54 protein-coding genes and 1 tRNA gene (1 of these 55 running past the window's edge) are annotated in these 56,167 nt (G+C 69.1%); 31 read left to right on the top strand and 24 right to left on the bottom strand.

Translation table 11 applies throughout. The annotated features are described in order from the left end of the window. Positions 1 to 143 precede the first annotated feature (143 nt). The 4 genes from H976_RS0104870 to H976_RS0104855 all read left to right on the top strand — a co-directional run bounded on the left by H976_RS0104870 (position 144) and on the right by H976_RS0104855 (position 4,766). Positions 144 to 1,088 carry a DMT family transporter gene (locus tag H976_RS0104870; protein ID WP_027860632.1) on the top strand — a complete coding sequence of 315 codons (945 nt, stop codon included), beginning with the start codon at positions 144 to 146 and terminating at the stop codon, positions 1,086 to 1,088. A 499-nt stretch (positions 1,089 to 1,587) separates the two neighbouring features. Further along, positions 1,588 to 2,895 (top strand): MFS transporter, encoded by a 1,308-nt coding sequence (locus tag H976_RS0104865; protein ID WP_051276191.1) that lies wholly within the window; start codon positions 1,588 to 1,590, stop codon positions 2,893 to 2,895. A gap of 51 nt (positions 2,896 to 2,946) precedes the next feature. Continuing rightward, entirely contained in the window at positions 2,947 to 3,510 is a 564-nt protein-coding gene (locus H976_RS24555; RefSeq protein WP_051276189.1) for a hypothetical protein, read from the top strand. Positions 3,511 to 3,629: 119 nt separating this feature from the next. Then, positions 3,630 to 4,766 carry a polysaccharide pyruvyl transferase family protein gene (locus H976_RS0104855; RefSeq protein ID WP_027860630.1) on the top strand — a complete coding sequence of 379 codons (1,137 nt, stop codon included), beginning with the start codon at positions 3,630 to 3,632 and terminating at the stop codon, positions 4,764 to 4,766. A 7-nt stretch (positions 4,767 to 4,773) separates the two neighbouring features. Here the strand turns inward: H976_RS0104855 and H976_RS0104850 are convergent, their stop codons facing one another. Further along, complete coding sequence (locus H976_RS0104850; RefSeq protein ID WP_036224733.1) at positions 4,774 to 6,045, bottom strand: isochorismate synthase MenF; 1,272 nt, start codon at positions 6,043 to 6,045, stop codon at positions 4,774 to 4,776. Positions 6,046 to 6,103: 58 nt separating this feature from the next. Beyond that, positions 6,104 to 7,006 carry a L,D-transpeptidase family protein gene (locus H976_RS0104845; protein WP_196803953.1) on the bottom strand — a complete coding sequence of 301 codons (903 nt, stop codon included), beginning with the start codon at positions 7,004 to 7,006 and terminating at the stop codon, positions 6,104 to 6,106. A gap of 74 nt (positions 7,007 to 7,080) precedes the next feature. Here H976_RS0104845 and H976_RS0104840 point away from each other — a divergent pair, with 74 nt between their 5' ends. The 17 genes from H976_RS0104840 (at position 7,081) to H976_RS24540 (ending at position 25,904) form a co-directional block, all read left to right on the top strand. Beyond that, the gene (locus H976_RS0104840) at positions 7,081 to 7,770 is read left to right on the top strand and encodes a demethylmenaquinone methyltransferase (protein WP_027860627.1); all 690 of its coding nucleotides are present in this window, start codon (positions 7,081 to 7,083) and stop codon (positions 7,768 to 7,770) included. Positions 7,771 to 8,483: 713 nt separating this feature from the next. Further along, positions 8,484 to 8,843, top strand: coding sequence for an NADH-quinone oxidoreductase subunit A (locus H976_RS0104835; RefSeq protein WP_027860626.1), 360 nt, complete (start codon positions 8,484 to 8,486; stop codon positions 8,841 to 8,843). Positions 8,844 to 8,899: 56 nt separating this feature from the next. Next, entirely contained in the window at positions 8,900 to 9,454 is a 555-nt protein-coding gene (locus tag H976_RS0104830) for an NADH-quinone oxidoreductase subunit B family protein (protein ID WP_027860625.1), read from the top strand. Then, complete coding sequence (locus H976_RS0104825; RefSeq protein WP_027860624.1) at positions 9,454 to 10,203, top strand: NADH-quinone oxidoreductase subunit C; 750 nt, start codon at positions 9,454 to 9,456, stop codon at positions 10,201 to 10,203. Before H976_RS0104830 ends, H976_RS0104825 begins: the two co-directional genes overlap by 1 nt. Before the next feature lie 239 nt (positions 10,204 to 10,442). Then, positions 10,443 to 11,783, top strand: a complete 1,341-nt coding sequence (locus H976_RS0104820; RefSeq protein ID WP_027860623.1) for an NADH-quinone oxidoreductase subunit D — start codon at positions 10,443 to 10,445, stop codon at positions 11,781 to 11,783. A gap of 11 nt (positions 11,784 to 11,794) precedes the next feature. Continuing rightward, the gene (nuoE, locus tag H976_RS24550; RefSeq protein WP_081682680.1) at positions 11,795 to 12,673 is read left to right on the top strand and encodes an NADH-quinone oxidoreductase subunit NuoE; all 879 of its coding nucleotides are present in this window, start codon (positions 11,795 to 11,797) and stop codon (positions 12,671 to 12,673) included. Beyond that, positions 12,670 to 13,980 carry an NADH-quinone oxidoreductase subunit NuoF gene (gene nuoF, locus H976_RS0104810; protein ID WP_027860622.1) on the top strand — a complete coding sequence of 437 codons (1,311 nt, stop codon included), beginning with the start codon at positions 12,670 to 12,672 and terminating at the stop codon, positions 13,978 to 13,980. Before nuoE ends, nuoF begins: the two co-directional genes overlap by 4 nt. Then, positions 13,977 to 16,442 (top strand): NADH-quinone oxidoreductase subunit G, encoded by a 2,466-nt coding sequence (locus H976_RS0104805; RefSeq protein WP_027860621.1) that lies wholly within the window; start codon positions 13,977 to 13,979, stop codon positions 16,440 to 16,442. Before nuoF ends, H976_RS0104805 begins: the two co-directional genes overlap by 4 nt. Further along, positions 16,439 to 17,704 (top strand): NADH-quinone oxidoreductase subunit NuoH, encoded by a 1,266-nt coding sequence (nuoH, locus tag H976_RS0104800; protein WP_036224543.1) that lies wholly within the window; start codon positions 16,439 to 16,441, stop codon positions 17,702 to 17,704. Before H976_RS0104805 ends, nuoH begins: the two co-directional genes overlap by 4 nt. Next, positions 17,704 to 18,255 (top strand): NADH-quinone oxidoreductase subunit NuoI, encoded by a 552-nt coding sequence (nuoI, locus tag H976_RS0104795; RefSeq protein ID WP_027860619.1) that lies wholly within the window; start codon positions 17,704 to 17,706, stop codon positions 18,253 to 18,255. The genes nuoH and nuoI overlap by 1 nt, the downstream gene beginning before the upstream one ends. Beyond that, entirely contained in the window at positions 18,252 to 19,046 is a 795-nt protein-coding gene (locus tag H976_RS24545) for an NADH-quinone oxidoreductase subunit J (protein ID WP_051276187.1), read from the top strand. Before nuoI ends, H976_RS24545 begins: the two co-directional genes overlap by 4 nt. An 85-nt stretch (positions 19,047 to 19,131) precedes the next feature. Next, entirely contained in the window at positions 19,132 to 19,431 is a 300-nt protein-coding gene (gene nuoK / locus H976_RS0104785) for an NADH-quinone oxidoreductase subunit NuoK (RefSeq protein WP_027860618.1), read from the top strand. Between the two features lie 87 nt (positions 19,432 to 19,518). Beyond that, the gene (gene nuoL, locus H976_RS0104780) at positions 19,519 to 21,390 is read left to right on the top strand and encodes an NADH-quinone oxidoreductase subunit L (protein WP_027860617.1); all 1,872 of its coding nucleotides are present in this window, start codon (positions 19,519 to 19,521) and stop codon (positions 21,388 to 21,390) included. Beyond that, positions 21,387 to 22,919 carry an NADH-quinone oxidoreductase subunit M gene (locus H976_RS0104775; protein WP_027860616.1) on the top strand — a complete coding sequence of 511 codons (1,533 nt, stop codon included), beginning with the start codon at positions 21,387 to 21,389 and terminating at the stop codon, positions 22,917 to 22,919. Before nuoL ends, H976_RS0104775 begins: the two co-directional genes overlap by 4 nt. Continuing rightward, complete coding sequence (gene nuoN, locus H976_RS0104770; protein WP_027860615.1) at positions 22,916 to 24,508, top strand: NADH-quinone oxidoreductase subunit NuoN; 1,593 nt, start codon at positions 22,916 to 22,918, stop codon at positions 24,506 to 24,508. Before H976_RS0104775 ends, nuoN begins: the two co-directional genes overlap by 4 nt. A gap of 52 nt (positions 24,509 to 24,560) precedes the next feature. Then, entirely contained in the window at positions 24,561 to 25,553 is a 993-nt protein-coding gene (locus H976_RS0104765; protein ID WP_027860614.1) for a polyprenyl synthetase family protein, read from the top strand. A 9-nt stretch (positions 25,554 to 25,562) separates the two neighbouring features. Further along, the gene (locus H976_RS24540) at positions 25,563 to 25,904 is read left to right on the top strand and encodes a DUF4190 domain-containing protein (protein WP_155917962.1); all 342 of its coding nucleotides are present in this window, start codon (positions 25,563 to 25,565) and stop codon (positions 25,902 to 25,904) included. A 317-nt stretch (positions 25,905 to 26,221) separates the two neighbouring features. On the opposite strand, the gene H976_RS29840 is transcribed toward H976_RS24540, so the two are convergent. From H976_RS29840 to H976_RS0104695, 12 genes are all read right to left on the bottom strand, one after another. Continuing rightward, the gene (locus tag H976_RS29840; RefSeq protein WP_155917960.1) at positions 26,222 to 26,557 is read right to left on the bottom strand and encodes a hypothetical protein; all 336 of its coding nucleotides are present in this window, start codon (positions 26,555 to 26,557) and stop codon (positions 26,222 to 26,224) included. 137 nt (positions 26,558 to 26,694) lie between these two features. After that, positions 26,695 to 26,937, bottom strand: coding sequence for a hypothetical protein (locus tag H976_RS0104745; protein WP_027860612.1), 243 nt, complete (start codon positions 26,935 to 26,937; stop codon positions 26,695 to 26,697). A 621-nt stretch (positions 26,938 to 27,558) separates the two neighbouring features. Continuing rightward, positions 27,559 to 27,684, bottom strand: a complete 126-nt coding sequence (locus tag H976_RS30855; RefSeq protein WP_255337289.1) for a hypothetical protein — start codon at positions 27,682 to 27,684, stop codon at positions 27,559 to 27,561. 77 nt (positions 27,685 to 27,761) lie between these two features. After that, complete coding sequence (locus H976_RS0104735; RefSeq protein WP_231388791.1) at positions 27,762 to 28,622, bottom strand: formylglycine-generating enzyme family protein; 861 nt, start codon at positions 28,620 to 28,622, stop codon at positions 27,762 to 27,764. Between the two features lie 47 nt (positions 28,623 to 28,669). After that, positions 28,670 to 29,137, bottom strand: a complete 468-nt coding sequence (locus H976_RS0104730; RefSeq protein WP_051276185.1) for a thioesterase family protein — start codon at positions 29,135 to 29,137, stop codon at positions 28,670 to 28,672. Further along, positions 29,134 to 30,081 (bottom strand): 3-hydroxyacyl-CoA dehydrogenase NAD-binding domain-containing protein, encoded by a 948-nt coding sequence (locus tag H976_RS0104725; RefSeq protein ID WP_027860609.1) that lies wholly within the window; start codon positions 30,079 to 30,081, stop codon positions 29,134 to 29,136. Before H976_RS0104725 ends, H976_RS0104730 begins: the two co-directional genes overlap by 4 nt. Then, on the bottom strand, positions 30,078 to 30,980 hold the full coding sequence (locus tag H976_RS0104720) for a 3-keto-5-aminohexanoate cleavage protein (RefSeq protein ID WP_231388790.1): 903 nt from the start codon (positions 30,978 to 30,980) through the stop codon (positions 30,078 to 30,080). The genes H976_RS0104725 and H976_RS0104720 overlap by 4 nt, the downstream gene beginning before the upstream one ends. Positions 30,981 to 31,000: 20 nt before the next feature. Next, on the bottom strand, positions 31,001 to 32,158 hold the full coding sequence (locus tag H976_RS0104715; protein ID WP_027860607.1) for a serine hydrolase: 1,158 nt from the start codon (positions 32,156 to 32,158) through the stop codon (positions 31,001 to 31,003). Beyond that, positions 32,158 to 33,963, bottom strand: coding sequence for an ABC transporter ATP-binding protein (locus tag H976_RS0104710; protein WP_051276183.1), 1,806 nt, complete (start codon positions 33,961 to 33,963; stop codon positions 32,158 to 32,160). The genes H976_RS0104715 and H976_RS0104710 overlap by 1 nt, the downstream gene beginning before the upstream one ends. Next, positions 33,963 to 34,835, bottom strand: a complete 873-nt coding sequence (locus H976_RS0104705) for an ABC transporter permease (RefSeq protein WP_027860605.1) — start codon at positions 34,833 to 34,835, stop codon at positions 33,963 to 33,965. The genes H976_RS0104710 and H976_RS0104705 overlap by 1 nt, the downstream gene beginning before the upstream one ends. After that, a complete protein-coding gene (locus H976_RS0104700; protein ID WP_081682663.1) occupies positions 34,832 to 35,869 on the bottom strand; it encodes an ABC transporter permease in 1,038 nt (345 codons plus the stop codon). The genes H976_RS0104705 and H976_RS0104700 overlap by 4 nt, the downstream gene beginning before the upstream one ends. A gap of 5 nt (positions 35,870 to 35,874) precedes the next feature. Further along, entirely contained in the window at positions 35,875 to 37,461 is a 1,587-nt protein-coding gene (locus H976_RS0104695; RefSeq protein WP_036224540.1) for an ABC transporter substrate-binding protein, read from the bottom strand. 64 nt (positions 37,462 to 37,525) lie between these two features. Between H976_RS0104695 and H976_RS24535 the strand changes: the two genes are divergently transcribed. Continuing rightward, a complete protein-coding gene (locus H976_RS24535; RefSeq protein ID WP_081682662.1) occupies positions 37,526 to 38,338 on the top strand; it encodes an IclR family transcriptional regulator in 813 nt (270 codons plus the stop codon). Between the two features lie 19 nt (positions 38,339 to 38,357). On the opposite strand, the gene H976_RS24530 is transcribed toward H976_RS24535, so the two are convergent. After that, complete coding sequence (locus H976_RS24530) at positions 38,358 to 40,661, bottom strand: arylsulfatase (protein ID WP_196803951.1); 2,304 nt, start codon at positions 40,659 to 40,661, stop codon at positions 38,358 to 38,360. 66 nt (positions 40,662 to 40,727) lie between these two features. Then, positions 40,728 to 41,636 (bottom strand): EamA family transporter RarD, encoded by a 909-nt coding sequence (gene rarD / locus H976_RS24525; protein ID WP_231388789.1) that lies wholly within the window; start codon positions 41,634 to 41,636, stop codon positions 40,728 to 40,730. Between the two features lie 208 nt (positions 41,637 to 41,844). Between rarD and H976_RS0104675 the strand changes: the two genes are divergently transcribed. Continuing rightward, positions 41,845 to 42,315: an SRPBCC family protein gene (locus H976_RS0104675; protein ID WP_027860602.1), complete on the top strand. Its 471-nt coding sequence runs from the start codon at positions 41,845 to 41,847 to the stop codon at positions 42,313 to 42,315. Between the two features lie 9 nt (positions 42,316 to 42,324). Here the strand turns inward: H976_RS0104675 and H976_RS0104670 are convergent, their stop codons facing one another. Beyond that, the gene (locus H976_RS0104670) at positions 42,325 to 43,407 is read right to left on the bottom strand and encodes a 2-oxoacid:ferredoxin oxidoreductase subunit beta (protein WP_027860601.1); all 1,083 of its coding nucleotides are present in this window, start codon (positions 43,405 to 43,407) and stop codon (positions 42,325 to 42,327) included. Further along, positions 43,404 to 45,350 carry a 2-oxoacid:acceptor oxidoreductase subunit alpha gene (locus tag H976_RS24520; protein ID WP_036224537.1) on the bottom strand — a complete coding sequence of 649 codons (1,947 nt, stop codon included), beginning with the start codon at positions 45,348 to 45,350 and terminating at the stop codon, positions 43,404 to 43,406. The genes H976_RS0104670 and H976_RS24520 overlap by 4 nt, the downstream gene beginning before the upstream one ends. Positions 45,351 to 45,674: 324 nt before the next feature. Here H976_RS24520 and H976_RS0104660 point away from each other — a divergent pair, with 324 nt between their 5' ends. The 6 genes from H976_RS0104660 to H976_RS0104635 are packed head-to-tail and all read left to right on the top strand — an operon-like array spanning position 45,675 to position 50,819. After that, complete coding sequence (locus H976_RS0104660; protein ID WP_036224533.1) at positions 45,675 to 46,709, top strand: sulfate ABC transporter substrate-binding protein; 1,035 nt, start codon at positions 45,675 to 45,677, stop codon at positions 46,707 to 46,709. After that, entirely contained in the window at positions 46,709 to 47,560 is an 852-nt protein-coding gene (cysT, locus tag H976_RS0104655) for a sulfate ABC transporter permease subunit CysT (protein ID WP_027860599.1), read from the top strand. The genes H976_RS0104660 and cysT overlap by 1 nt, the downstream gene beginning before the upstream one ends. Continuing rightward, positions 47,550 to 48,452, top strand: coding sequence for a sulfate ABC transporter permease (locus tag H976_RS24515; RefSeq protein ID WP_081682660.1), 903 nt, complete (start codon positions 47,550 to 47,552; stop codon positions 48,450 to 48,452). The genes cysT and H976_RS24515 overlap by 11 nt, the downstream gene beginning before the upstream one ends. Beyond that, complete coding sequence (locus H976_RS0104645; protein ID WP_027860598.1) at positions 48,449 to 49,432, top strand: sulfate/molybdate ABC transporter ATP-binding protein; 984 nt, start codon at positions 48,449 to 48,451, stop codon at positions 49,430 to 49,432. The genes H976_RS24515 and H976_RS0104645 overlap by 4 nt, the downstream gene beginning before the upstream one ends. A 38-nt stretch (positions 49,433 to 49,470) precedes the next feature. Beyond that, a complete protein-coding gene (locus H976_RS0104640) occupies positions 49,471 to 50,286 on the top strand; it encodes an isocitrate lyase/phosphoenolpyruvate mutase family protein (RefSeq protein WP_081682659.1) in 816 nt (271 codons plus the stop codon). A 2-nt stretch (positions 50,287 to 50,288) separates the two neighbouring features. Continuing rightward, the gene (locus H976_RS0104635) at positions 50,289 to 50,819 is read left to right on the top strand and encodes a hypothetical protein (protein ID WP_027860596.1); all 531 of its coding nucleotides are present in this window, start codon (positions 50,289 to 50,291) and stop codon (positions 50,817 to 50,819) included. Between the two features lie 132 nt (positions 50,820 to 50,951). Here H976_RS0104635 and H976_RS0104630 read toward each other — a convergent pair whose 3' ends face one another. Beyond that, positions 50,952 to 51,407, bottom strand: a complete 456-nt coding sequence (locus H976_RS0104630; protein WP_027860595.1) for an SRPBCC domain-containing protein — start codon at positions 51,405 to 51,407, stop codon at positions 50,952 to 50,954. Next, positions 51,407 to 51,898, bottom strand: a complete 492-nt coding sequence (locus tag H976_RS0104625) for a YajQ family cyclic di-GMP-binding protein (protein WP_027860594.1) — start codon at positions 51,896 to 51,898, stop codon at positions 51,407 to 51,409. The genes H976_RS0104630 and H976_RS0104625 overlap by 1 nt, the downstream gene beginning before the upstream one ends. 93 nt (positions 51,899 to 51,991) lie before the next feature. Here H976_RS0104625 and H976_RS0104620 point away from each other — a divergent pair. Beyond that, positions 51,992 to 52,077: transfer RNA gene (locus H976_RS0104620), tRNA-Tyr, on the top strand. Between the two features lie 9 nt (positions 52,078 to 52,086). Here H976_RS0104620 and H976_RS30290 read toward each other — a convergent pair. Further along, positions 52,087 to 52,605 (bottom strand): hypothetical protein, encoded by a 519-nt coding sequence (locus H976_RS30290; RefSeq protein ID WP_027860593.1) that lies wholly within the window; start codon positions 52,603 to 52,605, stop codon positions 52,087 to 52,089. A gap of 87 nt (positions 52,606 to 52,692) precedes the next feature. Here H976_RS30290 and H976_RS30285 point away from each other — a divergent pair, with 87 nt between their 5' ends. Further along, positions 52,693 to 53,571, top strand: coding sequence for an alpha/beta fold hydrolase (locus tag H976_RS30285; protein ID WP_027860592.1), 879 nt, complete (start codon positions 52,693 to 52,695; stop codon positions 53,569 to 53,571). 3 nt (positions 53,572 to 53,574) lie between these two features. Here the strand turns inward: H976_RS30285 and H976_RS0104605 are convergent, their stop codons facing one another. The 3 genes in view from H976_RS0104605 to H976_RS0104595 are tightly spaced (at most 22 nt apart) and all read right to left on the bottom strand, a layout consistent with a single transcriptional unit that may run on beyond the window. Beyond that, positions 53,575 to 54,057 carry a CoA-binding protein gene (locus H976_RS0104605; RefSeq protein ID WP_027860591.1) on the bottom strand — a complete coding sequence of 161 codons (483 nt, stop codon included), beginning with the start codon at positions 54,055 to 54,057 and terminating at the stop codon, positions 53,575 to 53,577. Continuing rightward, positions 54,054 to 55,388, bottom strand: a complete 1,335-nt coding sequence (locus H976_RS0104600) for an O-acetylhomoserine aminocarboxypropyltransferase/cysteine synthase family protein (protein WP_027860590.1) — start codon at positions 55,386 to 55,388, stop codon at positions 54,054 to 54,056. Before H976_RS0104600 ends, H976_RS0104605 begins: the two co-directional genes overlap by 4 nt. Positions 55,389 to 55,410: 22 nt before the next feature. Continuing rightward, positions 55,411 to 56,167: the 3' portion of a homoserine O-acetyltransferase gene (locus tag H976_RS0104595; RefSeq protein WP_027860589.1), read on the bottom strand. 455 nt of this gene lie beyond the right edge of the window; only the last 757 of its 1,212 coding nucleotides appear in the window; the start codon falls outside the window, past its right edge; its stop codon occupies positions 55,411 to 55,413.

Raw genomic sequence — 56,167 nt, 5'->3', positions numbered from 1 at the left:
GCAGGATCCCTCACGTGATCCGACACCGCCTCGTCGTACCCCCTCCGGCTGCCTGACCGGAGCGGCACCGCACCGACTTCCTGGGTCGGTGCGCGACAGCTGCTCAGACGACCCCTCGTCCCGACGTCGGAAGCAGCCCTCCCATGTCCTCCCCGTTCTCCTCCGGCCGTGCCCGTCTCGGCCTCCTGCAGGTGTCCCTCGCCGGTGTGCTCTGGGGCACCGGCGGACTCGTCATGCAGCTCATCCGCGACCGCGAGCCGATGTCGGTGCTGGTGGTCAGCACCTGGCGGATGGTGCTCGCCGCCGTCGTACTCTTCGCCGCGCTGCTGGTGACTCGCGGCTTCGCCGACCTGCGCCGACTCATGCGACAACGGCCCGGCACGGCGGTCATCGTCGGCTGCTGCACGGGTGCCTACCAGGCGCTGTACTTCGGCGCCGTGCTCGCCGTCGGCGTCACCGTCTCGACCGTCGTGGCGCTCGGCCTGGCGCCGGTGCTCCTGACGATCGCGGAGAGCGTCGCCGCGCGGAGGTGGCCGAGCCGGATGCGGTTGCTCGTGCTGGGTGCCGCCCTCGGTGGTCTCGTCCTGGTCAGCGCAGACGCGGGTACGTCGACCACGGGACCGCACCCGCTCCTGGGCGTGCTCCTCGCAGCGGCCTCCGGAGCGACGTACGCGCTGGCCACCGGGATCGGCCGACCGCTCACCGGCTTGACCACCCCACTGGCCCTCACCACGGCGACCTCCACCGCCGGTGCGATCGCCCTGCTGCCGTTCGGCCTGCTGGCCGGTGGCCCCTACGTCCCGAGTGATCCGCAGGTGGCCGTGCTGCTCGTCTACCTCGGCGTCGCCACGCTCGCGCTGGCCTACGCGCTGCTGTACGCCGGCCTGCGCACCGTCACCGGCAGCGCTGCCCTCGTGGCGACCCTCCTCGAACCCGTGACCGCCGCCGTCCTCGCCGCCGTCATCCTCGGCGAGCGGCTCGGCCTGCTCGGCATCATCGGCGCCGCGCTGATCCTCGTCGCGGTCGCCGGCCTCGAGGAGGAGGACGAGGAGGGTGGCGCGGTCCCCGAGGGCCCCGTGCCCCTCTGATCGATCAGGTCCCCGCGGAGTGAGTGGAGGGGCGTCGGATCTGGAAGTGGGAAGCCGAGGCCCCCTGCATGAGCGGGGGGATGCGCAGCAGGGGGCACCGGTCTGCGCTCCATCGTCCGCACGCGAATCGATGTCGTCAATGCCAAACCGGCGAACTCGGTGTAAGTTTCCGCTCAGCACCCACTGACCCCGGACCCCGGTCTCTGCGATGCGTGACCGCGGGCAACGGACTTCTCCTTGGCGCAGCTATCGCCGGGAGAACCGCCATCGGGAGTGCGGGGGGTTACGGCGCTCCCGATGGTTGCCACGGCGCATCCAGCGGTCACCTCACGGCCCTCGCCGGCGTAGTTCTCGTCGCCGACCGATTCGTGGGACGTCATACGTTCTGGTCGCCATGACAGCCGTTTCGTATGACGTGCAGCGGCTCGCCTCGGCACGGGGATATCCCGTGGCCCGGAGTGCCACCTCAGCCCCACACTGGGGGGCGAGAGGAGGAGTGATGATCGAGCCCACGGTCACCGAGGACGAGCTGACCCGCGAGACGCCGAGCGTCCGGCAGCTGCCGCGGATGCTCACCCCGTTCCGCATCCCGGCCTACCGCAGGATGGCGGTCGCGCTGGCCTGCGGCGCCTTCGCGTACGGCGTGTGGACCGTGGCTCTCGTCTGGGAGGTCATCCGACTCGGTGGCGGACCGGCGCAGCTCTCCGTCGTCTCGACGGCCGGCGCGATCGGCGTACTCCTTCCGGCCCTGCTGGCGGGCGTGATCGCCGACCGGGTCCCGCAGAAGCTGATCGTGATGACCGTCGCCAGCGCCGAGGTGGTCAGCTACACCGTCGTCACCGTGCTGTCGCTGGCCGGAGCCACCGAGCTGTGGCACCTCGGCGTCGTGTCGTTCTTCCTCGGAGCGGGGATGGCGTTCTACTACGCGGCGTACTCCGCCTGGCTGCCCGCGATCGTGCCCGAGTCCGACCTGATGGCCGTCAACGGCTTCGAGGGGATGGTCCGGCCGCTGGTGGCGGAGGCCATCGGCCCCGGCGTCGCCGGTGTCGTCGTCGGGATCGCCTCGCCGGCCTGGGCGTGCCTGGTCGCAGCGGTCGTCGCGACGGTCGGTGTCGTCGTCCAGATCCGACTCCCGCGTACGCCGGTGCGACGCGACCTCTCGACCGTGGACGTCCACCCGGTGCGCGGAGCCCTGCACGACATGCGCGACGGCATCTCCTACATGCTGCGTACGCCGTGGCTGCTCGCCACCCTGCTGTTCGCGTCGCTGATGGTGCTCGCGGTGATGGGTCCGCTCGAGGTGCTGATCCCGTTCGTAGTCAAGGACCGTCTGGGAGGCAATGCCGGAGACCACGCGATGGTGCTCGCCTCGTTCGGGATCGGCGGTGCCGTCGGATCGATGGTGATGGCCTCGCTGCGGATGCCGCGTCGCTACCTCACCTTGATGAACCTGATGTGGGGCGTCGCCTGCCTGCCGATGATCCTGATGGGTCGCGCGTCGGCGGTCTGGGTCGTGGTGGCGTGCGCGTTCGTGCTGGGCGCTCTGTTCAGCGCGCCCATGGTGATCTGGGGGACGCTGCTCCAGCGCCGGGTGCCCGCACACCTGCTGGGGCGGGTCGCCTCGCTGGACTTCTTCGTCTCGGTGAGCCTGATGCCGATCTCGATGGCGCTGGCCGGACCGGTCTCGAACGCCATCGGCCTCGCGGACACGTTCCTGCTGGCCGGCGTGACCCCGCTCGTGTTCGCGGTGGTCGCGATCCTGTGGGCGAGGCTGCCGCAGGACGAGATGGCGCACCCGCTCGACTGACTCGCCCTTTTCGAGGGAGCCCATCTGCGGCGGACAGGGCAGGATGTCCCCGTGATCGACTGGCTGCGCAGCCTCTCCGTCCCCCAGTTCCTGCTGGTGGTCGTGGCGGCGTTCGCCGTGCTGTCGATCCTGTCGGCGCTGCTGACCTGGGTGCTCGTCCGACGCGGGCTGCACACCCCGTGGGCGATCCGGCGGATGAACCGGCTCTCCCTCTGGGCGATCGACCTGGTCAAACGGCCGATCACGGTCGCCGTGCTGGACGAGGTGAGCGCGGTGCTCGCGTCGGGCCACTACACGAAGAACATCTCCACTGCGCTGGTGGAGAACCACGACGACCTGGTCGCTCTGGTGGCCGAGAAGGTGCGCAACGACCCGGCGGCGCGCGTGGTCTCGCACCTGCCCGGCTACGACACGATCGTGCACCAGGTCAGCGAGACCACCCTCCGCGTGCTGATCGAGATGCTCGGTGACCCGCGCATGGACGACCTGATCTCCGATCTGCTGCGCAACAACATCGAGCAGATCAAGGACGCAGTGCGGCAGCGACGCGACGACCCGGAGCCCGTCGTACCCAAACCGGCGGTCTCGCCGATGAGCGGACGGCCACCGGTCTAGTCGCCCCCTCCCGTCAGCGACGGACAAAAGGGATAAGGCGCGTACGCTCGGGGCAGCGAACAGCTGAGCCCGGCCATCGACGCCCGTGGCGTATGTCGTCTCTCGAGGAGCCAACCCCGGTGAAGAACGTCGGAATCATGTCCATGCAGCGGATCTACAACTACGGATCCTCGTTGCAGGGCTACGGTCTGCGTCGGCTGCTCGAAGGTCTCGCCGACGACGTCAACGTGTCCTTCGTCGACTACCGACCAGGCCCGATCCTGGTCAAGGACGCGGCCGCGGCCGAGCCGACGTCCAAGGTCGGACGGGTGATCTCGAAGGTCCGGGAGTACAACCAGGTCGACGCGAAGCTGTCCGACCGCATGCGCTTCCTCAACCACAAGAGGACGTACGGCGCCCGCAACTTCCCGATGCTCGGCATCACCCCGCAGCCCAACCACGACCTCGATCTCGACGTCCAGGTGATCGGCAGCGACGAGGTCTTCAACTGCGTGCAGGGCAACACCCGGGTCGGCTACTCGCGTGACCTCTTCGGCCACGAGTCCCCAGCCAGGAAGGTGATCTCCTACGCCGGGTCGTTCGGCAACACCACCCTGGACAAGCTCGAGGCCTTCGGGATCCGGGGTGACCTGGAGCGCGACTTCGCAGCGTTCGCGGCCATCTCGGTGCGCGACGAGAACTCCGCGCGCATCGTCGAGGCCCTGACCGGGCAGCGGCCGACGGTCAACGTCGACCCGGTGCTGGCCTACGACTACATGAGCCTGGAGAGCCGCATCCCCAAGGAGCGCCAGCGCGAGGGCAAGTACGTCATCGTCTACGGGTACGGCGGCCGGCTGAACAGCCAGGAGAACGAGATCCTGCGGAAGTACGCCCGCAGCATCGGTGCCGAGATCCTCTGCTTCGGCGGCGTCCAGGAGTGCTGCGACCGGTTCGTGAACTGCGACCCGTTCGAGCTGCTGGCCTACTTCCGCGACGCGGAGGCCATCGTCACCGACACCTTCCACGGCACGATCTTCGCGCTCATCAACAACCGTCCGTTCGCCACGATCATCCGGCGCAGCGTCGGCCACGGCTACGGCAACGAGGAGAAGCTGGGATACCTGCTGGACACCTTCGGGGTCTCCTCCCAGCGCGTGACCGAGATGGGCGCGATCAGCGAGATCCTCGGCCACCAGGTCGACCACCAGCGGGTCAACGAGACCTTGGCGCGCGAGCGGGCCAGGACTCGCGACTACCTCGAGACCGCCGTCCGCTGAGGTCTGCCTAGTCGGTCAGCGCGTCGCGGACCGGCAGGAACTTCGCCTGCGCCTCGGCCAGCTCGGCCTCGGGGTCGGAGTCGGCGACGATGCCGCAGCCGGCGAACAGCCGCACCTGGTGCGCCTCGATCTGCGCCGAGCGCAGCGCGATGCCGAACTCGCCGTCACCGTCGGCGTCGATCCAGCCGACCGGTCCGGCGTAGCGGCCACGGTCCATGCCCTCGATCTCCGCGATCAGCTCGACGGCCACCTTGGTCGGCGTACCGCCCACGGCCGCGGACGGGTGCAGCGCGGCGGCCAGCTCGAGGACGCTGGCGCCGTCGGAGTCGTGCACGACGCCGGTGACGTCGGTGGCCAGGTGCATCACGTTGGGCAGGTGCAGGACGAACGGCACCTCGGGCACGTTGGTGGAGGAGCAGTACGGCGCCAGCGAGTCGGCGACCGAGCGCACGGCGTACTCGTGCTCCTCGAGGTCCTTCGAGGACCTCGCCAGCTGGCCCGCGAGGCCGGCGTCGCGCTCGTCGTCGCCGGTGCGCCGGATGGTGCCGGCCAGCACCCGCGAGGTGACCAGGCCGCGCTCGCGACGTACCAACAGCTCCGGGGTGGCGCCGAAGAGCCGGTCGACGTGGAAGGTCCAGCACATCTGGTAGCCCTCGGCCAGCTCGCGCAGCGGCCAGCGCACGTCGATCTCGACGTCGGCGGTGGCGACCAGGTCGCGGGCCAGCACGACCTTCTCCAGCTCGCCGGAGCCGATGCGGCGTACGGCGTCGGCCACCACGGACTCCCAGGCGGCGCCGCTCATCGCCCCGTCGGCGAAGGTCACGTTGCGCGGCGCGGGTGGCATCGGCTGTGTGTCGAGCTGCGGCATCGGGGCCAGCTCGTCCTGACCGATGATCGTGACCCAGGACCGCCCGCGCCGGGTGCCGACGATGACGCGCGGCACCACGAGGACGCTGTCGCCCGGGTCGTCGGCGAAGCCGAAGCTGGCGAAGCAGATCAGGCCAGTGCCGGGGGTGCGCACCTCGTCGCGGACGAACGCCGAGCTCGAGACCTGCTGCCACCAGTCGGCGGCGTCGGCGAACCGGTCCGGGCCGCTGGTGCGGCAGCGCGCGGCCACGCCCCAGGCGACCATCCCCTCGCCGCGGCGCAGCCAGGCCATCGGCTCGTCGGAGGGAAGCAGGTCGAGCAGCGACGCCGGCATCGAGTCGGGGGCGACCACCTCGACGGTGCGAGCCACCAGACGGCCTGGGGGCGCGTCGGCGGCAGGGGGGCTGGTCACGAGCACCGAGCCTACGCGGTGACCGAAGCCACTCCTTCGCCCGGATCCGGTGAGTGGATCACGACCAGTAGATGACCACCTTGTCGCCGATGTCCACCTGGTCGAAGAGCCACTGGATGCCCGCGTAGTCGCGCACGTTGACGCAACCGTGGGAGGCGCCGAGGTAGCCGCGGGCGGCGAAGTCGGAGGAGTAGTGCACGGCCTGGCCGCCGGAGAAGAACATCGCGAACGGCATCGAGGAGTCGTAGAGGTGCGAGACGTGGTCGCGCGACTTCCAGCCCACGTGGAAGAGGCCTTCGCGGGTCGGGGAGTACGACGCACCGAAGCGCACCGCCATCGTCCGGCGTAGCTTCCCGTCGACGACCCAGCGGATCGTGCTGCTCTGCTTGTCGATGCACATCGCGCGCCCGGTCAGGCAGCGCGGGTCGAGTCGGGCATCGGTGTGCAGGTCGCCCGGGAGCCGGTTGGCCAGCTCGTCCCGGGTGGGCGTGCGCGTCATCTCGTGCAGCCGGTCGAGGGTGCGCTGGTCGACGTACCCGGTCTCGGCGATCCGTCGCTTGTCCTGGAAGCCCTTGATCGCGGCGGTGGTCTGCTTGTCCCAGGTGTCGCCGACGTCGCCGAAGTACCACGCGAGCTGGCGCAGCCGGGCCTGCAGGTCCCGCACCTTCGGCCCGTGGTCGCCGACTCCGAGCAGCCGTGGTCCGGGCTCGGGCACCTGGACCGGTCGCTGGGAGGGCAGTGGCGCGGTCACCTGGCGCGGTCGTGGGGCGGGCGTGGGTGTGGGCGTGGGCGACGCTGAGGTCGACGGTTCGGGGGAGGTGATGACGACTGCCTGGACGGCGGTTCCGGTCGGACCGGAGTCGGAGGTGGCCCGCGAGACGCCGTACCCCAGCGCGCACGTGCCCGCGAGCACGCCGGAGATCATGGCCACACTGGCCACTCTGGTCACTCCAGCACCCATGCCGGACATCTTCGCCCCGTCGTACCTCTCCGGCCGCGCGACGCACCGGATGACCCGCTGCATAGGGTGGCGCCGTGACGCGAGCGAGCCTGGAGAAGAAGCCGGCCGAGGTGCAGGCGATGTTCGACGACGTCGCGAAGCGCTACGACCTGACCAACGACGTCCTCTCCCTCGGCCAGGACCGTCGCTGGCGGCACGCGGTCGTCGCGGCCGTCGCTCCGAAGCCGGGCGAGATGGTCCTCGACCTCGCGGCCGGCACCGGGACGTCGTCCCAGCCGTTCCTCGACGCCGGCGCCACCGTGGTGCCCTGCGACTTCTCGGTCGGCATGCTGCGTGAAGGCAAGCGCCACCGCGGCCACCTGCCGTTCACCGCCGGCGACGCCACCCGGCTGCCGTTCGCCGATGACACCTTCGACGCGGTGACGATCTCCTTCGGCCTGCGCAACATCGTCGACCCCGACGCCGGACTGAGCGAGATGCTGCGAGTGACCCGGCCAGGCGGCCGGTTGGTGGTCTGCGAGTTCAGCTCACCGACCTTCGCGCCCTTCCGGACCGTCTATATCGAGTACCTGATGCGCGCCCTCCCCACGGTCGCCCGCGCCGTCTCCTCCAGCCCGGACGCCTACGTCTACCTCGCCGAGTCCATCCGCGCCTGGCCCGACCAGCGCGGCCTCGCCACCCGGATCGAGCAAGCCGGCTGGCACACCCCGGAGTGGCGCAACCTCTCCGGCGGCATCGTCGCCCTCCACCGCGCCACGGCCTAGGTTCCTGTCTCGGTGGTTGAGGAGGGCCGGCCACGGCCCGTCTCGAAACCACTGGCTGCGTTGCGTGGTCGATCGCACCCGCCTGGTGCTGGCGATCGACCGCACAGCGAGATCGACCCGGCGAGCCGCCGTACGTCGGTGCGGTGGTCTCGACTGATCGCTCGCTGGCGCTCGCTGCTCGACCACCCTGTGAACGCGCTGAGCGCCGGGGGTTCAGGGCTTCGAAACAAACAAGGTGGTCGAGCAACGAGCGGAGCGAGCGGATAGTCGAGACCACTCGCGGCGACCCAAGTGATGGCCGTACGTCGGTCGAGTGGTTTCGAGACGCTCGCTGGCGCTCGCTCCTCAACCACCGAAGGACAACGTGGTCGACTGTCTCGGTGGTTGAGGAGGGCCGGCCACGGCCCGTCTCGAAACCACGGGTTCCGGTGCGGTGCTCCTGCCCCGGGTAGTCCGATGCACACGGCCCCTGTCGGGTGTCCTGGAAGGGTCCTGATACATCGGACTATCCGGCTCCACTGACCCTTCTCCGAGGTCAGAGCCCTGGGTCAAATAGGCAACGTCCTTGTTGGTTAAATGCGCTGGTCAGAGCCTGAATTCGGATGGACGGGGGAGGGTTCGCGCGATGTGATCCAGACCTCTATGCTGATGCCCGTCACGAGTTCGTGAAGACATTCACATGTTCACGAATGCGGTGCCGATCGAGGAGGATCATGTCGCTCTACACACCGGTCCTGGCACTCGCGATCCTCGCTGCGGGGTTCGCGATCTTCTCGGTCGTGATCAGCTCCCTGACCGGGCCGAAGCGCTACAACCGCGCCAAGCTCGACTCCTACGAGTGCGGCATCGAGCCGACTCCGCAGCCCGTGGGCGGCGGCCGGTTCCCGGTCCGCTACTACATCACCGCGATGATGTTCATCGTCTTCGACATCGAGATCGTCTTCCTCTACCCGATCGCAGTCGCCTTCGACCAGATGCAGCTCTTCGGGCTCATCGAGATGGTGCTGTTCATCGTCCCCGTCTTCGTCGCCTACGTGTACGTGTGGCGACGAGGCGGCCTGGAGTGGGACTGACGACCGCGTGACCACCACCTGACTCAAGCGCACACGACAGAGGGACTGAGAGCTTTATGGGCATCGAGGAGAAGCTCCCCAGCGGCGTACTCCTGACGACCGTCGAGGGCGTCGCGGGCTACATGCGCAAGGCGTCCTTCTGGCCGGCCACCTTCGGTCTCGCCTGCTGCGCGATCGAGATGATGACCAGCGGCGGCCCCAAGTACGACCTCGCGCGGTTCGGCATGGAGGTCTTCCGGGCCAGCCCACGCCAGGCCGACCTGATGATCGTGGCCGGTCGGGTCAGCCAGAAGATGGCGCCGGTCCTCCGCCAGATCTACGACCAGATGGCCGAGCCCAAGTGGGTCCTCGCCATGGGTGTGTGCGCGAGCTCGGGCGGGATGTTCAACAACTACGCGGTCGTCCAGGGTGTCGACCACGTCGTGCCCGTCGACATGTACCTCCCCGGCTGTCCGCCCCGGCCAGAGATGCTCATCGACGCGATCCTCAAGCTGCACGACCAGGTCCAGCACGCCAAGCTCGGCAGCAACCGCCTCGCCCAGATCGAGGAGCTCGAGGAAGCCGGCCTGAACGCGCTGCCCACCAGCCAGATGAAGGGCCTGATGCGCTGATGGCCGAGTCGACCGACGGCACTGACGCACCCGAGGGCAAGGAGGTCATCGCCGGCACCCAGGACCACTCCCTCGACACCGTCCGCGAGACCTCCGACGAGGTGATCACCCGTCGTCAGGGCATGTTCGGCGTGCACGGCACCGGCGACACGTCGGGGTACGGCGGGCTCACCCGCACCGTCGAGATGCCAGGAGCCACCGAACCGCCGTACGGCGGTTGGATGGACGACGTGGCCACCGCGCTCGCGGAGGCGACTCGCGCCGGTGGGCTCGAGAGCGCCGTGGAGAAGGTCGTCGTGCACCGCGGCGAGATCACCTTCTTCGTACGCCGCGAGGACCTCGCCGCCACGGCCCGGCTCCTGCGCGACGACGAGAAGCTGCGCTTCGAGTTCTGCTCGGGCGTGAGCGGGGTGCACTACCCCGACGACACCGGTCGTGAGCTGCACGCGGTCTACCACCTGCTCTCGATGACCCACAACCGGCGGATCCGGCTCGAGGTCACCTGCCCCGACGCCGACCCGCACATCCCCAGCGTGGTGGCGACCTACCCCACCAACGACTGGCACGAGCGCGAGACCTTCGACTTCTTCGGCATCATCTTCGACGGCCACCCCGCACTCACCCGCATCCAGATGCCCGACGACTGGCCGGGCCACCCCCAGCGCAAGGACTACCCGTTGGGCGGAATTCCGGTCGAGTACAAGGGCGGAACCATTCCTCCGCCGGATCAAAGGAGGTCGTACAGCTGATGACGACTGTTCCTTCCGACTGGTCAGCCCAGCGGGCAGTCCAGGACGCTCTGTCTGATGGCGGCCTCCGGCCGCGGAGGCTGGGCGGCATTCCAGTGGAGTACAAGGGCGGCACCATCCCGCCGCCCGATCAGCGACGGAGCTACAGCTAATGAGCCACCCCACGACGTTCCTCTCCTCCGCTTCGCTCCCCCGAACAACGCCGCGGGGACCCCGACTTCTCATGGTTGGTGTTTCCAATGACCGCTGAGCAAGACGCCTACGCACCCGCCTCCGAGACCAGCCAGGGACGGGTCTTCACCGTCACCGGCCAGGACTGGGACTCGATCACCGAGGGCATCGCCGACGAGCACGACAACAAGGTCGTCGTGAACATGGGTCCCCAGCACCCGTCCACCCACGGCGTGCTGCGGCTGATCCTCGAGCTCGAGGGCGAGACGGTGACCGAGGCCCGCTGCGGCATCGGCTACCTGCACACCGGTATCGAGAAGAACATGGAGTTCCGCTCCTGGGTGCAGGGCGTCACCTTCTGCACCCGGATGGACTACCTGAGCCCGTTCTACAACGAGATGACCTACTGCCTCGGCGTGGAGCGGCTGCTCGACATCGAGGAGGACATCCCGGAGAAGGCGCAGGTCATGCGCGTGCTCCTGATGGAGCTCAACCGGATCTCCTCCCACCTGGTCTGCATCGCCACTGGCGGCATGGAGATCGGCGCGCTGACCGTGATGACGATCGGCTTCCGCGAGCGCGAGCTGGTGCTCGACCTTTTCGAGCTGATCACCGGCCTGCGGATGAACCACGCCTTCATCCGTCCCGGGGGCGTCGCCCAGGACATGCCGGCCGGCGCGATCGACCAGATCCGCGACTTCATCACGCTGATGAAGAAGCGCCTGCCCGAGTACGCCGCGCTCTGCAACGCCAACCCGATCTTCAAGGCCCGCCTCGAGGGCGTCGGACACCTCGACCTCGCCGGCTGTCTGGCCCTCGGCATCACCGGACCGCCGTTGCGGGCGACCGGGTACCCGTGGGACCTCCGCAAGAGCCAGCCCTACTCCGGCTACGAGGACTACGAGTTCGACGTACAGACCTGGGACACCGCCGACTCCTACGGGCGCTTCCGGATCCGCCTCAACGAGATGTGGGAGTCGCTGCGCATCGTCGAGCAGGCGGTCGACCGGCTGGCCGGTCTCGACGGCGCGCCGGTGATGGTCGGCGACAAGAAGATCGCGTGGCCCAGCCAGCTGGCCATCGGCAGCGACGGCATGGGCAACAGCCTCGACCACATCAAGCACATCATGGGCGAGTCGATGGAGGCCCTGATCCACCACTTCAAGCTGGTCACCGAGGGCTTCCGCGTCCCCGCCGGCCAAGCCTACGTCCCGATCGAGTCGCCACGTGGCGAGCTCGGTGCCCACGTCGTCTCCGACGGTGGCACCCGACCGTTCCGCGCCCACTTCCGCGACCCGTCCTTCACCAACCTCCAGGCGACCTCGGTGATGAGCGAGGGCGGCATGGTCGCCGACGTCATCGTCGCCATCGCCTCGATCGACCCCGTGATGGGAGGAGTCGACAGGTGAGTGAGAACCGAATCCCGGGCGTCGACGACGGCACCAACGCCTCCGCCGTCTCGACGACGCAGGTCAAGGCCGAAGCACCCTTCGACCCGACGACGTACGCCGAGCTGGAGGAGATCGCCGCCCGCTACCCGCAGGCGCGCTCCGGCCTGCTGCCGATGCTCCACCTCGTGCAGAGCGTCGAGGGGCAGGTCACCTCGCGCGGCATCGAGGCCTGTGCGGAGATCCTCGGCATCAGCGCGGCCGAGGTGAGCGGTGTCGCGACGTTCTACACGATGTACAAGCGGCGTCCGGTCGGCGACTACCACGTCGGCGTCTGCACCAACACGCTCTGCGCGATCATGGGCGGCGACCTGGTCTTCGAGCGACTCAAGGACCACCTCGACATCGGCAACGACGAGACCACCGACGACGGCAAGATCACCCTCGAGCACATCGAGTGCAACGCCGCGTGCGACTACGCCCCGGTGATGACGGTCAACTGGGAGTTCATGGACAACATGACGCCCGAGTCGGCGGTCCAGCTCGTCGACGACCTGCGCTCGGGCACCGAGGTGCACTCGACCCGCGGTCCGCGGCTGTGCACCTGGCGCGAGGCCGAGCGGGTGCTGGCCGGCTATCCCGACGACCTCGCCGACGAGGGACCGTCGGCCGGACCGGCGTCGCTGGTCGGGCTGAACATCGCACGTGAGCAGGGATGGACCGCGCCGTCGGTCAAGCAGGCGAGGCAGTCCGCCGCCGAGCCCGACGCGGCCGAGGGCGACACCACCGCCGACAAGGCCGAGGGCAGCCACGAGGCGGAGCACCAGGAGTCCGCCGCCAAGGTCGAGGAGTCCGGCGCCGACGCCAAGCACGAGGACAACCCGGCCAACCCGGGAGAGGACGAGAAGTGACGGACACATTGACCCCGGTCCTCACCGACAACTGGGGTGCGGATCGCTCCTGGACGCTCCAGGCCTACGAGGACCAGGGCGGGTACGCCGCGCTGACCAAGGCCCTTGCCATGCCGCAGGACGACGTCATCGAGGCGGTGAAGGCCTCCAACCTCCGCGGTCGTGGAGGAGCCGGCTTCCCGACCGGCATGAAGTGGGGCTTCATCCCGCAGGACAATCCCAACCCGAAGTACCTCGTGGTCAACGCCGACGAGTCCGAGCCCGGGACCTGCAAGGACATCCCGCTGATGATGGCCAGCCCACACACGCTGGTCGAGGGCGTCATCATCAGCTCCTACGCGATCCGCGCCAACACCGCCTTCATCTACGTGCGCGGTGAGGTGCTCCACGTGATCCGGCGGCTCCAGCGCGCCGTGCAGGAGGCCTACCTCGCCGGTCACCTCGGCAAGGACATCCACGGCTCGGGCTACGACCTCGACCTGATCGTGCACGCCGGTGCCGGCGCCTACATCTGTGGCGAGGAGACCGCGCTGCTCGACTCGCTCGAGGGCCGTCGCGGACAACCCCGGCTCCGGCCACCGTTCCCGGCCGTCGCAGGCCTCTACGCCAGTCCGACCGTGATCAACAACGTCGAGTCGATCGCCTCCGTGCCCAGCATCATCGATCGCGGTGCTGAGTGGTTCGCCTCGATGGGCACCGAGAAGTCCAAGGGCTACGGCATCTTCTCGCTCTCCGGCCACGTCACCAACCCCGGCCAGTTCGAGGCGCCGCTCGGCATCACGCTGCGCGAGCTGATCGACCTCGCCGGTGGGATGCGCGAGGGCCACGAGCTGAAGTTCTGGACCCCCGGCGGGTCCAGCACCCCGCTGCTGACGGCCGAGCACCTCGACGTCCCGCTCGACTTCGAGGGCATCTCCGAGGTCGGCTCGATGCTCGGCACCCGCGCGCTGCAGATCTTCGACGAGACCACCTGCGTGGTCCGCGCTGTGCTGCGGTGGACGGAGTTCTACAAGCACGAGTCGTGCGGCAAGTGCACGCCGTGTCGTGAGGGCACCTGGTGGCTGGCCCAGACGCTGGCCAACCTCGAGCAGGGCCGCGGCGCGGCCTCGGACCTCGACCTGCTCGACGACGTCTGCGACAACATCCTCGGTCGCTCGTTCTGTGCGCTCGCCGATGGTGCCGTCAGCCCGATCACCTCCTCGATCAAGTACTTCCGCGAGGAGTTCCTCGCCCACCTCGAGCACGGTGGGTGTCCCTTCGACCGCAACGCATCGGCGATCTTCGGCCGTGTGGAGGCGACGGCATGACGACCACTCCCGAGAAGAGCCAGCAGAAGGCGCCGGAGAAGTCCGACGAGGTCACCCTGACCATCGACGGCGTCGAGGTCTCGGTGCCCAAGAACACCCTGGTGATCCGGGCTGCCGAGCAGATCGGCGTCCAGATCCCCCGGTTCTGCGACCACCCGCTGCTCGCTCCCGTCGGTGCCTGCCGCCAGTGCCTGGTGGAGGTGCCCGACGCGGGCAACGGCCGAGGCATGCCGAAGCCGCAGGCCTCCTGCACCATCACCGTGGCCGAGGGCATGGTGGTCAACACCCAGGCCACGTCGCCGGTGGCCGAGAAGGCCCAGGCCGGCCAGATGGAGTTCCTGCTCATCAACCACCCGCTCGACTGCCCGGTCTGCGACAAGGGCGGCGAGTGTCCGCTGCAGAACCAGGCGATGAGCAACGGCCGCGGCGAGACCCGGTTCACCGAGCACAAGCGGCTCTACCCCAAGCCGATCAACATCTCCTCGCAGGTCCTTCTCGACCGCGAGCGCTGCGTGCTGTGCGCGCGTTGCACCCGGTTCTCCGAGCAGATCGCCGGTGACCCGTTCATCGCGCTGATCGAGCGCGGTGCCCTGCAGCAGGTCGGCATCTACGAGAAGGAGCCGTTCGAGAGCTACTTCTCCGGCAACACCATCCAGATCTGCCCGGTCGGTGCACTCACCTCCTCGTCGTACCGGTTCCGCTCGCGTCCCTTCGACCTGGTCTCCACCCCGTCGGTCGCCGAGATCGACGCCTGCGGCTCGGCCATCCGCGTCGACCACCGCCGCGGCAAGGTGATGCGCCGCCTCTCCGGCGACGACCCCGAGGTCAACGAGGAGTGGATCACCGACAAGGACCGCTTCTCGCACCGCTACGCCGAGCTCGACGACCGGCTCACCTACCCCAGGGTCCGCGACGAGGAGACGGGCGAGCTGCGTGCGGCGAGCTGGCCCGAGGCGTTCGTGGTGGCGGCCCGCGGCCTGGCCACGGCGCGTGCAGCCGGCGGCGTCGGCGTGCTCACCGGCGGTCGCCTGACCGCCGAGGACTCCTACGCCTACTCGAAGTTCGCCCGGGTGGCTCTCGGCACCAACGACATCGACTTCCGCGCCCGCGCCCACTCCGCGGAGGAGGCCGAGTTCCTGGCCGCCCACGTGGCGCTGACCGGCCCCGACGGTGGCGGCGTGACGTACGCCGACCTCGAGTCGGCCCGGTCGGTCGTGCTCGTCGGCTTCGAGCCGGAGGACGAGGCCGGCACCGTCTTCCTGCGACTGCGGAAGGCGGCCCGCGGACGGCTGCTGCCGATCTACTCGATCGCACCCTTCTCCTCGCGTGGCCTGCACAAGATGTCCGGCACGCTCATCGCGACCCGGCCCGGAGACGAGCCGGCCGCGATCGAGGCACTGGCCCACGACGGCAGCGTCGCCCTCGACAGCGGCGGCGTCATCCTCGTCGGCGAGCGACTGGCCGCCGTGCCGGGTGCGCTGTCCGCGGTGTCGAAGCTGGCGATGACCACCGGCGCCAAGCTGGCCTGGATCCCACGCCGCGCCGGTGACCGCGGTGCGGTCGAGACCGGTGCCCTGCCGACGCTGCTTCCAGGTGGCCGCCCGGTCGCCGACGCCTCCGCCCGTGTCGACCTCGCCACCGCGTGGGGCGTGGACCACCTGCCCGACGTGGCGGGTCGTGACGGTGACGCCATCGTGGCGGCCGCCGCTGTCGGCGAGCTCGGCGGACTGGTCGTCGGCGGGGTGGACCCCGCCGACCTGCCTGACCCGGAGCTCGCGCGTCAGGCGATCGAGCGGGCCGGCTTCGTGGTCGCCCTCGAGCTGCGTGAGTCCGACGTCACCCGGGCCGCGGACGTCGTCTTCCCGGTCGCTCCGGTGACCGACCGCTCCGGCACGTTCGTCAACTGGGAGGGCCGGGTCCGACCGTTCGGCAAGGTCCTGCACAACCCCTCCTCGCTGCCCGACCTGCGCGTCCTCGCCGGCATCGCCGAGGAGATGGGGACCGGCCTGACCCATGGGCTGGGCTTCCGGACCTCCGAGCAGGTGTGGGCCGAGATGATGCAGGTGGGTCCGTGGGACGGCGAGCGGACCAGGATGACCAGTGGTTTCGAGACGGTCGCTGACGCTCCCTCCTCAACCACCGAGGAATTGGTGCTCGCGTCGTGGAAGCAGTCGCTCGACGACGGTCGGATGCAGGACGGCGACGACGCCATGCGTCGTACGGCGCGCAAGCCGGTCGTGCTCGTCGGACCGGCCACCCTCGAGGCACTCGGTGCCACCCCCGGAGACGCGGTCACGCTGACCGGGCCGCTCGGCTCGCTCGACCTCCCGATCGGCGTCGCCGACCTCGCGGAGGGCACCGTCTGGGCCCCGGCCAGCGCCCCCGGCTCGTCGGTGCGACACCGCGTGGGTCCTGCCGGTAGCCCGGTCTCGATCACCACCATCGTGGGAGGCCACCAGTGAGTGCCCTGATCCCGCTCGACACCAGCGCCGGCCTCGGGGCCTTCGGCCACGACGTGTGGTGGATCATCATCATCAAGGCAGTGCTGATCTTCGTGATCCTGGTGCTGCTCACCCTGTTCAACATCTGGTGGGAGCGCCGCGTGGTCGCGCGGATGCAGCACCGCATCGGTCCCAACGTGCACGGTCCGTTCGGCCTGTTGCAGAGCCTCGCCGACGGGGTGAAGCTCGCCCTCAAGGAAGACATCATCCCGAAGGCGGCCGACAAGCTGGTCTTCGTCCTCGCGCCGGTCATCGCGACGGTGCCGGCCTTCGTGACCTTCTCGGTGATCCCGTTCGGCCCGGTCGTGCACATGTTCGGGCAGGAGACGCCGCTCCAGCTCACGGACATGCCGGTCGCGGTCATCTTCGTGATGGCGATCGCCTCGATCGGCATTTACGGCATCGTGCTCGGCGGCTGGTCCAGCGGGTCGACGTACTCACTGCTCGGTGGGCTGCGGTCGAGCGCGCAGATGATCTCCTACGAGGTCGCGATGGGGCTCGCGCTGGTCGCGGTCTTCCTCCACGCCGGCTCCATGTCGACCTCCGAGATCGTCGAGTCGCAGAAGGACGTGTGGTTCGCGTTCACGCTGATCCCGTCGTTCGTGATCTACGTGATCGCGATGATCGGTGAGACCAACCGGGCGCCGTTCGACCTGCCCGAGGCCGAGGGCGAGCTCGTCGGTGGCTTCCACACCGAGTACTCCTCGCTGAAGTTCGCGCTGTTCTTCCTGGCCGAGTACATCAACATGGCCACCGTCTCGGCCCTCGCCACCACGTTGTTCCTCGGCGGCTGGCGGGCACCGTTCTGGATCGACACCTTCTGGCCAGGCGCCAACGAGGGCTACTGGCCGTTCCTGTGGTTCATGGGCAAGGTGCTGTTCTTCATCTTCATCTTCATCTGGCTGCGCGGTTCGCTGCCGCGGCTGCGCTACGACCAGTTCATGGCCTTCGGGTGGAAGTGGCTGATCCCGGGCTCGATCGTCTGGATCCTGCTGGTCGCCACCGTCCGGGTGATCGACCTGCGGGGAGGCATCGACCGCGCTTGGCTGATCGGCGGGGCCGCCGTACTCCTCGTCGCGTTCGTCGCGCTGATGTTCATCCCGGACCGCGAACCCGAGGCCGAGGCGTCCGAGGACGAGGACTTCGACGCGTTCGCCGGCGGCTACCCGGTGCCGCCGATGCCGGTCGGCTCCGACCACGACTACACAGGAGGGCAGCGCTGATGGCGACCCTGAAGGAGCAGCTCTGGGACCCGGTCGCCGGGTTCGGAGTCACGTTCCGGACGATGTTCCGCAAGGTCGTCACGGAGCAGTACCCGTTCGAGAAGAACCCGACAGCGCCACGCTTCCACGGACGCCACCAGCTCAACCGCTGGCCCGACGGCCTCGAGAAGTGCGTCGGCTGCGAGCTGTGCGCCTGGGCCTGCCCGGCCGACGCCATCTACGTCGAGGGCGCGTCGAACACCGAGGACGAGCGGTTCAGTCCCGGTGAGCGCTACGGCCGCGTCTACCAGATCAACTACCTGCGCTGCATCCTGTGCGGGCTGTGCATCGAGGCGTGCCCGACCCGTGCGCTGACCATGACCAACGAGTACGAGCTGGCCGACAACAACCGCGCCGACCTGATCTACGAGAAGCAGGACCTGCTCGCCCCGCTGCTGCCGGGCATGGAGCAGCCGCCGCACCCGATGAAGCTCGGCCAGGACGAGGGCGACTACTACCGCGGCACCCTGCGTCGCCAGGACGAGGTCCAGCACGAGGAGGGCAGCGCATGACCGCCTTCTGGATACTGGCCCCGATCATGGTGGTCTGCGCGCTGGGGCTGCTGTTCGCCCGCAAGGCCGTGCACTGCGCCCTGCTGCTCGCGGTCGTGATGATCAGCCTGGCGGTGCTGTACGCCGTGCAGGACGCGCCCTTCCTGTTCGCGGTGCAGATCATCGTCTACACCGGCGCCATCCTGATGCTGTTCCTGTTCGTGCTGATGCTCGTCGGCGTCGATGCCTCCGACTCGGTCGTGGAGACGATCCGCGGCCAGCGCCTGCTGGCCGCCGGCTTCGGCCTGGTCTTCGGGGTGACCCTCGTGCTCGGTGTCGCCCAGGTGGGCATCGGCGCGGTCACCGGCCTGACCAAGGCCAACGAGGACGGCAACGTCCCGGCGATCGCCCAGGTGCTGTTCACCAAGTACGTCTTCGCCTTCGAGGTCACCTCGGCGCTGCTGATCACCGCCGCCCTCGGCGCGATGGTGCTCGCTCACCGCGAACGCCTCACCCCGAAGCCGACGCAGCGTGCTGCCGCCGCGCAGCGGATGCGCGACTACGCCGAGCACGGCAAGCACCTCGGCCCGCTGCCTCCACCCGGAGTCTTCGCCCGCCACAACGCGGTCGACACTCCGGCGCTGTTGCCGGACGGCAGTGTGTCGGAGGCCTCGATCTCGCGCGTGCTCGCGGCCCGCGGCTCGGTCAACCGGTCGCCGGGCAGTGCCACCCAGGTCGAGCGCATCGGAGGCGACGACACGTCGGTGCCGCCCCGTGACGACTCCGCCGACCAGGGAGGTTCCGGCAGATGAACACCCCAATCGACTGCTCGCTCCGAGGCCCTGCACTGGCGCGGGTTGCCTTGCAGCTCCGCTCACACTCGATCGGGGACCCCGTATGAGCGCCACCCCCTTCATCGTGCTGTCCGCGATCCTGTTCACGATCGGCGCCGTCGGCGTGCTCACCCGGCGCAACGCCATCGTGGTGTTCATGTGCGTCGAGCTGATGCTCAACGCCAGCAACCTCGCGCTCGTGACGTTCTCGCGGGTCAACGGCAACCTCGACGGCCAGATCGCGGCGTTCTTCGTGATGGTCGTGGCCGCCGCCGAGGTGGTCGTCGGGCTCGCGATCATCATGACCATCTTCCGCACGCGTCGGTCGGCCTCGGTCGACGACGCCAGCCTCCTCAAGTACTAGGTGACCGCCTTGATCTCATCTGCCATGAGCGTGCTCGCCGAGGAAGGGCACCACGTTCCCGTCGTCGATCCCGGCGCGGCCGGGTCGATGGCCCTGCCGTTGGTGCTCGTCATCGCGCTGCCGGCCTTCGGTGCCGCGGTGCTGCTGCTCGGCGGCCGGCTGACCGACCGCTGGGGCCATCTGCTCGGGTGCCTCACCGTGGCCGCGTCCTTCGTGTGCTCAGTGATCCTGTTCATCACGATCCTGGGTCGCGACGCCTCCGACCGGCAGGTCGGCCTCGACCTCTGGACGTGGTTCAGCACCGGTGACTGGAAGGTGCAGTTCGGGTTGCTCTACGACCCGCTGTCGGCGCTGTTCCTGCTGCTGATCACCGGCGTCGGCGGGCTGATCCACGTCTACTCGATCGGCTACATGGAGCACGACGAGAGGCGTCGCCGGTTCTTCGGCTACCTCAACCTGTTCGTCGCGGCCATGCTGATGCTGGTCCTCGCCTCCGACTACGTGGGTGTCTTCCTCGGCTGGGAGGGCGTCGGCCTGGCGTCGTACCTGCTGATCGGCTTCTGGCAGTACAAGCCGACCGCCGCGGCCGCCGCCAAGAAGGCCTTCGTGATCAACCGGGTCGGTGACATCGGGCTCTCGCTCGGCGTCGGGCTCATCTTCGCCACCTTCGGTACGACGTCCTTCGCCCGGGTCTCCGAGCTGACCTCCGGCGCCTCGGGCGGAGTGATGACCGCCATCGGCCTGCTCCTGCTCCTGGCCGCCTGCGGAAAGTCGGCGCAGTTCCCGCTGCAGACCTGGCTGCTGGACGCCATGGAGGGCCCGACCCCCGTATCGGCGCTGATCCACGCGGCGACGATGGTGACCGCCGGTGTCTACCTGATCGTGCGCTCGCAGTTCATCTTCGAGTACACCTCCGACGCCCGCCTAGCCGTCGCCGTCATCGGCACCATCACGCTGCTGATGGGTGCCTGGATCGGGTGCGCCAAGGACGACATCAAGAAGGTCCTCGCCGGCTCGACGATGAGCCAGATCGGCTACATGGTCCTGGCCGCCGGCCTCGGCGTGGCCGGCTACGCGTTCGCGATCTTCCACCTGCTCATGCACGGGTTCTTCAAGGCCAACATGTTCCTCGGAGCCGGGTCGGTCATGCACGGCACCAACGACGACGTCGACATGCGCCACTACGGCGCCCTGCGCAAGGCGATGCCGGTGACCTTCCTGACCTTCACGATGGGCTACCTCGCGATCATCGGGTTCCCCGGCTTCGACGGGTTCTGGTCCAAGGACAAGATCATCGAGGTCGCGCTGACCCAGAACGTCTGGCTCGGACTGTGCGCACTCTTCGGTGCCGGCGTCACCGGCTTCTACATGACCCGGTTGATGCTGATGACGTTCTTCGGCAAGTCACGCTGGGAGGACGGCGTACACCCGCACGAGTCGCCGAAGGTGATGACGATCCCGCTGATGGTCCTCGCCGCCCTGTCGCTGCTCGGTGGCCTGCTGCTGCTCAACGACTGGATCGTCGACTTCCTCTCGCCGGTCACCGGTGTCGCCCCCCACGAGGAACCGCCGCTCCCGGCCGTCGTGCTCAGCGTGATCGCTGTGCTCGTCGTCGCGGTCGGCGTCGCCATCGCCTGGATGGTCTTCTCGCGGCGCGACGTGCCGCGGACCGCGCCGACCAAGGTCTCGGTGTTCACCACCGCCGGCCGCAACGAGCTCTACGGTGACGCCTTCAACGACGCGATCATCGTCGGCCCCGGCAAGCGCTTCAACGTCGGGCTGGCGGCCTTCGACAACGGCTTCGTCGACGGCGGGGCCATGGGTACCGCCTCCGCGTTCCGCGGCCTCTCCGGCCGGCTGCGACTGGCCCAGAACGGTTTCGTCCGCTCCTACGCGCTCGGACTGCTCGGCGGTGCCGCGCTCGTCCTCCTCGCGCTCCTGGTGGTGAATCTCGGATGAACAACGCTCCCTGGCTGACCATCCTGCTGCTGATCCCGATCCTCGGGTCGGTCGTGCTGACGTTCTTGCCTGCCCGCACGTCCTCCAGCCTGTCCAAGCAGGTGGCGATCGGCTTCTCGGTCGTGACGCTGCTGCTCGGCATCGCCCTCGCCATCGGCTACGAGCCAGGCGGCGGCTACCAGTACGAGGAGGACGTCGTCTGGATCAAGCTGTTCGGCGCCCACTACGCCCTGGGGCTCGACGGCCTCGGCCTGGCGCTGGTGATGCTGACGGTGATCCTGACCCCCATCGTGATGCTGGCGTCGTGGAACGACGGCGACCACGGCGCGTGGGGCGCGAAGGGCTTCTTCGCTTGGATCCTCGCCCTCGAGGGCCTCTCCATCGGGGTGTTCGCGGCCACCGACGTGTTCCTCTTCTACGTCTTCTTCGAGGCGACGCTGATCCCGGTCTACTTCCTGGTCGCGGGGTACGGCGGTCCGCAGCGCGTGAAGGCCGCGGTGAAGTTCCTGCTCTACTCGCTGCTCGGCGGACTGGTCATGCTCGCCTCGGTGGTCGGCCTCTACGTCGAGTCGGCGAAGACGAAGGGCGGACCGACGTACCTCGTCTCGGAGCTGTCCAAGATCGACTTCGGCACCGACGTGGGTCGCTGGATGTTCCTCGGCTTCTTCATCGCCTTCGCGATCAAGGCGCCGATGTTCCCGGTGCACACCTGGCTGCCGGACACCGCGGAGAACGCGACACCCGGCACCTCGGTGCTGCTGGTCAGCGTGCTCGACAAGATCGGCACCTTCGGGATGATCCGGTTCTGCCTCGAGCTGTTCCCCGAGGCGTCGAGGTGGGCGACACCCGTGGTCGTCGTACTTGCCATCTTCAGCATCCTGTACGGCGCGATGATGGCGATCGGGTCCTCGAACATCCCACGCCTGATCGCGTACTCGTCGGTGAGCCACTTCGGCTTCATCGTGCTGGGCATCTTCGTGATGAACAGCCAGGGCCTGTCGGGCGCCAACCTCTACATGTTCAACCACGGCCTCTCCACGGCCGCGCTGTTCCTGGTCTCCGGCTACCTGATCAGGAGGCGCGGCTCGGCAGAGATCGGCGACTTCGGAGGTGTCGAGAAGGTCGCGCCCGTGCTCGCCGGGTTGTTCCTGGTCTCCGGCCTGTCCGCACTCTCGTTGCCCGGCCTGTCGCCGTTCGTCTCCGAGCTGCTCGTCATGGTCGGCGCGTTCGTGCACTCGCCGTGGGCCGCCTCGTTCGCGGTGCTCGGGATTGTCCTGGTCGCGATCTACATCCTCTGGATGTACCAGCGCATCATGACCGGCCCCGTCCGTGAGGGCGTCGTCGGGATGCGCGACCTCAACTCGCGCGAGATCTTCGCGGTCGCACCGCTGCTGCTGCTGATCCTGGTGCTCGGGTTCTTCCCGAAGCCCCTGCTCTCCGTGATCAACCCGTCCGTCGACCACACCATGTCGCAGGTGGGCACGAGCGATCCGAAACCGGCCGTGACTGAAGGGGAGGCCCAGAAGTGAACGGCTTCGACGCCCCGAAGATCGAGTACTTCCAGGTCTCGCCGATCCTGATCGTGCTCGGCGTCGCTGTGCTCGGCGTACTCGTCGAGGCCTTCGTCCCGCGTCGCCGCCGCTACGGCGTCCAGGTCGTGCTCGCCCTGCTCGGGCTGCTCGCCGCGATCGTCACCTCGGTGATGGTTTTCCTCGACCTGAACCCGGGCTCGGACTCGCCGAAGTCCGGCAAGGTGGTGGCCGAGGGTGCGCTGGCCGTGGACGGACCGGCGCTGTTCTGCTGGTTGCTGATCCTGGTGCTCGCGGTGCTCAGCGTGCTGCTCTTCGCCGAACGCCACCTCGAGGGCGGCGTACTCTCCTTCGCCGGCCAGGCCGCGGCGCTGCCCGGCACCGAGGCGGAGCGCGAGGCCTCGACGAGGGGCCTCGAGCACACCGAGGTCTTCCCGCTGATGCTGTTCGCCGTCGGCGGCATGCTGATGTTCCCGGCGTCCAACGACCTGCTCACGATGTTCGTCGCGCTCGAGGTGCTGTCGCTGCCGCTGTACCTGCTCTGCGGCCTCGCCCGTCGCCGGCGGCTGCTGAGCCAGGAAGCCGCGATGAAGTACTTCCTGCTCGGCGCCTTCAGCTCCGGGTTCTTCGTCTACGGCATCGCGCTGGTCTACGGGTACGCCGGCTCGATGGGATTCGCCGAGATCGCGCAGGCGGTGGTCAGCTCGACCGGCAGCGAAGGGCTGCTGCTCGGCGGTATCGCCATGCTCTCGGTCGGCCTGCTGTTCAAGATCGGCGCCGCGCCGTTCCACGCCTGGACTCCGGACGTCTACCAGGGCGCTCCGACGGCCGTGACCGCGTTCATGGCGGCCGCCACCAAGGTGGCCGCGTTCGGTGCACTGCTGCGGCTGTTCTACGTCGCCTTCGGCGCCAACCGCACCGACTGGACGCCGATGATCTGGGTGGTCGCGATCCTGACCATGGTGGTCGGCTCGGTGCTGGCGCTGACCCAGACCGACATCAAGCGGATGCTGGCCTACTCCTCGATCGCGCACGCGGGCTTCATCCTCACCGGCTTCCTCGGCATCCGGTCGCTCAACGAGGTCGCCGGCGGCAGCCTCACCGGTGTCTCGGCCGTGCTGTTCTACCTGACCACCTACGGCTTCACGACCCTCGCGGCCTTCGCCCTGGTCACGGTCGTCCGCGACGCCGGTGGCGAGGCCACCCACCTGTCGCGCTGGCAGGGACTGGGCAAGGAGTCGCCCCTGGTGGCGGGCCTGTTCGCGTTCCTGCTGCTGGCGATGGCCGGCATCCCGCTGACCAGCGGCTTCACCGGCAAGTGGGCCGTGTTCGCAGCCGCCATGTCGGCCGGGGCGTGGCCGGTGGTGGTCGTGGCGGTGCTGATGTCGGCGGTGGCGGCGTACTTCTACGTCCGTGTGATCGTGCTGATGTTCTTCGCCGAGCCGATCGGCGAGGGCCCGAGCGTCACCACCCCGAGCGTGCTGACCGGGACGGTCATCGCGGTCGGCGTGGCGGTCACCCTGCTCCTGGGCCTGGTCCCGGGCGCCCTCATCGACCTCCTCGGTCGCGTGGGAGTATTCATCAGGTGAGCCACTCCGTACGACGCCCGTGCGCGTCGTACCCGACCACCCGGGACTCCGCATGACCTCCGCACTCGCCGTGCCGATCCTCGACGACGACCTCGAGGCGCGCCTGCGCGCCCGCATGGCCGAGGTCGAGGACGCGCTCCTCCACCACGTCGAGAGCGAGGCGCCTTTCGTGACCCGGGCGGCGCGGCACCTGATGGAGGCAGGTGGCCGGCGGTTCCGGCCGTTGCTCGTGCTCCTGGCCGCCGAGACCGGGGACGCCGGTGCTCCTGGCGTGCTCACCTCGGCGTGCGTGGTCGAGCTGACCCACCTCGCGTCGCTCTACCACGACGACGTCATGGACGAGGCCGACCTGCGCCGCGGTGCCGCCTCGGCCAACGCCCGCTGGGACAACCACGTCGCGATCCTGACCGGTGACTTCCTGTTCTCGAAGTCCTCCGAGCTGACCGCCGACCTCGGACCCGAGGCCGTCCGGCTCCAGGCCCGCACCTTCACCCGCCTGGTCGAGGGACAGATCCTGGAGACCCTCGGACCGCAGGACGACCAGGACCCGCTCGAGCACTACCTGCGCGTCGTGGCCGGCAAGACCGGTTCGCTGATCGCGACCTCGGCCCGCTACGGCGCGATGTTCGCCGACGCACCGACCGACGTCGTCGAGGCGCTCACGGAGTACGGCGAGAAGGTCGGTGTGGCCTTCCAGCTCTCCGACGACATCCTCGACATCGTCTCCGAGACCGAGGACTCGGGCAAGACACCCGGTACCGACCTCCGCGAGGGTGTGCCGACGCTGCCCGTGCTGATCGCCCAGCGCTCGACCGACCCGGCGGACGCGCGGCTGCTCGAGCTGCTCGGCTCCGACCTGACCGAGGACGCCCCCCACGCCGAGGCGCTCGCCCTGCTGCGCGTCCACCCGGCGATGGCCGAGGCGCGCGCCTACGTGGTGTCCCTGGCGGCCGAGGCCAAGGGCCTGCTCAAGGTCCTTCCCGAGAGCACGGTGCGCACGGCCCTCGAGGCCTTCGCCGACGCGGTCGCGACCCGCTCGAGCTGACCTCGATCGATGTCCAGGAGCTATGCGTCGTCCTCGAACCCCGAGGAGCCACCCGCGGGGAACGATCCGGCCCGGCGGGTCACCAACGGGAAGGCAACCTCGTCACTGGTGCTCGGCATCGCCGCCGTGTTCCTGGGTCTCTTCTGCTGCGGGATCGGGATCGTCATGGGCGTGCCCGCCATCGTGCTGGGCCGCGTGGCACGGGCCGAGATCGCGGCCAGTGCCGGGCTCCAGGGAGGTATGCGGCTCGCCACCTCCGGCGTCGTACTCGGCATCCTCAGCTGTGCCATGAGCATCGTCCTGATCGTGCTGACCGTCACCGGCGTGATCGACGCCCCGCGGAAGCACTGACCGCACCCCGCTGGCCGGACGTGCTTTGAGTCATACGAATGGTGGCCAGTCCTTCTGTGACACAACTCTTGCGTGCAACACCCCCTCGCCGCGTTTCGTCCGGTCATGCCTGGGTCGGTGCGGCGCCTCACTGGTACGCGCCCGGGCACCCTTCAGCAGGGCCGATGAACACCCAACTCAACTCGTGGTGGTCGAGGTGCAGCCTCGTGTCACAGGAGCGCTCTTTCGAGAGCGCCAGGCGCATGACACACGGGAGCTCGCGAGCACGACCCAACCATTGGCCGAAATCCGCGCGGGCATGCCGATGAACGAGTGACTTATGGGCCGCCGACGATGCCGTACTTCCACGCCTTGTCACCTGTGGTGACGTAGATGATGACCGACAAGGTCTTCTCATCGCCGGCGGGCTTGAACACGCTGGCTCCACTGTCGGTGTGACCGCGACGCACCGCGTCGTGAGGCACCTTCGCGCGGTCGCCCTGGTCGTAGTAGCGCCCGTCATATTGCACACGCGAAGGTGCTTCGGCCGCCGAGACAGAGAGCCCCCAATGGCCCGTCCCCGAATGGACGTATGCCAACTGAGCAGCGACGCCGACCAACAACGCGGCAGCGATCAGAGCCGACACGAGCCACCACCAGCGTTTCCGATCCATCAGACCCCCACTGCCCCCAGCTCGCTACGAACCTGGTTCGCCCATCTTGCCGCACGTCGGTGCGGGTGACCGTCGGTTTGCCATTCGTCCTGACATGCCGCGATCCGCTCGGTCATGCCGATGGCAAAGCTCCGCGGCTACAGGTCGACCAGGCTCTTTCGATTGAGCTCGTCCTGCAGTTGCCGCCGGTACCAGACGAACCACACCACGGCCGCTAGCCACCCGAAGATCACCATCGCGACGAACACGACTTCGCGCTCCCGCTGCGAGGCGAACGCAGCGTCTGACATCCGCCATGCTTGGACAAGGGCTGCCAGCCAGAGCAGCGTCAATGCCGCGCCCACCACGAAGGTAAGCACCGTGCTCGACTCGGAAGACATGCGCACGAGTGTCACCCAAGGGCTTCGTGACAGGCATCGAACGTGAAGACGGACTCTCATGCCGCTGACCGTGCGGTCGTGCCCAGATCCGGCACGCACACTCCGTCCACGTTGACGGTACGTTCCAACAAACACGCGGTTGTTGGAACGTTCCGTCAAGGCGCTCGAGCGCTCTGCTCGGCTGGTGCGGCCCAAAGTGAGTGCCTGATCCGCGCTCCGTGACGCGCTCTGGGAAGCCGCATGGATCCGATACGCCGCGGCTTGCAGCCACCAGGTGACACCAAACGGCGGCGTTGATGCCCTCGGCCGGGCGACCGAGTCACAAGGCGATGCGGAAGCCCTGGCTGCCTGTCGAAGAGTTGTCGGGACGCTGCCGTGCCGACGGATTACCGGTCAGGCGGCCGCGCACCGTGAAATGTGCCGGTGCCATCACAGACCTCACCGGGGAGCCGACGCATGACTGAAGGACCGACTCCGTACAAGCGCGGCGACGTCGTGACGGCTAAGTCCTGACGACCGACCTCCAGTGGATCCCCGTGACCGCTGCTTCGCAGGCGCCGCCCTCGGGATACTCGTCGGAGCAGGGGCAGGAGCGCCGTCGACGGGTGCGCAGCAGCCGATCTACGTCGTGAACGCCGACAACTCGAACAACACCAGCCTCGCTCCGGTGACCTCGCTCGTGTCGGGGCTGATCGGGCTGTTCCTCTGCTGGATCCCCTTCATCGGCATCGTCTGCGGGGCGCTCACGCTCGTGCTGCGTCATCTACGTCGTGATCTTCTTCGCAGCGGTGAACAGCTCGAACGACACCGCGTTCTGACGGAGGTCACAGGGCGACGCGGAAGCCCTGGTGGCCGGTCGAGGAGTCCGGGGTGCTCAAGGTGCGGGCGGCGACCCGGTAGCGGTTGCAGTACGACGCGTGGCAGAGGTACGAGCCGCCCCGGATGACTCGGGCGCCGGGGTCGGTCGCCTCGGCCACCGACCACGCGTCGGCGGTCCACTCCCAGACGTTGCCGGCGACGTTGAACAGCCCGAGGCCGTTGGGCTCGAAGGCGTCCACCGGCGCGGTGCCGAACCAGCCGTCCTCGAGGGTGTTCGTGACGGGGAAGCTGCCCTGCCAGATGTTGCAGGCGTGCCGGCCGTCGGGCAGCAGGTCGTCGCCCCAGGCGTAGCGGGCTTGCTCGAGACCTCCGCGGGCGGCGTACTCCCACTCGGCCTCGGTGGCCAGCCGGACCCCGGCCCAGCGGCAGTAGGCGAGGGCGTCGTTCCAGGAGACGTGCACCGCGGGGTGGTCGTGGCGGCCGTCGAGGTCGCTGCCGGGACCCTCGGGAGCGCGCCAGGTGGCACCCGCGACCGCTGCCCACCAGGGAGCCTCGACGGCACGGTCGGAGTCGCGCAGGCGGGCGGGCAGGAACCCCTCGAACACGAACGACCATCCGTACCGCTCGGCGTCGGTGACGTGAGCGGTGGCGTTCACGAAGGCCTGGAAGCGCTCGTTGCTCACGCAGTGGGCGTCGATGGCGAACGGCTCGATGTGGACCTCGCGGACCGGACCCTCACCGTCGCCCGGCACGGCGTCCGCGTCGTCGGAACCCATCGCGAAGGAGCCACCCCGCAACGGCAGCAGCCGGAGGCCGGCGTCCGGCGACCAGTCGGTGACCGATGTCGTCGGGACGGCAGTCGTCACTACGGGCGCAGGTCCGCGCGCCTCCGAGCCGGGTGAGCAGCAGGCACTCATGAGCCGACGCGGATCGACCTGGACGCGTTGGGGCCGGGCGGCACCAACGCGGACTGGATCCGGGCCGCGACCTCGTCGGGGAAGGGGGAGCTGCTGGCCTGGCCGCTCACCGTGCCGCTGTCGACGTGGAGACCGAGGATCTCCTCGGTGGCCCGCAAGGTGCCACCGGCCCAGAGCTCGTGCCAGATCCACAGCAGCTTGCCGGTGGCGCCGATGACCCACGAGCGGGCCTCGAGCAACGCACCCGGGCCGACCTGGTCGAGGTAGCGGACGTGCGCCTCGACGGTGTACAGCGAGGCACCCGTGCTCTCGCGGTACGCCGGCCCCAGGCCGATCGTGTCCATCACCTCGTCGGTGGCGTGGCCGAGCACCAGCACGTAGTAGGGCTCGGAGAGGTGCCCGTTGTAGTCGATCCACTCGTCGAGGACCGGCTCGGACCACGTGCACAGGGGTGACTGGCTCATGTGCGTCCCAGGGCCCGCAGCACCGCGATCACGCCCGCGTCGCGCTCGGCGACGAGGTCGTCGATCGTGCGACCGTGAGCCTCCCGGTCGCAGCCCGCCACCACGGCGTCGCGCAGCTCGGGAGTGAGCTCGGCCGCGATCAGCCGCGTCCACGGCGACTTGAGCGAGGGCCCGAAGTGGTCGAGCATGTGGGCCATCCCGCCCTGGCCACCGGCGAGGTGGAAGGTGAGCATCGGTCCCTGCACCGGCCAGCGCAGCCCCGGCCCGTCGGTGATGGACAGGTCGATCTGCTCGACCGTGGCCTCACCCGCGGCCACCATGTGCAGGGCCTCGCGCCACAGTGCCTCCTGCAGCCGGTTGGCGATGAAGCCCGGGACCTCGCGCTCCATGGTGATCACCGACTTGCCGGCATGCCGGAAGAAGTCGGAGGTCCACGCGACCACCTCGGCGGAGGTCTTCTCGCCGCCGACCACTTCGACCAGCGGGATCAGGTACGGCGGGTTGAACGGATGTCCGACCACCAGGCGCTCGGGGTTCTGGCACGAGGTGTACATCTCGCTCATGCCGTAGCCCGACGTCGAGGAGGAGATCACGATGCCCTCGGGTGCCGCCGCGTCGATGTCCGCCAGCAGTCGGCGCTTGAGGTCGAGGTCCTCCGGCGCGCTCTCCTGCACGAACTCCGCTCCCGCCAGGGCGGTGGCGAGGTCGGGCTCGAGGGTGAGTCGGGAACGGTCGGCGCCCTCCGACAAGCCGAGCTCGGTCAGCGCCGGCCAGGCGGCGTCGACGAGGTGACGCAGTCGTTCCTCGGCTCCCGGTGCGGGGTCCCAGGCGACCACGTCGTACCCGTGGGCCAGGAAGTACGCCGCCCAGCCGCCGCCGATGACGCCGGTGCCTGCACAGCAGACGGTGCGGACATCGGCGACAGCCACAGGTGGAGTCGTCATGCGACCCTCGGCTTGAGGTTGAGCATCTCGCGGGCCTCGTCGGGGGTGGCCACGCTGGCGCCCATGGCCTCGATGATGGTGCGCGCCTTTTCGACCAGCTGGGCGTTGGTCGCGAGGACCCCCTTGCTCAGGTAGAGGTTGTCCTCGAGGCCGACGCGGACGTGACCGCCGAGCAGCACCGACTGGGCCACCCATGGCATCTGCATCCGGCCCAGCGCGAACGAGGCCCAGTGCGATCCCTCCGGCAGCTGCTGCACCATCGCGGCGAGGAGCGACGGGTCGGCCGGAGCGCCGTACGGGATGTCCATGCAGAGCTGGAACAGCGGCGGCGCGTCGATCAGGCCTTCCTCTACGAGCTGTCGGCCGAACCACAGATGACCGGTGTCGAAGATCTCCATCTCGCAGCGCACGCCGAGCTCCTGGATGCGCTTGGCGCCCTCGCGCAGCATGTCGGGGGTGCTGACGTAGACCAGGCTGCCCTCGCCGAAGTTCAGGCTGCCGCAGTCGAGGGTGCAGATGTCGGGCATGACCTCCTCGACGTGCTTGAGGCGCTCGACCCCGGGGACCAGGTCGGTGCCCTCGACGAAGGTGGTGGGGTCGTGCGGGTCGAGCATCAGGTCGCCGCCCATGCCGGCGGTGGTGTTGATGATGACGTCGACGCCGCTCGCGCGGATGCGCTCGACTGCCTCGCGATAGTAGGACACCTCGCGTGATCCCTTGCCGGTCGAGGGCTCGCGCACGTGCACGTGGATCACGGTGGCGCCGGCCCGAGCCGCGGCGATGCCGGACTCGGCGATCTGTTCGGGGGTGACCGGCACGTGCTCGGACTTGCCGACGGTGTCGCCGGCTCCGGTCAGCGCACACGTCATGATGACCTTCCGGTTCATCACAGTTCTCATGAGGGCCACCTCCGTGGTGATCAGGCTTCGTTGCCGGATTGGTCCCGCGCCGCGGCTGCGACGAGGGGGAGTCCCAGGTAGGACAGGTCCCGTTGCTGGCGGTCGACGAGCCAGTCGTCGTACGGCCAGAGCGAGGTCTTGAGCACCGCGACCTCGAGGTCGCGGTCGACGTAGCCGAACTGACCCCGGCTGCCGTCGGAGGTCACCCGGACGCCGTCGTCGGTCAGCGGCCACCAGTGGAAGCCGAACCCGGCGTGGGTGGTGATCGAGCTGGGCAGCCGGCCGGGTCGCATCCAGGGTGCGGGTGGGGTCGAGGAGCGGGTCACCCAGTCAGGCCCCAGCACCCGTGCGTCGTACGCCGTGCCGGTGAGCTGCAGCGCCGCCAGCCGCAGCCAGTCCTCCGCGCACGCCGCCAGCCCGCCGCCGGCCAGCGCGACTCCTGCCGCGTCGACTCCCACGACGGCGTCCCGGACACAGCCCAGCACGCGCCACAGCTCGGCCAGCCCGTCGGTGTAGGTGGTGCCGGTGGCCCGCTCGCGCACCCAGTCGAGGACCTGGGAGTCGGCGGTGCTGTACTCCCAGCGCGTGCCCGGTGGGTCCTGTGGATCGACCGCCGCCAACAGGTCGCGGGAGGTGCCGCCCGCACCGGTGAAGCAGGAGATCAGCCGCGTCGCCGGGCCCGCTGGGTCGCGGTGGTCCTCGACCCAGTCGGTGCCGGTCGTCATGGTCAGCAGGTGCTCGACGAGGCAGTCGGCGTACCCGGTGCCGGCCAGCTCCGGCACGTGCTCGACGACAGGGTCCTCGAGCCGCAGGCTTCCGGAGGCGATGGCGTTGCCGACGAGATGGGCCAGCACCGACTTGGTCATCGAAGCGCCCAGCAGCAGCGAGTCGGCGTCGACCCCGTCGGCGTACCACTCGTGCACGACGGTGCCCCGGCCCAGCGGACCGTCGAGCGCCAGCAGGGCGGTGGTGTGGGTCTCGACCACCCACTGGCCGAGGTCACGGGTGCGGCCGGCCCCGGGGACCTCGGCGCGGAGCAGGCGCAGCTCGCGGGGGAGCGGCCGGGGCCGGGTGGCGGGCACCGTGACGTGCTGCCGGTCGGCGTCGTGCTGGGGGTCGATGAACGACATCCTGGAGAGCTGCGGCCCGGTCTCCAGGTCCCCCTGGATGGGGGACATCAATCGATTCGCGGACTATTCGCCAGCAGACGCTTGGTGTACTCCTCCTGCGGAGACTCCATCACCTGGACGACCGGGCCAGACTCCACGACGCGGCCGGTGTTGAGGATCTGCACCCGGTCGGCGATGGAGCGCACCAGCGCGAGGTTGTGGGTGACGAAGAGCATGCTGATGCCGCGGGAGACCCGCAGCGACTCCAGGAGGGCGACGATCGAGCCCTGGACGGAGACGTCGAGGGCCGAGGTGATCTCGTCGCAGACGAGTACGTCGGGCTCGGCCGCGAGCGCCCGGGCGATGGCCACCCGCTGGCGCTCACCGCCGGAGAGCCGACTCGCCTGGTACTTCAGCACCGCCGGTCCGAGAGCGACCTGGTCGAGCAGCTCCACCACCCGCTCGGTGGCGGCCTTGCCGGAGGCGATGCCGAACAGCTCCATCGGCCGCTTCACGATCTGCTCGATCGTCAGCCGTGGGTTCAGCGACAGGTAGGGGTTCTGGAAGATGTACTGGATCCGCTTGCGGTCGTCGACGCTGCGCTTGCGCGAGCCGTGGCCGAGCTGGTTGCCCTCGAACGCGATGGTGCCGGTCCACTCCTTGTGCAGGCCACCGACGCAGCGGGAGATGGTGGTCTTGCCCGAGCCCGACTCACCCACCAGCGCAACGACCTCGGCCCTGCCCAGGTCGAAGTTGACATCGAAGACGACCTGCTTGTGGCCGTAGAAGACGCCGAGGTCCTCGAGGCTGAGGATGATGTCGCGCTTCTTGTCGGGGTCGGTGTCGGGAACCGTTCCGCGGGAGATGTCCCAGGTGCCGATCTCGCCGGCCCGGATGCAGCGCACGCTGTGCCCGGGTGTGACGTCGTGGAGCTCGGGCACGGCCGCGCGGCACTCGTCGATGGCGTACTCGCAGCGGTCGTTGAAGCGGCAGCCGGACGGCCGAGCGCCGGGGGCGGGGGTCCGCCCGGGGATGCCGCTCAGCGCGCGTGCCTGGCTGAGGTGGGGGATCGAGTCGAGCAGCGCACGCGTGTAGGGGTGCGTGGGGCTCTGGAAGATCGTGTCGCGATCACCGAGCTCGGCGATCTGGCCGGCGTACATCACGGCGACCCGGTCGGCGATGTTGGCGATCACGGCCAGGTCGTGGGTGACGTAGAGGGCGGCGACGCCGTGGGTACGGCACAGCTCGCCCATCGTCTGCAGCACCATGCCCTGGGTGGTGACGTCCAGGCCGGTGGTGGGCTCGTCGAGGACGAGCACCTTGGGCTTGGGCAGGAAGGCCATCGCGAGTGCGACGCGCTGCACCTGCCCTCCCGAGAGCTGGTGGGAGTAGCGGCGCAGGAACTCGTCGTCGTTGGGCAGGCCCACCTCGGCCAGCCCGTCGCGTGCACCCTGGAGCCGGCTCTCGTCGGTGCCGAGGCCGCGCAGCTCCATCAGCTCCACGATCTGGCGCCCGATGCGGATGGCGGGGTTGAGGGCCGACGCGGGGTCCTGCGGGACGTAGGCGATCTCCTCCCCGCGCAGCTGGCGCACCTGTTGCCAGGGGAGCCCCAGGACGTCCTTGTCCTCGAAGAGGATCTTGCCGCGCTCGATGGCCGCGCCGGCCCGGGTGTAGCCGAGCAGGGCGGTGCCGACGGTGGTCTTGCCACTGCCGGACTCACCGACCAGGCCGACCACCTCGCCGGGACGCAGCACCAGGTCGATGTCGTCGACGACGTCGACGCCGGGGCGTGCGGTCAGGCCGATGCGGAGGTCCTCGATGGCGATCCCGCTGGTGGTGCGTGTCGCTGTGGGTTCCTGGGCGGCTGTGCTCATCAGTCGTCACCTCCTCGCTGGTTGACCTGGGCGATGCCGTCGGCCGTCAGGTTGGTGCCGATGGTGAACAAGGCGATGACGAACACGGGCGCCAGCACGGCCCACGCCTGGGTGGCGAGTCCCAGCCGGTTCTCGTTGATCATCTGTCCCCAGTTGGCAGCGCTCGGGTCGGTGGTGATGCCGAGGAACCCGATGGCGGCGACCAGGCCGATGGAGAACGTCAGCCGCAGGCCGGCCTCGGCGAGCAGGGGAGCGTTCATGTTGGGCAGCACCTCGGCCACGATCACCCGCGAGCGCTTCTCGCCGAGTGCCTCGGCGGCGTGCACGAAGTCGCGGGAGACCAGCCCGAGCGCCACGCCGCGAGCGATCCGGGCGGTGCGGGGAGCGTTGGAGAGGCCGACGAGGACGACCAGCATCCATGCCTTGGGCTGGGCGATGGAGGTCAGCACGACCAGGGCCAGCAGGATCTGCGGGAAGGAGAGCAGCACGTCGTTGAGGCGCATGATGACCTCGTCCCACCAGCCGCCGCCGTACGCCGCGATGACACCGATGAGGGTGCCGAAGACGGTGCTGAGGACCGTGGCGAGGAGGGCGATGATGAGGACCTCGGTGCCGCCGTACATCAGCCGGGAGAGGACGTCCTGACCGAGGTAGTCGGTGCCGAAGACGCCTTGTGAGCTGTACGGCGGACCCACCACCTCGTTCTCGCCGTACGGCGCGAACAGTGGCCCGAACAGGGCGAAGAGCGCCACCGCGAGCGTGATGATCCCACCGAAGACGAACCGCTTCTGGCGCAGCATCTTCTGGAACGTCGAGCGCTCGGCCGGGGCCGGAGTCGGTGCCGGGGTGGCCCGGTCTGCGGTAGCGCTCATGAGGAGATCGCCGTCCTCGCGCGAGGGGTGAGCAGGATCGAGAGCAGGTCGGCGACGAGGTTCACCACGACGTAGACGCCGGCGATGATCAAGGTCAGCGCCTGCACCATCGGCACGTCGTGGTTCTGCACCGAGTCGACGAGCTGGTTGCCGACGCCGGGATAGTTGAAGACCTTCTCGACGAGCACGACGCCGCCGGCCAGCCAGGCCAGCTGGAGGGCGATCACCTGGATGCCGGGGACGATCGCGTTGAGCAGTGCGTGCTTGCGCATCACCACGCGCTCGGGGATGCCCTTGAGGCGGGCCAGCTCGACGTAGTCGCTGTCGAGCACCTCGAGCAGGTTGGCCCGCACGATGCGGGAGACGTAGGGAGCCACGGCCAGCACGAGCGTGGCCACCGGCAGGATCATCGTCTTGGGCTCGTTCCACGGGTGCTGGCCGGGCCCGCTGATCGTCACCGCCGGCAGCCAGTGGAAGACCGTGGTGGAGAAGATGGCCACCAGCAGGATGCCGACGACGAACTCGGGGAGCGCCGCGAGCATCAGCAGGATGGTCTGGATGACCGTGTCGGGCCGGCGGCGGCGGTAGTTGGTCGAGATCATCGCGATGCCGAACGCCACCGGGATCATCACGATCGCGGAAATGGCCACCAGCACCAGCGTGTTGACCACGTTGTCGCCGATCTGGCCGGCCACCGGCTGCTGGTTGGCGATCGAGGTGCCGAAGTCGCCGGTCAGGAAGTTGCCGAGCCAGTGGAAGTAGCGGGTGACCAGTGACTCGTCGAGGTTGAGCTGCGCGGTCAGCTGCGCGACGCGGGCCTTGTCGGAGTTGTAGTCCTTGCCGAGGATGGCGCGGACCGGGTCACCGAGCGCCGTGGTGGCGACGAAGACCAGGATCGAGACCAGCCACAGCGTGAGCACGGCCAGCCCGAGGCGCCGGGCGATCCACGACACCCACGCTGCCGCGCCGTGTCGCCCCTTCGGTGGCGCGACTTCCTCGAAGGCGTGCTCTACGGGCGCGACGTCGACGGACATCGAGGTCAGCTCGAGATCGAGATCGTCTTGAAGTCGTAGTTGCCCAGCGGCTGGAACTTGCTGGGCTTGAGTCCCTGGACCTTCTGCGAGACGGCGTCGACCTGGGTGCGGAAGCCCCAGATGATGTAGCCGCCGCTGTCGTACTCGATCTTCTGGGCGTCCTGGAGGATGGAGTTGCGCTTGGTCTCGTCGACCTCGGCTGCGGCCGAGGCGACCAGCTGGGCGTACTTCGGGTACTCCGGCGCCTTGTCCCAGTGGGTCTCGTTGTAGGTGCCGCCCTTGAGCACACCCACCGCGGCCTGCGGGAGGTAGTTGCGGGTGTTCCAGAAGTCCTGGCCGAACGGGTAGGAGAGGTAGTCGTCACCGTAGAAGGGGTTCTTCTTGACCACCTTGACGTCGACGCCGGCCTTCTTGGCCTGCTCCACGAACAGCGCGGCGCTGGCCGGAGCCACCGAGCCGATGTCGTCGCCGGTGAACAGCTGGACCTGGAGGCCCTCCTGGCCAGCCGCCTTGAGCAGCGACTTGGCCTGGTCGATGTCCTGCTCACGCTGGGGCAGGTCCTTGGCGTAGGCCGGGTCGAACGGGGCGTACATGTCGTTGCCGACCCGGCCCTTGCCGCTCAGCGCGTTGTCGATCATCTGCTGGCGGTCGCAGATCAGCCGCATGGCCTGGCGGACGCGGACATCGGTGAACGGAGCCGAGTCGACCCGCATGGTGAACGGCACCCAGGCGCCGGACTCGGCCTCGATGATCTGGCCGGCCTGTCCCTTGACGGTGTTGATCAGGTTGTAGGGCAGGTTGTCGATCGTCTGCACCTGACCGGCCTGGAGCGCGTTGACCTGGGCGCTCGGGTCGGCGAAGTCCTGGATGTGCACCTCGTCGACCTTGGCCTTGTCGCCCCAGTAGTCGTCGTAGCGCACGAAGACGCTGTTCTTGCCGGGGCTGAACGACTTGTACTTGAACGGGCCGGTGCCGACCGGCTTGGCCGGGTCGTAGTCGGCGGGAACGACACCGAGGGTGTACTCCGCCAGGAGGTACTGGAGCACGGCGTACGGCGTCTTGAGCTTGATGACGACCGTCGAGGCGTCGACCTTCTTGGTGCCGTCGAAGTCGATGATCGGCGCGAGCGCAACGCCGGCCGAGGTCGGCTCCTTGCCGGCCACCCGCTGGAGGGTGAACAGCACGTCCTCGGGGGTGACGTCCTTGCCGTTGTGGAAGGTGACGCCCTGGCGCAGCTTGATCGTCCAGGTCTTGGCGTCGGCGGACGGCGTCACCGACTCGGCGACGGCGGACTGCACCTCGTAGTTGTGGTCCCAGTAGAGCAGCGGCTCGTAGAGCTGGAAGCAGCGCGCGATGTCGGCGTTCTGCACCGGGCGGTGGGCGTCGAGGGTGTCCTTGGCGCTACCACCGGTCGCCCCGTGGACGAGGATGCCGCCGGTGCCTCCGCCACCACCTCCGCCGCCGGAGTCGGAGCCGCAGGCGTCGAGGAGCGAGGCTCCACCGACCGCAGCCGCGGCGATGCCGGAGTACTGGAAGACCTGACGGCGCGAGAACCGTGCGCCTTCGGGGGTGGAACCGTTGTCGTTCGTCATCCGAACACCTCCGTCTATGATGCGAACCTAAAGTGGCCCACCGGCCACGTCAAGGAGTGAGCTCGTGAGGGCACGCGTGTCGGCCAAGAAGCCGACGGGAGGGCCAGCTGGTCCAGACAAGTCGCGCGCCCCCCTGTCCTCCTCCCGGGTCCAGTCGGTAGACAGAGCGGTTTCGCTGCTGCGGGCCGTGGCAGACGCGGGGTCCGGCGGCGCCGCAACCGTGGCCCTGAGCGAGCGGTGCGGGATCAACCGGGCCACCGCGTGGCGGCTGCTCTCCACGCTGGAGACCCACGGCCTGGTGGTCAGCGACCGGGCCTCCGGACGCTGGAGCCTCGGACCCGGACTGGTCGACATGGCGAGGTCGGCCGGGTCCGACGTCGTCCTGCGCGACGTGCACGAGGTGCTCGAGAGCGTGGCCCTCCAGGTCGGGGAGACCGCCGCGCTGGCGGTGCTGCGCCACGGGTCGCTGACCTACGTCGACGAGGTGGCCCCGACCGCGATCGTCTCGGCCAGCTGGTCCGGACAGCCGGTCAGCCTGCACGCGACCTCGACCGGCAAGGTCGTGCTCGCCTGGTCGACCGAGGAGGAGCTGGCCCGGCTGATGCCGAGGAAGCTCGAGCGCTACACCGACACGACGATCACCGACCGGGTCGCCCTCCAGGAGGACCTCGATCGCACGCGCGAGCGTGGCTATGCCACCTGTCACGGCGAGTTCGACGTCTCGGCGTGGGGCGTCTCGGCCCCGGTGCTCGACCGCACCGGCCGCCTGCTCGCCGTGCTGAGCATCTGGGGTCCGCCGCCACGGGTCGTCCCCGAGCGCTTCCCGGCCCTGGGCGCGATCACCATCGAGGCCGCGGCCAAGATGGCTCCTCGCTGACGCCGAACGCTGACCCGACCTAGTCGGCTGCCCGGCTGGCCAGCATGGCGTTGGCCTCGTCGTCGAGCACCGTGCCCTCGTCGAGGTCGACCACCACGCTGCGGATGTCGCCGGTGAACGCGTTGCGCAGGGGCGGGTAGTCGTCCACCACCGGACTGCCCCGGTCGATGCCGACGTTGAACGACTCGTCGAAGGCGAAGTAGTACGCCGTGGTCTCCTCGATCCGCTCACGGCCGACCAGGGTCCCGTCGATCAGGATGCTGGCCCGACCGCCGCTGCCGGGCGGGCCGCCGTCGTACGCAAAGTCCAGCACCACCTCGTGCTCACCGGGCCACAGCACCGAGCCGGCGCGCACCACCGTGAGGTCCTTGCCGTAGCGGTTGTAGGCGTAGTGGGGTCGACCGGCGACGACGTACAAGGACCAGCCGCCGAAGCGCCCGCCCTGCGCGACGAGCACGCCGTTTGTCGACTGCGGCGGGTGGTCGGCCGGGATGTCGAGCTGGACCGCGATGCGGTGCGAGCGGTTCTTGACGTTGGGCGCGGCCTCCTCGGACAGCCGGCCGGTGTGCCGACCGAGGACCATCCGGGTGCGGCCGTGGTGCAGGTCGTAGCGACCGGCGAGCTCGGGGTTCTCGCGCTCGGTGACCCGGTCGTCGAGGGGGAAGACCTGGTGCTTGGTCGCCTCCTCGTCGAAGAGCGCCTGCAGCCGGGCCAGCCGCTCGGGGTCGTCGGCGGCGAGGTCGCGGGACTGCGACCAGTCGGCGCCGACGTCGTAGAGCTCCCAGGTGTCGTGGTCGAACGGCCGCGGCTCCTCGGTCATCTTCCACGGGACGCCGTGACGGGTGACGGCTGTCCAGCCCTCGTGGTAGATGCCGCGGTTGCCGACCATCTCGAAGTACTGCGTCCGGCGACGGTCCGCGGCCGCCGGGTCGTCGAAGCTGTAACGCATCGAGGTGCCCTCCATCCGCTGCTGGGGCACCCCCTCGACGGTCTCGGGCAACGGCAGGCCGGCGGCATCGAGCACCGTCGGCAGCACGTCGATGACGTGGTGGAACTGGTGGCGCACCTCCCCGCGCGCGGTGATGCCGGACGGCCAGTGCACCACCAGGCCGTCGCGGGTGCCGCCGAAGTGCGAGGCGACCTGCTTCGTCCACTGGTACGGCGTGTTCATGGCCAGCGCCCAGCCCACCGGGTACATGGCGTACGTCGTCGGGCCACCGATCTCGTCGATCCGCGCGTCCATGTCGGTGACGTCGTCGGCGATGCCGTGCCCGACCAGGTGCTCCCGGATGGTGCCCTCGGGACCGCCCTCGCCCGAGGCGCCGTTGTCGCCGAGCAGGTAGACGAACAGCGTGTTGTCGAGCACCTCGAGCTCGTCGAGCGCGTCGACCAGGTGACCGACCTGCTGGTCGGCGTGCTCGGCGAAGCCGGCATAGGTCTCCATCAGCCGGATCGCCACCCGCTTGGCCGCGTCGTCGAGCTCGTCCCAGTGCGGCACGCCGTCGGCCCACGGCGCCAGCTCGGTGTCGGGCGCGACGATGCCGAGCCGCTTCTGGCGCTCGAGGATCTCCTCGCGCATGACGTCCCAGCCCTGGTCGAAGCTGCCCTCGTAGCGCTGGATCCACTCCTCCGCCACGTGGAACGGCGCGTGGGTGGCGCCGAGCGCGAGGTAGGTGAAGAACGGTCGCTCCGGTGTCAGCGACTGCTGCGTGCGCACCCAGTCGACGGCGTGCTCGACCAGGTCCTCGGTCAGGTGGTAGCCCTCCTCGGGCAGCCGGTCGGGCTCGACGGGAGTGGTGCCGGAGTACAGCTGCGGGTACCAGTGGTTCATCTCGGCACCCATGAAGCCGTAGAAGGTGTCGAAGCCCTCTCCGGTCGGCCAGCGGGTGAACGGGCCCGACGCGGTCACCTCCACCGACGGGGTCTGGTGCCACTTGCCGAACGCCGCCGTGCTCCAGCCGTTACCGCGCAGGATCTGCGCGAGGGTGGCGGCGCTGGCCGGCCGGAAGCCGGTGTAGCCGGGGTGGCTGGTGGCCATCTCCGTGGTGACGCCCATGCCCACGGAGTGGTGGTTGCGCCCGGTCATCAACGCCTGTCGCGTGGGCGAGCAGAGCGCCGTGACGTGGAACCGGCTGTAGCGCAGGCCGTTGTCGGCCAGTCGCTCGGCGGTCGGGAGGTTGCACGGTCCGCCGTACGGGCTGGGGGCGCCGAAGCCCATGTCGTCGATGACGACGACGACCACGTTGGGAGCGCCCGCCGGCGGCTGCACCGGCTCGACCGGGAGCCCGCTGACGTCGAGGGGCAGGTGGCGGCGATCTGGCACGGGTGCATCGTGGACCCGAGGATGCCCTCGCGTCGAATCACACGCCGGGCCGCGCGTCGCCACCATCTAGACCGCGCTCGCCTCGACGACCATGCGCAGCTGGGTACGACGACGGCGCAACGCCTCGACGGTGAAGATCGCCAGGGCCAGCCAGACCAGGGCGAACCCGATCCACTTCACGGCCGTCATCTGCTCGTCGAAGACGACCAGGCCGAGCGCGAACTGGATGGTCGGGGCGAGGTACTGCAGCAGGCCGAGGGTGGTCATCGGGATCCGGATCGCCGCGGCCCCGAAGCAGATCAGCGGCACGGCGGTGACCAACCCGGTGGAGGCGAGCAGGACGGCGTGGCCGGCACCGTGGCTGGCGAAGTTGCTCTCACCGGTGGCGGTCAGCCACCAGATGTAGCCCAGGGCGATCGGCGCCAGGAGCACCGTCTCGAAGGTGAGGCTCTCGACCGCGCCGACGTTGGCCTTCTTCTTGGCCAGCCCGTAGGTGCCGAACGAGCCCGCGAGCAGCAGCGCGATCCACGGCGGGTGGCCGTAGTCCACCGTCAGGATCACCACCGCGAGGGCGGCGATGCCGATCGCCCACCACTGCAGCGGACGCAGCCGCTCGCCCAGCACCAGCACGCCGAGGAGCACGGTGACGAGCGGGTTGATGAAGTAGCCGAGGGAGACCTCGACGACCCGACCGGCGTTGACGCCGTAGATGAACCCGCCCCAGTTGAACCCGATCACGATCGCCGCGACCACGAGCAGGACGACGACCCGGCGGTCGCGGACGATCGCGCGCAGGTACGGCGTACGTCGCAGGGCGGCCGTGAGCACCACCATCGTCAGCAGCGACCAGACGACCCGGTGGGCCAGGATCTCCACCGCTCCGGCCGGCTCGAGGAGCCGCCAGTAGAGCGGGAACAGCCCCCACATGCCGTACGCCGCAACACCCATCAGGAAGCCACGACGTTGCTCGGACACGTCATCACCGTACTGGCAAGACACTCCTGACAGTTCCGAGGGTGTCTGCGACTGGGTCGGGGGAGCAGCGGGCGGTGACCCGGTTTGGCCGGGCGGCCGTCCAAACTGTCAGTGGAGGGGTGAAATTGCACCCCTCCACTGCATGTTCAGCCGGGCGCCCGGCCAAACCGCAGCATGCCGAGTCTCCGACTGCTCCTAGGGTGTCGTCATGGGCAGCTACTCCGTCGAACGCACCATCACCGTCAAGGCGCCGGCGTCCCGGGTGCACGGGCTGGTGGACGACTTCCACCACTGGCCGGGCTGGTCACCGTGGGAGGACCTCGACCCCGACCTGGAGCGCCGCTACTCCGGTGCCGACCACGGGGTCGGCGCCCACTACGCGTGGTCGGGCAACAAGAAGGCCGGCGTCGGGAGCATGGAGATCACCCGGTCCAGCGCCGAGGAGATCGTCATCGCGCTGGAGTTCCTCAAGCCGTTCAAGTCCACCAGCACCACCCTGTTCCGGTTCGCGCCGCACGGCGAGCAGACCGAGGTGACCTGGCGGATGACCGGCGAGCAGAAGGGCATGATGGCCGTCTTCGGCAAGCTGATGAAGATGGACAAGCTGATCGGACCCGACTTCGAGAAGGGCCTGGCCCGGCTCAAGACCGCTGCCGAGGACCAGTCAATCGCTGGTTGAACCAGGTCCTCAGACGACGGTCCAGGTGTCCCCGCCGCTGATCAGGCTGGCCAGCGCCTGGCGCTGGTCGCCCTGGCCGGCCGAGGCGGTGACGATCTGCTCGCGGGCCTGGTCGTCGTACGTCGGACGCTGCACCTGCCGGAAGATGCCGATCGGCGACTGGTGCAGGACACCGGCATCAGTGAGCCGGGAGAGCGCGAATGCCGTGGACGGGTCGTCGGCGTGGGCGTCGTGGACCAGCAGGTCGGACTCGGCGACGTCAGCGGTCTGCACGACCTCGACCCCGCCGGAGGCCGAGCGCACGATGCCCTTGCTCCCCTTGCCGTCTTCCTGGGGGACCCCGAAGCGGATCGGCTCGCCCTGGACGAGCGGGATGATCGCGTCGGCCTTGGTGTCGGGCTGCTTGATCGCGTCGAACGCGCCGTCGTTGAAGATCGGGCAGTTCTGGTAGATCTCCACCAGCGCCGTGCCTCGGTGGGCGGCCGCGGCCGAGAGCACGGAGGTGAGGTGCTTGCGGTCGGAGTCGACGGTGCGGGCCACGAACGTGCCCTCGGCGCCGAGGGCCAGCGAGACGGGGTTGAACGGGTGGTCCACGGACCCGGCCGGGGTGGACTTGGTGACCTTGCCGGGCTCGGAGGTGGGGGAGTACTGGCCCTTGGTGAGGCCGTAGATCCGGTTGTTGAACAGCAGGATCTTCAGGTTCACGTTGCGCCGCATCGCGTGGATGAGGTGGTTGCCGCCGATGGAGAGCGCGTCGCCGTCACCGGTGACCACCCACACCGAGAGGTCCTCGCGACTGGTGGCGATGCCGGTGGCGATCGCGGGCGCGCGGCCGTGGATGGAGTGCATCCCGTAGGTCTCGAGGTAGTAGGGGAACCGCGAGGAGCAGCCGATGCCCGAGACGAACACGATGTTCTCGCGGCGCAGTCCGAGGTCGGGCAGGAACGACTGCACGGCCTTGAGCACGGCGTAGTCGCCGCACCCAGGGCACCAGCGCACCTCCTGGTCGGAGGTGAAGTCCTTGCCGGTCAGCTTGTCCTCGGTCGTGGGTACGCCGGAGAGGCCGGGGAACGGGAGCTCGGTGGTGGTCATCGGGCGACCTCCTCCTGGTGGACGTCGTGGTCGAGGGTGCCGGTGGTGGTGCTGATCAGGTCGGTGATCGACTCGGCCAGCTCGGCCGCCTTCAGCGGCAGGCCGCGCACGTGGTTGTAGCCGACCACGTCGACGAGGTACTTGGCGCGGATCAGCAGGGAGAGCTGTCCGAGGTTCATCTCCGGGACCATCACGGCGTCGTACTGCTTGAGGATCTCGCCGAGGTCCTTGGGGAACGGGTTCAGGTGACGCAGGTGCACCTGCGCGACGTCGTACCCCGCCTTGCGCACGCGGCGGCAGGCAGCGCCGATCGGGCCGTACGTCGAGCCCCAGCCCAGCACGAGCACCTTCGCCTTCCCCGACGGGTCGTCGACCTCCAGCGGAGGCAGCGAGTCGGCGATGCGGTCCACCTTGGCCTGCCGGATGCGGACCATGTAGTCGTGGTTGCCCGGGTCGTAGGAGATGTTGCCGTGGCCGTCGCCCTTCTCGAGACCGCCGATGCGGTGCTCGAGCCCGGCGGTGCCGGGGATCGCCCACGGACGCGCGAGGGTCTCCTCGTCGCGCAGGTACGGCCAGAAGTCGGGCTTGGCGTTGCCCTCCTTGTCGACGCTCTCGTGGTTGGTGCCGGTCGCGAAGGCAGGGTCGATCTCGGGCAGCTCGTCGAGCTCGGGGATGCGCCAGGGCTCGGAGCCGTTGGCGAGGTAGCCGTCGGAGAGCAGCATCACGGGCGTGCGGTAGGTGACCGCGATCCGGATCGCCTCGACGGCTGCGTCGAAGCAGTCGCCGGGTGACTGCGGCGCCACGATCGGCACCGGCGCCTCACCGTTGCGGCCGAACATCGCCTGCAGCAGGTCGGCCTGCTCGGTCTTGGTGGGCAGGCCCGTCGACGGGCCCCCGCGCTGGACGTCGATCACCAGCAGCGGCAGCTCGGTCATCACCGCGAGGCCGATGGTCTCCGACTTCAGCGCGATACCGGGCCCGGACGTGCTGGTGACGCCCAGCGAGCCGGCGAAGGAGGCACCGAGCGCGGCACCGATGCCGGCGATCTCGTCCTCGGCCTGGAAGGTGGTGATGCCGAACCGCTTGTGCTTGCTGAGCTCGTGGAGGATGTCGGAGGCCGGTGTGATCGGGTAGGTGCCCAGGAAGATCGGCAGCCCGGACTGCACGCCACCGGCCACGAGCCCGTAGGCCAGGGCGAGGTTGCCGGTGATGTTGCGGTAGGTGCCGGCCGACATCGGGGCGGGCTTGATCTCGTACTGCACCGCGAACGTCTCGGTGGTCTCGCCGAAGTTCCAGCCGGCCTTGAATGCGGTGAGGTTGGCGTCGCGGATGTCGGGAGCCTTGGCGAAGCGCTTCTCGAGGAAGGCGAGCGTGGTCTCGATCGGGCGGCCGTACATCCAGGACAGCAGCCCGAGCGCGAACATGTTCTTCGCGCGGGCGGCGTCCTTGCGGGACAGGCCGAACTCCTTGACCGCCTCGACGGTCATGCCGGTCAGGTCGACCACGCTGAGCGCGTAGTCGGCCAGGGAGCTGTCCTCGAGCGGGTTGTCGGCGTACCCCGCCTTGGTCAGGTTGCGGGCGGTGAAGTCGTGGCTGTCCACGATCAGCGAGGTGCCCGGCTTCATGTCGGGCAGGTTGGCCTTGAGTGCGGCCGGGTTCATCGCGACCAGCACGTCGGGGGAGTCGCCGGCGGTGAGGATGTCGTGGTCGGCGAAGTGGACCTGGAAGGACGAGACGCCGGGCAGGGTGCCCTGCGGAGCGCGGATCTCGGCCGGGAAGTTGGGCAACGTCATCAAGTCGTTGCCGAAGGCAGCCGACTCCTGGGTGAACCGGTCACCTGTGAGCTGCATCCCATCGCCGGAGTCACCCGCGAACCGGATGATCACCCGGTCGAGCTGCTTGACCTGCTTGGCCACCGTGACGCTTCCTTCTCTCCTCGACATCGGCTGGGCCCCGTCACCGTTCACATACCGATGGTACGCACCGATTGTACGCCGAAAAGTAGAACAGGTTCTACACCCGCCCCCCGCTGATCGGTGCACGGTCGAGACGGAGCCCGACACAAGGAGACACGATAGTCCGCCGCGCCTGAGCAGGCACAACGTCTCAGCATCAAGACGGCGGCGCGGTCGTCCCCGGTCCGGAATCGACCGATCTAGACAGGTGAGCCGACTCACTGTCTCAAAAGGCGGTCAGATTAATAATTCGTAGTAAGTTACGCCACTAACACAAGCGTGTCTGCCCCACCCGAACGAAAGGCCCTCCCCATGACTCGCACGACGCCACTGAAGTGGTTCGGCGCAGCCGCCCTCTCCCTCACCGTCCTCGCCAGCACCTCCGCGTGCTCCGACCCCGCCTCCGGCAGCAGCAGTGGCGACAAGAAGCAGGTCAGCATCGTCGGCTTCTCGATCCTGAAGACCGCCAACAAGCAGGTCATCGCGGACTTCCAGAAGACCAAGGCCGGCAAGGACGTCGAGTTCAAGGAGTCCTACGGGGCCTCCGGTGACCAGGCCCGGGCCGTCATCGCCGGTCTGAAGGCCGACGAGGTGCACCTGTCCCTCGAGCCCGACATGACCAAGCTCACCGACGAGAACCTCGTCGACCAGGACTGGAAGAGCGGCCCCACCAAGGGCATCGCCACCCAGTCCGTGGTGGCGATCGTGACCCGTCCGGGCAACCCGAAGAAGATCACGGGCTGGGACGACCTGGCCAAGCCGGGCGTCAAGATCGTGACCCCCAACCCGGGCTCGTCCGGCTCGGCGAAGTGGAACATCCTGGCGGCGTACGGCCACGTGCTCGCCAACGGTGGCAGCGAGGCCGACGCCCAGGCCTACCTGAAGAAGTTCCTCGCCAACGTCGCCGCCTTCCCGGGCAGCGGCAAGGACGCGACCACGGCCTTCGAGGGCGGCACCGGTGACGTGCTGCTGTCCTACGAGAACGAGGCGATCCAGGCTCGTGCCGCCGGCGCGGACTTCGACTACTTCATCCCCGAGCAGACCCTGCTCATCCAGAACCCGGCCGCGGTCACCAAGGACGCGAACTCCTCCGCCAAGGCCTGGCTCGACTTCCAGCTCAGCAAGGCCGGTCAGACCGACTACGCCAAGCAGGGCTTCCGTCCGCTCGACGACTCCATCAAGGTCGACGTCAAGGGTGCCAACGACCCGGCCGACGCCTTCCCGGTGCCCAAGACGCTGTTGACCATCGACGGTGACTTCGGTGGCTGGGCCGACGCCAACAAGAAGTACTTCGACGAGGACAACGGCATCGTCACCAAGCTGATCGCGGCCTCCGGCAAGTCCTGATGGCTTCAGTTGGCATTGCCACGACTCCGGGTACGCCGCACCAGCGGCGTACCCGGAGCCGGCGCTCCCTGACACCGGGCTCGGGGCTCGCCCTGGGCATCTCGGTGGTCTGGCTGAGCCTGCTCGTGCTCATCCCGCTCACCGCCGTCCTGCTCTCCGCCGCCGATCTCGGGCTCAAGGGGTTCTGGGACGTCGTCACCCAGCCCCAGACGCTCGCGGCCCTGAGGCTGACGGTCCTCGAGTCCATCGCCGTCACCCTGCTCAACGTCGTGATGGGCACCATGCTGGCGTGGGTGCTGGTCCGCGACCGGTTCCCGGGCAAGCGGCTGCTCGACCTCTTCATCGACGTGCCGTTCGCCCTGCCGACCATCGTGGCCGGCCTGGTCCTGCTCACTCTCTACGGCCCGAAGTCCCCGCTCGGCATGCACGCCAACAACACCCGGTGGGCTGTCTTCCTCGCGCTGGCGTTCGTGACCCTGCCGTTCGTGGTCAGGACCGCTCAGCCGGTGCTGGAGTCGCTGGAGCGCGACGTCGAGGAGGCGGCCGCCTCGCTCGGCGCTGGTCGGCTGACCACGTTCCGTCGGGTGATCCTGCCCTCCCTCGTCCCGGCCATCGCCGCGGGTGCCGCCCTGGCCTTCGCCCGTGCGATCAGCGAGTACGGCTCGCTCGTGCTGCTGTCGGGCAACCTGCCCTACCGCACCGAGGTCGCCTCCGTGCGCATCTACGGCTTCAACCAGGACGGCAACCGCGCCTCGGCCTCCGCGATCGCGGCCATCCTCTTGATCGTGGCGCTGCTCGTCATCGTGGCGCTCGACATCCTCCAGAGGAGGTTGGCCCGTCGTGGCGACTGACACCCTGAACCCCGCCTCCGCGGAGCCCACCGAACCAGCGACCTCCTCGCGGCGGCGCAAGCCCACGGGGCGGACCGGCTACACCCGCGAGCCGGCCGGCGTCCGGTGGACGTTGCGCGTCATCGCCGTGGCGTACGTCGTGATGCTCGTCGCCTGGCCGACAGTGCTCGTCTTCCAGCGCGCCCTCGAGCCCGGCCTCGGCGCGGCCATCGACTCGCTGCGTGAGCCAGAGGTCGTGCACGCGCTCTACCTCACGCTCTACGTGACCTTCTTCGCCGTACTCATCAACACGGTCTTCGGCCTGACGATGTCGATCCTGCTCGTGCGCTACGACTTCCCGGGCAAGCGGATCCTCAGCACCCTCCTCGACATACCGCTGTCGATCTCGCCAGTGGTCGTCGGCCTCGCCCTCGTGCTCGTCTACAACGGTCGCGACGGCTGGTTCGGCCAGTCGCTGGAGAAGGCCGGGTTCCAGGTCATCTTCGCCTCGCCCGGCATGATCATGGCCACCGTCTTCGTGGCGCTGCCGCTCGTCATCCGCGAGGTGGTGCCCGTGCTCGAGGAGATCGGCGACGACCAGGAGCAGGCCGCGCAGAGCCTCGGTGCCAACTGGGGCCAGACCTTCCGCCGGATCACGCTGCCGGGCATCAAGTGGGCCGTCCTCTACGGCGTGGTGCTCTCCCTGGCCAGGTCCATCGGCGAGTTCGGCGCCGTCAAGATCGTCTCGGGCAACATCGCCGGGCAGACCATGACGGCCTCGCAGCAGGTCGAGGACGCCTACCAGAACTTCCAGCAGGGCACGGCGTACGCCGTGGCCGCCCTGCTCGCCCTGATCGCCATGGCCTGCCTGGTGGTCGTCTCGCTCCTCCGCCCGAAGGATGAAGAACAATGAGCATCAAAGTCAGCGGCGTCACCAAGAAGTTCGGTGACTTCGTCGCCCTCGACGACATCAGCGTCGACCTGCCCAAGGGACAGCTGACCGCCTTGCTCGGGCCCAGCGGCGGCGGCAAGTCCACGCTGCTGCGGATCATCGCGGGTCTCGAGGACGCCGACTCCGGGACCGTCACCATCGAGGGCAACGAAGCGACCCACCTGCCGCCGCAGAAGCGCAACGTCGGGTTCGTCTTCCAGCACTACGCCGCCTTCAAGCACATGAGCGTCGCCAAGAACGTCGCGTTCGGACTCGAGATCCGCAAGCGTCCCAAGGCGGAGACCGAGAAGAGGGTCGCGGAGCTGCTCGAGCTGGTGCACCTCTCGCAGTTCTCCCACCGTCTTCCGGCCCAGCTGTCCGGCGGGCAGCGCCAGCGGATGGCGCTGGCGCGGGCGCTGGCCGTCGAGCCGACCGTGCTGCTGCTCGACGAGCCGTTCGGCGCGCTGGACGCCAAGGTCCGCAAGGAGCTGCGCGACTGGTTGCGCCGGCTCCACGACGAGGTGCACGTGACCACCGTGTTCGTGACCCACGACCAGGAGGAGGCCCTCGAGGTCGCCGACGAGATCGTGGTCATCAACGACGGCCGCATCGAGCAGGTCGGCACGCCCGACCAGCTCTACGACGAGCCGGCCAGCGAGTTCGTGATGAGCTTCCTCGGCCCGGTCACCAAGCTCAACGGCCGGTTGGTGCGGCCGCACGACATCGACGTGCACACGACGCCGGAGGACTCGCTGGGCAAGGCGGGCAAGATCGTCCGCCTCCTCCGCGTCGGCTTCGAGGTGCGACTGACCGTTGAGCTCGAGGAGGCCGATCACCCGGACGTCGAGGTCACCGTCACGCGAGCGACGCAGCGCCACCTCAACCTCGAGGAGGGCTTGCGTATCTGGGTCTCCCCGACCAACGGCGCTCGCACGCAGTCCCCGATCCGGGCGGTCAACTGACGGGACCGATGTCCTCGCGTCGGTCTAGGCTCGAACGCATGACCTCTGAGGGCACCAACGAGAACAGCACCGACGACAGCCTGGAGAACAAGGCGGCCGAGCTGCTGCGGCTGCACCAGGACCCCACCCTGCTGACCGTCGTCAACGTGTGGGACTCGATCAGCGCCAAGGTGGTGGCCGACACCCCGGGCACGGCCGCCATCGCGACCGCCAGCCACGCGATCGCTGCGTCCTGGGGCTATCCCGACGGCGAGAAGATCCCGGTGGACACGATGATCGGGGCCGTGGGCCGCATCGTCGAGGCGACCACGCTGCCGGTCACCGCAGACCTCGAGGCGGGGTACGGCGATCCAGCCGGCACCATCCGCAAGGCCATCGGTGTCGGAGTCGTCGGCGCCAACATCGAGGACCAGATGCGGCCGCTCGACGAGGCCGTCCGCAACGTGGCGGCGATCATGGACGCGGCCATCAGCGAGGGCGTTCCGGACTTCGTGCTCAACGCCCGCACCGACGCCTTCGTCCGCGGCAAGGACCGCGACCCGGCCGACGTGCTCGCCGATGCCGTCGAGCGGGGCAAGGCCTATCTCGAAGCGGGTGCGCCGACCGTGTTCGTTCCCGGTCTGCTCGACGAAGAACAGATCTCCACCCTGGTCGAGGCCTTCGGACCGCAGAAGCTGACGGTCATCGGCTTCCCCGGCAGCGTGGCTCTGGACCGGCTCGCCGAGCTCGGTGTCGCGCGGATCTCCTACGGGCCGCAACCCCAACGGGTGGCGTTGACCGCGCTGCAGAAGCTGGTGGAGAACATCCATCGCGGTGGCGGCGTCGACCCGAGCACGAGGCAGCACCTGACCTGACCATGCGGGTTCTCGGACTGCTCCTCCTGGTCTGCGTCGTCGCGGCGTGCGGCGACGACTTCGCGACGGTCGAGCCGACCAACCCGGAGCGCGCGGCCGACGGGCTGGTGTTCACGCGCACCGACGGTTCGTCGTACGAGCTCCTCGACGCGGTGGCGACCTGCACCCCCAGCGAGCAGAAGGCGGGTGTCGACGTCGTCCGCCTGTTAGCGCCCGCGGACGTCGAGGACTCGCACCGGCCACCGTTCTTCATGGTCGAGGCACTGCCGGGGGTCACCGGCGACTACCCGCTGCCGCTGCACGAGCGGGACGACGATGCCGGCCCCTCCGACCTGACCCTGTTCGCGCTGGACGCGCGCAGGAAGAACGAGCTGTCCGGCTCGGTGGAGGAGGCCACGGGGAAGGTCACGGTCCGGGAAGCCACCTGCGACCCGGAGCCGCGCCTGTCGCTCACGATCGACGCCCGGCTGGCCAGCGAGATCGGACTGCCACCCGTCCGGGTCAGGGGCGGGATGGCGACGACCGGTCGCTAGTGCCGCCTCGGCTGGCTCCGTTCGGACTCCAACTCCGGCTCTGAACATGCGAATGTGACGCGACGGGCTGCAGAGGCGTCCAACGACCCCTCCTGTCACATTCGCATGCCCGGGGGGCGGAGCGGAGAACCGCTAGCCCTCGCAGCGGCCCCTGAGCGCTTCGGCGTGACGTCGGAACCCGTCCTCGACGCGCTGGGGGCCGGCCAGCCTGACCAGCGGGCCCGAGAACTCCTCGACGGTGTCGTAGCGGGTCGGGCCACCGGGTTCCTGCGCCAGCCGCTGGTAGCGGGTGCCCTTCACCAGGCCGAGCTTGGCCGGGAGTCCCTCGTAGACGTAGGCGAGCGTGGCCCGTCGTACGCCGTAGTCGTCGTGGGGCGGGTCGACGACGCTGATCCGCTCGGGGCTGGTCGTCGTACCTCCGTTGGCCCAGCGCACGTGCAGCACGATCGGCTCGCCGACCGCCGCGGCCGCACACTCGACCTTCTCGACGAACGGGTTCCAGTCCCCGTACGACGCGGTGTCGAGCATCACCGCCCACACCTCGTCGAGCGGGGCGTCGATCGTGACCGACGCCGCGGGATGCGCCATCAGCGGTAGTTGGTGAACTGCACCGCGAAGTCGTAGTCCTGTCCCCGCACCAGCTGCTGCACGGCCTGCAGGTCGTCGCGCTTCTTGCTGCTGACGCGGAGCTCGTCGCCCTGCACCTGCACCTTGACGCCCTTGGGACCCTCGTCGCGGATCAGCTTGCCGATCTTCTTGGCGTCCTCGGAGCTGATGCCCTCCTTGAGGGCGATGCTGATCCTGGACTCGCGACCGGACTGCCGCGGCTCGGAGGCATCGAGGATCTTCAGCGACTGCTGGCGCTTGACCAGCTTCTCCTTGAACACGTCGAGCACCGCGCTGGCGCGGTCGTCGGCGCTGGCGGAGATCTCGATCCCGGTCTCGCCGGACCACTTGATCTCGGCTCCGGTGCCCTTGAAGTCGTAGCGCTGCGCGATCTCACGCGCCGCCTGGGACAGCGCGTTGTCGACCTCCTGGTGGTCGAGCTTGCTGACGATGTCGAACGACGAGTCGGCCATGGCTACGGGGTCCTCCATCCGATTTAAGTATGGCGTCGGTGCTGCGCTATCCTCGCTTGCGCTGCGGCCCCACACTACGTGGTCCGCGAGCACGGCAGGTTGTCCGAGCGGCCAATGGAAGCGGACTGTAAATCCGTCGGCGTATGCCTTCGCAGGTTCGAATCCTGCACCTGCCACCAGCCAGACAGTCAGGAAACAGCGGCCAGGCCACGCTCGTCGCGGGTCACCTCGGGCCACGGAGACTCGCGGGCCCAGGCCAGCCCGCCCGCGACGGAGGCGGTGATCTCCGCGGCGGCCGCGCTGACGGCGGCGATGTCGGCGGCGTAGCCGTCGGGGTCGTCGACGCCGGCCCGCTCGAGCAGACGGCGGAGGTGCGTCAGCTGGTCGGTGAGCCAGGCGATCGGGTCGGCGCCGATCGCGGGGTCGAAGACGCGGTCACCGGGCTCACCGTCGGACATCGTCGGGTGCCAGTGCATCCGGTCCGCGGCGTGGGGGACCGACTCGAGCAGGTCGATCCGGCAGACCGCCGGCCTCACCAGGTTGGTGCTCGAGGAGTACACCGATCCGTCGTACGTCGAGGCCGCCGGCTTGATCTCGATCCTGACCCCGCGCTCGCGAGCGTCGGGCTGCTCGGAGATCGCGGGATCGAGGAAGTCGATGCGGAAGACGGCGACGGCGAGCCGGTCGAAGAGCCAGACCTGTTCCATCCCGACAGCATCGCAGGACCGGCGAGGCGACGGCCACGGGCGTTGCGACAGACTTTGGCCTGGGAGAAGCACGGTGGAGGAGGAGCGATGGAGACGTGGTCCGTCAACGGCATCGAGCTGTCGGTGCTGGCCGAGGGGTCGGGGCCGCTCGTCGTGCTCGCCCACGGGTTCCCTGACCTGGCGCTGACCTGGCGGCTGCAGGTGCCCGCGCTGGTCGCCGCCGGCTACCGCGTGGTGGCTCCGGACATGCGCGGGTACGGCGGCAGCGCGCGCCCCGAGCCGGTCGAGGCCTACCGCAGCGACGTGGTCGGCGAGGACCTGGTCGGACTGCTCGACCACGAGGGCGTGGAGCGGGCCCACTTCGTCGGGCACGACTGGGGTGCCTCCAGCCTGTGGCCGCTCGGACTGACCCATCCCGACCGGGTGCTGTCGCTGACCGGCCTCAGCGTCCCCTACACACCGCCGTCGCCGGCGCCGCCGACCGAGATCTTCCGGAAGCGGCTGGGCGAGGACTTCTACATGCTCCGGTTCCACAGCGACGACGCGATCCCCGAGCTCGAGCGCGATCCCGCCCGCACCGTCGCCCTCATCCTGAACGGCCGGCTCGACGACCCGGGACCCGACGTCGCCGTCGACCGCCCGACGTGGCTGCCGCAGGACGTCTTCGACGAGTACGTCGCTGCCTTCCGGCGGACTGGTTTCGCCGCGGCGCTCAACTACTACCGCAACCTCGACCCCAACTGGCGCCTGGCCGAGCAGCGCGGAGCAGGCGTGATCGAGGCGCCGTCACTGTTCGTGACCGGCTCCCGTGACCCGGTGGCACTGTTCATGTCGGCCGAGAACGCAGCCTCGTCCTTCCGTGCCCTCGAGCAGGTCGTCGTCGAGGGAGCCGGGCACTGGGTCCACCAGCAGGAGCCCGATCAGGTCAACGGGCTCCTCCTGGGTCACCTGTCCCGTTCGGCCTGACCGTCACTGGAGGCCGGCACGCACGGAGGTGATGCGCTGGGTGTTGAAGCCCAGCCAGTGCATCCGGCCGACGTAGCGCGCGTGCTCGACCTTGAGGCAGCGGTCCATGATCACCGTGACGCCGCCGTCCTCCGCGATCTGCGCGCCCTCCTCGTTGATGACGCCGAACTGGCACCAGAGCGCGTCGGCGCCGATCTCCACCGCCTCACGGGCGATGTCGGGCAGGGCGTCCGGTGCGCGGAAGACGTTCACGATGTCGACGTGCTCGGGCACGTCGCGCAGGCTCGGGTAGCAGGTCTGGCCGAGGATCTCCGTCTCGCGCGGGTTGACCGGGATGACCTGGTAGCCGTGGCGCTTGAGGTAGTAGCCAACGAAGTAGCTGGCCCGCAGGTGGTTGTTGGACAGGCCGACGACCGCGATCGTCTTCGCGGTGTTGAGCACTCGCTGGATCGTCAACGGGTCCTGGTAGCGGCTCAGGTCGGTCATGAGACACCCGCCTTCCCGGCCGCTGCGGCGACGTCGGCGAATCCCTGCTGGAGGTCCCAGACCAGGTCGTCGGGCGACTCGAGGCCGACCGAGAGCCGCACCGTCCCCGGGCCGACGCCTGCCGCTCGCAGCTCCTCGTCGCTCAGCTGCCGGTGGGTGGTGCTGGCCGGGTGGATGATCAGGCTCTTGGCGTCCCCCACGTTCGCGAGGTGCGACCAGAGGGTCACGCCGCCGATGAGCCCGAGACCGCCGGCCCGACCACCAGCCGCGTCGAACGAGAAGACCGCACCGGCACCGAGCGGCAGGTACTTGTCGACCAGCGAGCGGTACTTGCTGCCGGGGAGGTCCGGGTAGGTCACCTTCGAGGCCAGCTCGTGCGACTCGAGGAACTCCGCCACCGCCCGCGCGTTGGTGACGTGCCGGTCCATCCGCAGCGACAGCGTCTCCAGGCCCTGCAGGAGCAGGAATGCGTTGAACGGCGAGAGGGCGGCGCCCAGGTCGCGCAGCGTCTCTGCCCGCAGCTTCATCAGGTAGCCGTAGGTCCCGAACGTCTCGTGGAACTGCAGCCCGTGGTACGCCGGTGACGGGTCCGCGACCACGGGGAACCGGCCGTTGGACCAGTCGAACGTGCCGGCCTCGACGACGACGCCGCCGATGCTGGTGCCGTGGCCGCCGATGAACTTGGTCGCGGAGTGGATGACGATGTCGGCGCCCCACTCGATGGGCCGGCAGAGGTACGGCGTGGCGAAGGTGTTGTCCACGACCAGCGGCAGGTCGTGCTCGTGCGCGATCGTCGAGAGGGCCTCGAGGTCCAGCACGTTGCCGCCGGGGTTGCCGATCGTCTCGCCGAAGAAGGCCTTGGTGTTCGGCTTGACGGCCCGGCGCCAGGCGTCCGGGTCGTCGGGGTCGACCCACGAGACCTCGATGCTCAGCTTGCGCAGGAGGTGCTTGAACTGGTTCACCGTCCCGCCGTACAGCGCCGAGGAGGAGACGATGTGGTCGCCCGGCTCCAGCAGCGTGAACAGGGCGGCGGCCTGCGCGGCCAGCCCGCTGGCGAACGCGACGGCTCCCGCACCCCCTTCGAGGTTCGCGACCCGCTCCTCGAAGACCGCGACCGTGGGGTTCATGATGCGCGAGTAGGTGTTGCCGTACTCCTGGAGGTTGAAGTACGCCGCCGCCGACTCCGGGTCCTCGAAGACATAGCTGGTCGTCTGGAAGATCGGCACCGCCCGGGCACCGGTGTTCGGGTCCGGCCGTTGCCCGGCGTGCAGCTGTCGGGTCTCGAACCCGAAGACGTGGTCGTCCTCGGGTCGAGCGGGTTGGTCGGTCACGAGGGCCTCTTCTTCCGTGGTGTCATCTGCTCGCCCAGTCCGCGGTCAGGAAGCTGCGGATCAGTGGAGTCTGTCGGGCTTCCTCGAGCAGGAAGCAGTCGTGGCCGTAGGGCGCGTCGATCACGTGCAGCTCGACCGGTTTGCCGAGGGAGCGGAGCGCGGAGTCGATCTCGCGGGACGCCGACGGCGGGTAGAGCCAGTCGGAGCTGAACGCGATCAGCAGCGTGCGGGCGGTGACGTGCTCGAAGGCCCGGGCGAGCGATCCGCCGCCGTGCTGGCGGGCGAGGTCGAAGTAGGTCAACGCGCGCGAGGTGTAGAGGTAGGTGTTGGCGTCGAACCGCTTCACGAACGAGTCGGCCTGGTGGTCGAGGTAGCTCTCCACCTCGAACTCGGGCTCGGTGACCGTGTAGCGGATGTCGTCGGCGAACTGCAGCCGGCGGCCGAACTTGTCGTCCAGCGCAGGCGCCGACAGGTAGGTCACGTGGCCGACCATGCGCGCCACGCCCATGCCGGAGTCGGGCCGGCGATCGGTGCCGTAGTACTGCCCGTCCTGCCAGGCCGGGTCGCGCAGGATCGACTCCCTCGCGATGGCGTTCCAGGCCATGCCCTGAGGGTGCAGCGCGTGCGTGCTGGCGATCGCGACGACGGCGTCGACCTGGTCGGGATGGAGGATCGACCACTCGAGCGCCTGCATGCCGCCGAGCGAGCCGCCGGCCACCGCCGCCAGTCGCTCGATCCCGAGGACGTCGAGGAAGGCGCGCTCGGTGCGCACCATGTCG

It is taken from the genome of Marmoricola sp. URHB0036, assembly GCF_000426045.1.
Taxonomy (GTDB): domain Bacteria; phylum Actinomycetota; class Actinomycetes; order Propionibacteriales; family Nocardioidaceae; genus Marmoricola.
This window is presented reverse-complemented; position numbering and strand designations above follow the sequence as displayed.

Coding starts and splice junctions, on each gene's coding strand:
- nuoI (WP_027860619.1), top strand. CDS start 17,704: ATGGCGACCCTGAAGGAGCAGCTCTGGGACCCGGTCGCCGGGTTCGGA.
- H976_RS0104745 (WP_027860612.1), bottom strand. CDS start 26,937: ATGTCTTCCGAGTCGAGCACGGTGCTTACCTTCGTGGTGGGCGCGGCA.
- nuoL (WP_027860617.1), top strand. CDS start 19,519: ATGGCCCTGCCGTTGGTGCTCGTCATCGCGCTGCCGGCCTTCGGTGCC.
- H976_RS0104715 (WP_027860607.1), bottom strand. CDS start 32,158: ATGTCCCCCATCCAGGGGGACCTGGAGACCGGGCCGCAGCTCTCCAGG.
- H976_RS30290 (WP_027860593.1), bottom strand. CDS start 52,605: ATGGAACAGGTCTGGCTCTTCGACCGGCTCGCCGTCGCCGTCTTCCGC.
- H976_RS0104705 (WP_027860605.1), bottom strand. CDS start 34,835: ATGAGCGCTACCGCAGACCGGGCCACCCCGGCACCGACTCCGGCCCCG.
- H976_RS0104870 (WP_027860632.1), top strand. CDS start 144: ATGTCCTCCCCGTTCTCCTCCGGCCGTGCCCGTCTCGGCCTCCTGCAG.
- H976_RS30285 (WP_027860592.1), top strand. CDS start 52,693: ATGGAGACGTGGTCCGTCAACGGCATCGAGCTGTCGGTGCTGGCCGAG.
- H976_RS0104765 (WP_027860614.1), top strand. CDS start 24,561: ATGACCTCCGCACTCGCCGTGCCGATCCTCGACGACGACCTCGAGGCG.
- H976_RS29840 (WP_155917960.1), bottom strand. CDS start 26,557: ATGGATCGGAAACGCTGGTGGTGGCTCGTGTCGGCTCTGATCGCTGCC.
- H976_RS0104835 (WP_027860626.1), top strand. CDS start 8,484: ATGTCGCTCTACACACCGGTCCTGGCACTCGCGATCCTCGCTGCGGGG.
- H976_RS0104630 (WP_027860595.1), bottom strand. CDS start 51,407: ATGGCGCATCCCGCGGCGTCGGTCACGATCGACGCCCCGCTCGACGAG.
- H976_RS0104700 (WP_081682663.1), bottom strand. CDS start 35,869: ATGTCCGTCGACGTCGCGCCCGTAGAGCACGCCTTCGAGGAAGTCGCG.
- H976_RS0104720 (WP_231388790.1), bottom strand. CDS start 30,980: ATGAGAACTGTGATGAACCGGAAGGTCATCATGACGTGTGCGCTGACC.
- H976_RS0104625 (WP_027860594.1), bottom strand. CDS start 51,898: ATGGCCGACTCGTCGTTCGACATCGTCAGCAAGCTCGACCACCAGGAG.
- H976_RS0104805 (WP_027860621.1), top strand. CDS start 13,977: ATGACGACCACTCCCGAGAAGAGCCAGCAGAAGGCGCCGGAGAAGTCC.
- H976_RS0104660 (WP_036224533.1), top strand. CDS start 45,675: ATGACTCGCACGACGCCACTGAAGTGGTTCGGCGCAGCCGCCCTCTCC.
- H976_RS0104605 (WP_027860591.1), bottom strand. CDS start 54,057: ATGACCGACCTGAGCCGCTACCAGGACCCGTTGACGATCCAGCGAGTG.
- H976_RS0104730 (WP_051276185.1), bottom strand. CDS start 29,137: ATGAGCCAGTCACCCCTGTGCACGTGGTCCGAGCCGGTCCTCGACGAG.
- H976_RS0104710 (WP_051276183.1), bottom strand. CDS start 33,963: ATGAGCACAGCCGCCCAGGAACCCACAGCGACACGCACCACCAGCGGG.
- H976_RS24540 (WP_155917962.1), top strand. CDS start 25,563: ATGTCCAGGAGCTATGCGTCGTCCTCGAACCCCGAGGAGCCACCCGCG.
- cysT (WP_027860599.1), top strand. CDS start 46,709: ATGGCTTCAGTTGGCATTGCCACGACTCCGGGTACGCCGCACCAGCGG.
- H976_RS0104775 (WP_027860616.1), top strand. CDS start 21,387: ATGAACAACGCTCCCTGGCTGACCATCCTGCTGCTGATCCCGATCCTC.
- H976_RS0104635 (WP_027860596.1), top strand. CDS start 50,289: ATGCGGGTTCTCGGACTGCTCCTCCTGGTCTGCGTCGTCGCGGCGTGC.
- H976_RS0104830 (WP_027860625.1), top strand. CDS start 8,900: ATGGGCATCGAGGAGAAGCTCCCCAGCGGCGTACTCCTGACGACCGTC.
- H976_RS24520 (WP_036224537.1), bottom strand. CDS start 45,350: ATGTCGAGGAGAGAAGGAAGCGTCACGGTGGCCAAGCAGGTCAAGCAG.
- H976_RS0104640 (WP_081682659.1), top strand. CDS start 49,471: ATGACCTCTGAGGGCACCAACGAGAACAGCACCGACGACAGCCTGGAG.
- H976_RS0104675 (WP_027860602.1), top strand. CDS start 41,845: ATGGGCAGCTACTCCGTCGAACGCACCATCACCGTCAAGGCGCCGGCG.
- H976_RS0104825 (WP_027860624.1), top strand. CDS start 9,454: ATGGCCGAGTCGACCGACGGCACTGACGCACCCGAGGGCAAGGAGGTC.
- H976_RS0104865 (WP_051276191.1), top strand. CDS start 1,588: ATGATCGAGCCCACGGTCACCGAGGACGAGCTGACCCGCGAGACGCCG.
- H976_RS0104695 (WP_036224540.1), bottom strand. CDS start 37,461: ATGACGAACGACAACGGTTCCACCCCCGAAGGCGCACGGTTCTCGCGC.
- H976_RS24545 (WP_051276187.1), top strand. CDS start 18,252: ATGACCGCCTTCTGGATACTGGCCCCGATCATGGTGGTCTGCGCGCTG.
- H976_RS0104820 (WP_027860623.1), top strand. CDS start 10,443: ATGACCGCTGAGCAAGACGCCTACGCACCCGCCTCCGAGACCAGCCAG.
- H976_RS0104670 (WP_027860601.1), bottom strand. CDS start 43,407: ATGACCACCACCGAGCTCCCGTTCCCCGGCCTCTCCGGCGTACCCACG.
- H976_RS0104725 (WP_027860609.1), bottom strand. CDS start 30,081: ATGACGACTCCACCTGTGGCTGTCGCCGATGTCCGCACCGTCTGCTGT.
- nuoK (WP_027860618.1), top strand. CDS start 19,132: ATGAGCGCCACCCCCTTCATCGTGCTGTCCGCGATCCTGTTCACGATC.
- H976_RS0104645 (WP_027860598.1), top strand. CDS start 48,449: ATGAGCATCAAAGTCAGCGGCGTCACCAAGAAGTTCGGTGACTTCGTC.
- H976_RS0104845 (WP_196803953.1), bottom strand. CDS start 7,006: ATGGGTGCTGGAGTGACCAGAGTGGCCAGTGTGGCCATGATCTCCGGC.